Source organism: Streptomyces roseicoloratus (assembly GCF_004117935.1).
In the GTDB taxonomy this organism is placed as follows: domain Bacteria; phylum Actinomycetota; class Actinomycetes; order Streptomycetales; family Streptomycetaceae; genus Streptomyces; species Streptomyces roseicoloratus.
In genome coordinates, this window is sequence record NZ_SDOY01000120.1 from 1 (window position 1) to 54,507 (window position 54,507).

The 54,507-nt window shown below is 70.6% G+C and carries 73 protein-coding genes and 1 tRNA gene; 59 read left to right on the forward strand and 15 right to left on the reverse strand.

What is annotated here, in order from left to right:
• Positions 1 to 47 precede the first annotated feature (47 nt).
• From ESG85_RS17450 to ESG85_RS17460, 3 genes are read right to left on the reverse strand one after another with little or no spacing between them, the layout of a single operon-like run.
• Complete coding sequence (locus tag ESG85_RS17450) at positions 48 to 1,652, reverse strand: recombinase family protein (protein WP_246094866.1); 1,605 nt, start codon at positions 1,650 to 1,652, stop codon at positions 48 to 50.
• On the reverse strand, positions 1,649 to 1,975 hold the full coding sequence (locus ESG85_RS17455) for a hypothetical protein (RefSeq protein WP_128977243.1): 327 nt from the start codon (positions 1,973 to 1,975) through the stop codon (positions 1,649 to 1,651). The genes ESG85_RS17450 and ESG85_RS17455 overlap by 4 nt, the downstream gene beginning before the upstream one ends.
• 19 nt (positions 1,976 to 1,994) lie before the next feature.
• The gene (locus ESG85_RS17460; RefSeq protein ID WP_128977244.1) at positions 1,995 to 2,426 is read right to left on the reverse strand and encodes an XRE family transcriptional regulator; all 432 of its coding nucleotides are present in this window, start codon (positions 2,424 to 2,426) and stop codon (positions 1,995 to 1,997) included.
• A gap of 273 nt (positions 2,427 to 2,699) precedes the next feature.
• Between ESG85_RS17460 and ESG85_RS17465 the strand changes: the two genes are divergently transcribed.
• The 26 genes from ESG85_RS17465 (at position 2,700) to ESG85_RS36630 (ending at position 16,745) form a co-directional block, all read left to right on the forward strand.
• On the forward strand, positions 2,700 to 2,912 hold the full coding sequence (locus ESG85_RS17465; RefSeq protein WP_128977245.1) for a helix-turn-helix domain-containing protein: 213 nt from the start codon (positions 2,700 to 2,702) through the stop codon (positions 2,910 to 2,912).
• Positions 2,909 to 3,082, forward strand: coding sequence for a hypothetical protein (locus ESG85_RS35015; RefSeq protein ID WP_164986185.1), 174 nt, complete (start codon positions 2,909 to 2,911; stop codon positions 3,080 to 3,082). The genes ESG85_RS17465 and ESG85_RS35015 overlap by 4 nt, the downstream gene beginning before the upstream one ends.
• Before the next feature lie 73 nt (positions 3,083 to 3,155).
• The gene (locus ESG85_RS17470; protein ID WP_128977246.1) at positions 3,156 to 3,509 is read left to right on the forward strand and encodes a hypothetical protein; all 354 of its coding nucleotides are present in this window, start codon (positions 3,156 to 3,158) and stop codon (positions 3,507 to 3,509) included.
• Positions 3,506 to 4,150 (forward strand): hypothetical protein, encoded by a 645-nt coding sequence (locus tag ESG85_RS17475; protein WP_128977247.1) that lies wholly within the window; start codon positions 3,506 to 3,508, stop codon positions 4,148 to 4,150. The genes ESG85_RS17470 and ESG85_RS17475 overlap by 4 nt, the downstream gene beginning before the upstream one ends.
• Positions 4,147 to 4,506, forward strand: coding sequence for a hypothetical protein (locus tag ESG85_RS17480; protein ID WP_128977248.1), 360 nt, complete (start codon positions 4,147 to 4,149; stop codon positions 4,504 to 4,506). The genes ESG85_RS17475 and ESG85_RS17480 overlap by 4 nt, the downstream gene beginning before the upstream one ends.
• Entirely contained in the window at positions 4,503 to 4,829 is a 327-nt protein-coding gene (locus ESG85_RS17485) for a hypothetical protein (RefSeq protein ID WP_128977249.1), read from the forward strand. The genes ESG85_RS17480 and ESG85_RS17485 overlap by 4 nt, the downstream gene beginning before the upstream one ends.
• A 97-nt stretch (positions 4,830 to 4,926) precedes the next feature.
• Positions 4,927 to 5,817 carry a PD-(D/E)XK nuclease-like domain-containing protein gene (locus ESG85_RS17490; RefSeq protein ID WP_128977250.1) on the forward strand — a complete coding sequence of 297 codons (891 nt, stop codon included), beginning with the start codon at positions 4,927 to 4,929 and terminating at the stop codon, positions 5,815 to 5,817.
• Entirely contained in the window at positions 5,814 to 6,635 is an 822-nt protein-coding gene (locus ESG85_RS17495; RefSeq protein WP_128977251.1) for a hypothetical protein, read from the forward strand. The genes ESG85_RS17490 and ESG85_RS17495 overlap by 4 nt, the downstream gene beginning before the upstream one ends.
• Complete coding sequence (locus ESG85_RS17500) at positions 6,632 to 7,027, forward strand: hypothetical protein (protein WP_128977252.1); 396 nt, start codon at positions 6,632 to 6,634, stop codon at positions 7,025 to 7,027. The genes ESG85_RS17495 and ESG85_RS17500 overlap by 4 nt, the downstream gene beginning before the upstream one ends.
• A complete protein-coding gene (locus tag ESG85_RS17505) occupies positions 7,024 to 8,439 on the forward strand; it encodes a DNA cytosine methyltransferase (protein WP_128977253.1) in 1,416 nt (471 codons plus the stop codon). The genes ESG85_RS17500 and ESG85_RS17505 overlap by 4 nt, the downstream gene beginning before the upstream one ends.
• Positions 8,436 to 9,017 carry a RuvC family protein gene (locus tag ESG85_RS17510; protein WP_246094867.1) on the forward strand — a complete coding sequence of 194 codons (582 nt, stop codon included), beginning with the start codon at positions 8,436 to 8,438 and terminating at the stop codon, positions 9,015 to 9,017. The genes ESG85_RS17505 and ESG85_RS17510 overlap by 4 nt, the downstream gene beginning before the upstream one ends.
• Positions 9,014 to 9,442 (forward strand): hypothetical protein, encoded by a 429-nt coding sequence (locus tag ESG85_RS17515; RefSeq protein WP_128977254.1) that lies wholly within the window; start codon positions 9,014 to 9,016, stop codon positions 9,440 to 9,442. The genes ESG85_RS17510 and ESG85_RS17515 overlap by 4 nt, the downstream gene beginning before the upstream one ends.
• Positions 9,439 to 9,747 (forward strand): WhiB family transcriptional regulator, encoded by a 309-nt coding sequence (locus ESG85_RS36965; protein ID WP_219825166.1) that lies wholly within the window; start codon positions 9,439 to 9,441, stop codon positions 9,745 to 9,747. Before ESG85_RS17515 ends, ESG85_RS36965 begins: the two co-directional genes overlap by 4 nt.
• A 31-nt stretch (positions 9,748 to 9,778) precedes the next feature.
• A complete protein-coding gene (locus ESG85_RS17525; protein ID WP_128977255.1) occupies positions 9,779 to 10,729 on the forward strand; it encodes a mucin-2 in 951 nt (316 codons plus the stop codon).
• Positions 10,726 to 11,391, forward strand: coding sequence for a zinc finger domain-containing protein (locus ESG85_RS17530; RefSeq protein WP_128977256.1), 666 nt, complete (start codon positions 10,726 to 10,728; stop codon positions 11,389 to 11,391). Before ESG85_RS17525 ends, ESG85_RS17530 begins: the two co-directional genes overlap by 4 nt.
• Positions 11,388 to 11,591: a hypothetical protein gene (locus ESG85_RS17535; RefSeq protein ID WP_128977257.1), complete on the forward strand. Its 204-nt coding sequence runs from the start codon at positions 11,388 to 11,390 to the stop codon at positions 11,589 to 11,591. The genes ESG85_RS17530 and ESG85_RS17535 overlap by 4 nt, the downstream gene beginning before the upstream one ends.
• Positions 11,588 to 11,767 carry a zinc finger domain-containing protein gene (locus ESG85_RS17540; RefSeq protein WP_128977258.1) on the forward strand — a complete coding sequence of 60 codons (180 nt, stop codon included), beginning with the start codon at positions 11,588 to 11,590 and terminating at the stop codon, positions 11,765 to 11,767. The genes ESG85_RS17535 and ESG85_RS17540 overlap by 4 nt, the downstream gene beginning before the upstream one ends.
• Before the next feature lie 12 nt (positions 11,768 to 11,779).
• Positions 11,780 to 12,154, forward strand: a complete 375-nt coding sequence (locus tag ESG85_RS17545; RefSeq protein WP_128977259.1) for a DUF4326 domain-containing protein — start codon at positions 11,780 to 11,782, stop codon at positions 12,152 to 12,154.
• 40 nt (positions 12,155 to 12,194) lie between these two features.
• Positions 12,195 to 13,007, forward strand: a complete 813-nt coding sequence (locus ESG85_RS17550) for a DNA adenine methylase (RefSeq protein WP_128977260.1) — start codon at positions 12,195 to 12,197, stop codon at positions 13,005 to 13,007.
• Between the two features lie 86 nt (positions 13,008 to 13,093).
• Positions 13,094 to 13,969: a hypothetical protein gene (locus ESG85_RS17555; protein ID WP_128977261.1), complete on the forward strand. Its 876-nt coding sequence runs from the start codon at positions 13,094 to 13,096 to the stop codon at positions 13,967 to 13,969.
• Positions 13,966 to 14,364, forward strand: a complete 399-nt coding sequence (locus ESG85_RS17560) for a hypothetical protein (protein WP_128977262.1) — start codon at positions 13,966 to 13,968, stop codon at positions 14,362 to 14,364. The genes ESG85_RS17555 and ESG85_RS17560 overlap by 4 nt, the downstream gene beginning before the upstream one ends.
• A gap of 97 nt (positions 14,365 to 14,461) precedes the next feature.
• Positions 14,462 to 14,701, forward strand: a complete 240-nt coding sequence (locus ESG85_RS17565; RefSeq protein WP_128977263.1) for a hypothetical protein — start codon at positions 14,462 to 14,464, stop codon at positions 14,699 to 14,701.
• Entirely contained in the window at positions 14,698 to 15,249 is a 552-nt protein-coding gene (locus ESG85_RS17570) for a hypothetical protein (protein ID WP_128977264.1), read from the forward strand. The genes ESG85_RS17565 and ESG85_RS17570 overlap by 4 nt, the downstream gene beginning before the upstream one ends.
• Complete coding sequence (locus ESG85_RS17575) at positions 15,246 to 15,635, forward strand: hypothetical protein (protein ID WP_128977265.1); 390 nt, start codon at positions 15,246 to 15,248, stop codon at positions 15,633 to 15,635. The genes ESG85_RS17570 and ESG85_RS17575 overlap by 4 nt, the downstream gene beginning before the upstream one ends.
• Positions 15,632 to 16,003 carry a hypothetical protein gene (locus ESG85_RS17580; RefSeq protein WP_128977266.1) on the forward strand — a complete coding sequence of 124 codons (372 nt, stop codon included), beginning with the start codon at positions 15,632 to 15,634 and terminating at the stop codon, positions 16,001 to 16,003. The genes ESG85_RS17575 and ESG85_RS17580 overlap by 4 nt, the downstream gene beginning before the upstream one ends.
• Positions 16,004 to 16,106: 103 nt before the next feature.
• Entirely contained in the window at positions 16,107 to 16,745 is a 639-nt protein-coding gene (locus tag ESG85_RS36630; RefSeq protein ID WP_128977267.1) for a hypothetical protein, read from the forward strand.
• Positions 16,746 to 16,833: 88 nt separating this feature from the next.
• Here ESG85_RS36630 and ESG85_RS17590 read toward each other — a convergent pair whose 3' ends face one another.
• Complete coding sequence (locus ESG85_RS17590; RefSeq protein WP_128977268.1) at positions 16,834 to 17,205, reverse strand: DUF6221 family protein; 372 nt, start codon at positions 17,203 to 17,205, stop codon at positions 16,834 to 16,836.
• A gap of 4 nt (positions 17,206 to 17,209) precedes the next feature.
• On the reverse strand, positions 17,210 to 17,422 hold the full coding sequence (locus ESG85_RS17595; RefSeq protein ID WP_128977269.1) for a hypothetical protein: 213 nt from the start codon (positions 17,420 to 17,422) through the stop codon (positions 17,210 to 17,212).
• Positions 17,423 to 17,603: 181 nt separating this feature from the next.
• On the opposite strand from ESG85_RS17595, the gene ESG85_RS17600 reads away from it, so the two are divergent.
• From ESG85_RS17600 to ESG85_RS36635, 30 genes are all read left to right on the forward strand, one after another.
• Complete coding sequence (locus ESG85_RS17600) at positions 17,604 to 17,876, forward strand: hypothetical protein (RefSeq protein ID WP_128977270.1); 273 nt, start codon at positions 17,604 to 17,606, stop codon at positions 17,874 to 17,876.
• Positions 17,876 to 18,709: a hypothetical protein gene (locus tag ESG85_RS17605; RefSeq protein ID WP_128977271.1), complete on the forward strand. Its 834-nt coding sequence runs from the start codon at positions 17,876 to 17,878 to the stop codon at positions 18,707 to 18,709. Before ESG85_RS17600 ends, ESG85_RS17605 begins: the two co-directional genes overlap by 1 nt.
• Positions 18,706 to 19,206: a hypothetical protein gene (locus ESG85_RS17610; RefSeq protein ID WP_128977272.1), complete on the forward strand. Its 501-nt coding sequence runs from the start codon at positions 18,706 to 18,708 to the stop codon at positions 19,204 to 19,206. The genes ESG85_RS17605 and ESG85_RS17610 overlap by 4 nt, the downstream gene beginning before the upstream one ends.
• Complete coding sequence (locus ESG85_RS17615; RefSeq protein ID WP_128977273.1) at positions 19,203 to 19,811, forward strand: hypothetical protein; 609 nt, start codon at positions 19,203 to 19,205, stop codon at positions 19,809 to 19,811. The genes ESG85_RS17610 and ESG85_RS17615 overlap by 4 nt, the downstream gene beginning before the upstream one ends.
• A 253-nt stretch (positions 19,812 to 20,064) precedes the next feature.
• Positions 20,065 to 20,655 carry a hypothetical protein gene (locus tag ESG85_RS17620; RefSeq protein WP_246094868.1) on the forward strand — a complete coding sequence of 197 codons (591 nt, stop codon included), beginning with the start codon at positions 20,065 to 20,067 and terminating at the stop codon, positions 20,653 to 20,655.
• Positions 20,656 to 20,871: 216 nt separating this feature from the next.
• Positions 20,872 to 21,987 carry a hypothetical protein gene (locus ESG85_RS35320; protein ID WP_181018986.1) on the forward strand — a complete coding sequence of 372 codons (1,116 nt, stop codon included), beginning with the start codon at positions 20,872 to 20,874 and terminating at the stop codon, positions 21,985 to 21,987.
• 13 nt (positions 21,988 to 22,000) lie between these two features.
• Positions 22,001 to 22,537, forward strand: coding sequence for a helix-turn-helix domain-containing protein (locus tag ESG85_RS17630; protein WP_219825167.1), 537 nt, complete (start codon positions 22,001 to 22,003; stop codon positions 22,535 to 22,537).
• Positions 22,537 to 23,820, forward strand: a complete 1,284-nt coding sequence (locus tag ESG85_RS17635) for a PBSX family phage terminase large subunit (protein ID WP_128977274.1) — start codon at positions 22,537 to 22,539, stop codon at positions 23,818 to 23,820. Before ESG85_RS17630 ends, ESG85_RS17635 begins: the two co-directional genes overlap by 1 nt.
• Positions 23,817 to 23,966: a hypothetical protein gene (locus ESG85_RS35020; RefSeq protein WP_164986186.1), complete on the forward strand. Its 150-nt coding sequence runs from the start codon at positions 23,817 to 23,819 to the stop codon at positions 23,964 to 23,966. The genes ESG85_RS17635 and ESG85_RS35020 overlap by 4 nt, the downstream gene beginning before the upstream one ends.
• Positions 23,966 to 25,549 (forward strand): phage portal protein, encoded by a 1,584-nt coding sequence (locus ESG85_RS17640; protein WP_128977275.1) that lies wholly within the window; start codon positions 23,966 to 23,968, stop codon positions 25,547 to 25,549. Before ESG85_RS35020 ends, ESG85_RS17640 begins: the two co-directional genes overlap by 1 nt.
• On the forward strand, positions 25,509 to 26,657 hold the full coding sequence (locus ESG85_RS17645) for a phage minor capsid protein (protein WP_128977276.1): 1,149 nt from the start codon (positions 25,509 to 25,511) through the stop codon (positions 26,655 to 26,657). The genes ESG85_RS17640 and ESG85_RS17645 overlap by 41 nt, the downstream gene beginning before the upstream one ends.
• 47 nt (positions 26,658 to 26,704) lie before the next feature.
• Complete coding sequence (locus ESG85_RS17650) at positions 26,705 to 27,427, forward strand: hypothetical protein (protein WP_128977277.1); 723 nt, start codon at positions 26,705 to 26,707, stop codon at positions 27,425 to 27,427.
• Between the two features lie 18 nt (positions 27,428 to 27,445).
• Entirely contained in the window at positions 27,446 to 28,318 is an 873-nt protein-coding gene (locus tag ESG85_RS17655; RefSeq protein ID WP_128977278.1) for a phage major capsid protein, read from the forward strand.
• A 13-nt stretch (positions 28,319 to 28,331) separates the two neighbouring features.
• The gene (locus ESG85_RS17660; protein ID WP_128977279.1) at positions 28,332 to 28,703 is read left to right on the forward strand and encodes a hypothetical protein; all 372 of its coding nucleotides are present in this window, start codon (positions 28,332 to 28,334) and stop codon (positions 28,701 to 28,703) included.
• Between the two features lies 1 nt (position 28,704).
• Complete coding sequence (locus ESG85_RS17665) at positions 28,705 to 29,004, forward strand: hypothetical protein (protein WP_128977280.1); 300 nt, start codon at positions 28,705 to 28,707, stop codon at positions 29,002 to 29,004.
• Entirely contained in the window at positions 29,004 to 29,513 is a 510-nt protein-coding gene (locus ESG85_RS17670; protein WP_128977281.1) for a hypothetical protein, read from the forward strand. The genes ESG85_RS17665 and ESG85_RS17670 overlap by 1 nt, the downstream gene beginning before the upstream one ends.
• Before the next feature lie 14 nt (positions 29,514 to 29,527).
• Positions 29,528 to 29,950, forward strand: coding sequence for a hypothetical protein (locus ESG85_RS17675; protein WP_128977282.1), 423 nt, complete (start codon positions 29,528 to 29,530; stop codon positions 29,948 to 29,950).
• Positions 29,944 to 30,264, forward strand: a complete 321-nt coding sequence (locus ESG85_RS17680; RefSeq protein WP_246094869.1) for a hypothetical protein — start codon at positions 29,944 to 29,946, stop codon at positions 30,262 to 30,264. The genes ESG85_RS17675 and ESG85_RS17680 overlap by 7 nt, the downstream gene beginning before the upstream one ends.
• On the forward strand, positions 30,261 to 30,617 hold the full coding sequence (locus ESG85_RS17685; protein ID WP_246094870.1) for a minor capsid protein: 357 nt from the start codon (positions 30,261 to 30,263) through the stop codon (positions 30,615 to 30,617). The genes ESG85_RS17680 and ESG85_RS17685 overlap by 4 nt, the downstream gene beginning before the upstream one ends.
• Positions 30,610 to 31,044 (forward strand): minor capsid protein, encoded by a 435-nt coding sequence (locus tag ESG85_RS17690; RefSeq protein WP_128977283.1) that lies wholly within the window; start codon positions 30,610 to 30,612, stop codon positions 31,042 to 31,044. The genes ESG85_RS17685 and ESG85_RS17690 overlap by 8 nt, the downstream gene beginning before the upstream one ends.
• 67 nt (positions 31,045 to 31,111) lie before the next feature.
• Positions 31,112 to 31,591 carry a phage tail tube protein gene (locus tag ESG85_RS17695; protein ID WP_128977284.1) on the forward strand — a complete coding sequence of 160 codons (480 nt, stop codon included), beginning with the start codon at positions 31,112 to 31,114 and terminating at the stop codon, positions 31,589 to 31,591.
• Positions 31,588 to 32,040 carry a hypothetical protein gene (locus tag ESG85_RS17700; protein ID WP_128977285.1) on the forward strand — a complete coding sequence of 151 codons (453 nt, stop codon included), beginning with the start codon at positions 31,588 to 31,590 and terminating at the stop codon, positions 32,038 to 32,040. The genes ESG85_RS17695 and ESG85_RS17700 overlap by 4 nt, the downstream gene beginning before the upstream one ends.
• A gap of 145 nt (positions 32,041 to 32,185) precedes the next feature.
• Positions 32,186 to 34,435: a phage tail protein gene (locus ESG85_RS17705; protein WP_128977286.1), complete on the forward strand. Its 2,250-nt coding sequence runs from the start codon at positions 32,186 to 32,188 to the stop codon at positions 34,433 to 34,435.
• Positions 34,436 to 34,453: 18 nt separating this feature from the next.
• Positions 34,454 to 37,180, forward strand: a complete 2,727-nt coding sequence (locus tag ESG85_RS17710) for a hypothetical protein (protein WP_128977287.1) — start codon at positions 34,454 to 34,456, stop codon at positions 37,178 to 37,180.
• Between the two features lie 9 nt (positions 37,181 to 37,189).
• A complete protein-coding gene (locus ESG85_RS17715; RefSeq protein WP_128977288.1) occupies positions 37,190 to 37,702 on the forward strand; it encodes a hypothetical protein in 513 nt (170 codons plus the stop codon).
• A gap of 62 nt (positions 37,703 to 37,764) precedes the next feature.
• Complete coding sequence (locus ESG85_RS17720; RefSeq protein WP_128977289.1) at positions 37,765 to 38,736, forward strand: peptidoglycan recognition protein family protein; 972 nt, start codon at positions 37,765 to 37,767, stop codon at positions 38,734 to 38,736.
• Between the two features lie 2 nt (positions 38,737 to 38,738).
• Positions 38,739 to 38,963, forward strand: coding sequence for a holin (locus ESG85_RS17725; protein ID WP_128977290.1), 225 nt, complete (start codon positions 38,739 to 38,741; stop codon positions 38,961 to 38,963).
• A complete protein-coding gene (locus ESG85_RS17730; protein ID WP_128977291.1) occupies positions 38,960 to 39,280 on the forward strand; it encodes a hypothetical protein in 321 nt (106 codons plus the stop codon). The genes ESG85_RS17725 and ESG85_RS17730 overlap by 4 nt, the downstream gene beginning before the upstream one ends.
• 122 nt (positions 39,281 to 39,402) lie before the next feature.
• A complete protein-coding gene (locus ESG85_RS17735; RefSeq protein WP_128977292.1) occupies positions 39,403 to 40,656 on the forward strand; it encodes a helix-turn-helix domain-containing protein in 1,254 nt (417 codons plus the stop codon).
• Positions 40,657 to 40,928: 272 nt separating this feature from the next.
• The gene (locus ESG85_RS36635; RefSeq protein ID WP_281288005.1) at positions 40,929 to 41,063 is read left to right on the forward strand and encodes a hypothetical protein; all 135 of its coding nucleotides are present in this window, start codon (positions 40,929 to 40,931) and stop codon (positions 41,061 to 41,063) included.
• Between the two features lie 287 nt (positions 41,064 to 41,350).
• Here the strand turns inward: ESG85_RS36635 and ESG85_RS17740 are convergent, their stop codons facing one another.
• Entirely contained in the window at positions 41,351 to 41,530 is a 180-nt protein-coding gene (locus tag ESG85_RS17740) for a helix-turn-helix domain-containing protein (RefSeq protein ID WP_246094871.1), read from the reverse strand.
• Between the two features lie 370 nt (positions 41,531 to 41,900).
• Here ESG85_RS17740 and ESG85_RS17745 point away from each other — a divergent pair, with 370 nt between their 5' ends.
• The 3 genes from ESG85_RS17745 to ESG85_RS17755 all read left to right on the forward strand — a co-directional run bounded on the left by ESG85_RS17745 (position 41,901) and on the right by ESG85_RS17755 (position 44,608).
• Positions 41,901 to 42,392, forward strand: a complete 492-nt coding sequence (locus tag ESG85_RS17745) for a GNAT family N-acetyltransferase (protein ID WP_128980365.1) — start codon at positions 41,901 to 41,903, stop codon at positions 42,390 to 42,392.
• A 339-nt stretch (positions 42,393 to 42,731) separates the two neighbouring features.
• Positions 42,732 to 43,796 (forward strand): trypsin-like serine peptidase, encoded by a 1,065-nt coding sequence (locus ESG85_RS17750; protein ID WP_128980367.1) that lies wholly within the window; start codon positions 42,732 to 42,734, stop codon positions 43,794 to 43,796.
• A 203-nt stretch (positions 43,797 to 43,999) separates the two neighbouring features.
• On the forward strand, positions 44,000 to 44,608 hold the full coding sequence (locus ESG85_RS17755) for a DUF6461 domain-containing protein (protein ID WP_128980369.1): 609 nt from the start codon (positions 44,000 to 44,002) through the stop codon (positions 44,606 to 44,608).
• 186 nt (positions 44,609 to 44,794) lie between these two features.
• Here the strand turns inward: ESG85_RS17755 and ESG85_RS17760 are convergent, their stop codons facing one another.
• The 9 genes from ESG85_RS17760 to galU form a co-directional block, all read right to left on the reverse strand.
• Complete coding sequence (locus ESG85_RS17760) at positions 44,795 to 45,445, reverse strand: ABC transporter ATP-binding protein (protein ID WP_128980371.1); 651 nt, start codon at positions 45,443 to 45,445, stop codon at positions 44,795 to 44,797.
• A gap of 68 nt (positions 45,446 to 45,513) precedes the next feature.
• Complete coding sequence (locus ESG85_RS17765) at positions 45,514 to 47,649, reverse strand: bacteriocin-associated integral membrane family protein (RefSeq protein WP_164986260.1); 2,136 nt, start codon at positions 47,647 to 47,649, stop codon at positions 45,514 to 45,516.
• Between the two features lie 657 nt (positions 47,650 to 48,306).
• Positions 48,307 to 48,380: transfer RNA gene (locus tag ESG85_RS17775), tRNA-Ala, on the reverse strand.
• Between the two features lie 159 nt (positions 48,381 to 48,539).
• Positions 48,540 to 49,745: a divisome protein SepX/GlpR gene (gene sepX / locus ESG85_RS17780; RefSeq protein ID WP_128980375.1), complete on the reverse strand. Its 1,206-nt coding sequence runs from the start codon at positions 49,743 to 49,745 to the stop codon at positions 48,540 to 48,542.
• Positions 49,746 to 49,891: 146 nt separating this feature from the next.
• Entirely contained in the window at positions 49,892 to 50,515 is a 624-nt protein-coding gene (locus ESG85_RS17785; RefSeq protein ID WP_128980377.1) for a GNAT family N-acetyltransferase, read from the reverse strand.
• Positions 50,512 to 51,024 carry a MogA/MoaB family molybdenum cofactor biosynthesis protein gene (locus ESG85_RS17790; protein ID WP_128980391.1) on the reverse strand — a complete coding sequence of 171 codons (513 nt, stop codon included), beginning with the start codon at positions 51,022 to 51,024 and terminating at the stop codon, positions 50,512 to 50,514. The genes ESG85_RS17785 and ESG85_RS17790 overlap by 4 nt, the downstream gene beginning before the upstream one ends.
• Positions 51,025 to 51,143: 119 nt before the next feature.
• Positions 51,144 to 51,629, reverse strand: coding sequence for a cyclic pyranopterin monophosphate synthase MoaC (moaC, locus tag ESG85_RS17795; RefSeq protein WP_128980379.1), 486 nt, complete (start codon positions 51,627 to 51,629; stop codon positions 51,144 to 51,146).
• Between the two features lie 103 nt (positions 51,630 to 51,732).
• Positions 51,733 to 53,010, reverse strand: a complete 1,278-nt coding sequence (gene glp, locus ESG85_RS17800) for a molybdotransferase-like divisome protein Glp (RefSeq protein WP_128980393.1) — start codon at positions 53,008 to 53,010, stop codon at positions 51,733 to 51,735.
• Positions 53,011 to 53,275: 265 nt separating this feature from the next.
• Positions 53,276 to 54,175, reverse strand: coding sequence for a UTP--glucose-1-phosphate uridylyltransferase GalU (gene galU / locus ESG85_RS17805; protein ID WP_128980381.1), 900 nt, complete (start codon positions 54,173 to 54,175; stop codon positions 53,276 to 53,278).
• Positions 54,176 to 54,507 lie beyond the last annotated feature (332 nt).

The following is a 54,507-nucleotide window of genomic DNA, read 5'->3' on the forward strand; positions in this document are numbered from 1 at the left end:
GTCGTCAGTGTGAACAAAACATGCTCCTCATCGGGGCGGCACCCGTGTCACGCCCAGGGGTCAGGCTCCCACATCGGATGCAGCTCGACGCCGAATCCCTTCCCCTTCCGCACCAGAGCCACCCGGCGTAGGAGCTGCTTCAGCATGCCGTTCATCTCAACCGCGTTCAGCAGCTCCCACTCCTCCGCGAGACCGACGATGACAGGCTCGTAGTCCGTCTGCCTTGGCGCGAGCTCCACCACGGATACCCGCTCAAGTGCCGCCATGGTCGCCGCCTGCTGCTGGCGAATGCGGGCAACAGCATCCTCGTACTCGCCCGGTCCGTAGTCGTCCGGGTTCATGGCCCGGTCCGCACGGAGGTTGGCCAGCGCCTTCTTCTGCTTGGCGGCTTCGCCCTCGAGGCGCGCTCGCTCGCGGGCCGCTGTCGCTCGCCGGTCACCCGCCGGTGCGCGCTGCGCCGGCGCGCTGGGCGCCGCGTCGATGTCGACGGCAGCCTTGCTCAGCACCCATTCGTGCACGAGCTTCTCGACCTCGGCTCGCGCGGCGTACACCCCTTCGCAGCCATGCTTACTGGTTGTGGCGCGGCGCCCGCACATGTAGTTGTGGCCCTTGATCGAGGTGGGGCTGCCGTTGACGATGCGGATCGCGCTCTGGATGGGTGTGGTGCCGCGGCAGCCCGCGCACCGTACGAGGTTGGTGAGCGGGTAGAGAGCGGTCCGGGCGCGAGGCGGGGTCTTCTTCATTTGCTGCCGGCGGTCCTGGTATCGCTGCCAGATCTCGAGGTCGATGAGTTCTTCTTGGGCGCCGGGGAGGAAGACGGTGTTCGGGCAGTTCCCCTTCATGGAGGTGGAGCATTTGCACTCGGGGTTGTGGATGCGGAGTAGGCCCGCGCAGAAGCCGGAGTCCATGTAGCGGATGAGGGTCTGCACGGTCCACAGGCCGCCGCGGGTGGTGCGCCAGCCGCTGCTGTTCATCTCGTTGAGGAGGGCGTAGAACGGCTCGCCGTCGAGGTACTGCCGGTAGCGGTCGGCCATGACGGGGCCGGTGTCGGGGTCGGCGATGTACTTCTCGTCCTGGAGGGTGAAGCCGCCTTTGCCGTCGGGTAGACGTCGGGGGTGCCAGATGTAGCCGAAGCGGGGGCGGCCGGTGGCGGGGAGGTGGAGCTTGTAGCGGCGGTGGTCATGGGTCTCGCGCCACTGTTCGCCGCGGACGTCGGATTCATAGGCGGCGAACTCGAAGAGGATGCCGCGGTGGAGGCGGCCGGTGGCGGTGCGGGCGTCGACTTCCTCCGTGGCGGAGGCGAGTTGGCCGCCGACATCCTCGAGGCGCTTGAGGTTGATGGGGACGCCGTCGCGGGTGCGCCCGAAGCGGTTGTACTTCCAGACGACGATGCCGCGTGCTTCGCCGCGTTCGACCCGTTCGATGCCGCTCATGATCTTGCGCTTGAAGTTGCGGCCGGTCATGTCGAGGTCGGTGATCCAGTCAGTGATCCGGCGTCGGGTGCGCTGAGCCCACGCGGTGATCGCTGCCTTCTGCAGCTCTGGGCTGATCTTCTCTTCTTTCCAGGTGGAGACCCGGATGTAGCCGAGCCAGGGCTCCCACTCCTCTTCGGAGTGAGAGCCCTGGAACGTTTCGGGGATGCGCCGTGTCACTGTGCCTGCCGTTCGTGCTGCCGTGGGAGGGCGGGGCGGATCGGTACGACGGTGCCCCCGGACGGAGGGGTGTCCAGGAGGCCGAGGGTGACGTGCTGGAGGCCGAGCTTGTAGCCGGCGTTGTGGATGTCTTCGCGCTCGCGGTCGGTGAGGCGGGCGGTGTGGCGGAGGGTGGTGCAGATGAGTCCGGTTGCTGTGGTGGTGGTGGCGAGGATCCCGGTGCGCATGGCGGTTGCGCTGTCGAGGATCATGCCGGTCAGCCCGACGCCGAGGCTGATGGTGAACAGTGTGCTGAGCAGGGTGAGCAGGATGCGTGTGGACACTGACGTACCTCCGTGCTGGTCAGTTCTGTGCGGCCTGCCCCCCGCTCCGTCGGCGTCGTCTACGGAGGGTGTCAACCGTGTTCCGGAATAGCTCCCGATCGAGTTCGTCGTCGATCCCGAGGGCGTCGGCGGCTTCGTCGGTAGTCATGGGGTGGGGGGTTGGCGGTGGGTTCTGGACGGCTCGGAGTTCGGATTCCTCGAGGATGCCGGCCCTGACGAGGACCTCGCCTAGGGGGTGGTGGATGGCGTCGGCGAAGAGGGTGAGGACCTTGATGTCTTTGACGTCACCCGAGTTGATCAAACGTCCGACGCTGGCGGCGCTGATGCCCGAGTCCTCGGCGAAGCGGGTGCGGCCGCCGCTGCGAAGGCCGCTGACGTCGTAGCCCTGGCGGGTGATCTGCTCTTTTGCCCAGGCTGCGAACGCGGCGTTGGCGCTGATCTTGTTTTTCATGCTTGAAAGATAGCGCGACACGCGATGCCACGGAACACCCCCTTTCGGCCACCGAATATCGCTCGGGCGTGCGCATTAAAAATCGAACAGGTGCCCCTGACCTGTAGTTGAACCTCGAACGCCCTACAGAACGTAGGAGTCCGGCGTCACTCTGTCAACAGTGAAGGAACCGTAAAGGCTGAACCCCAGCCCGCCACATCTTTCACGCGTGACAGATACGTGCTACCTTTCTCTCACGCCAGACAGATCTGTCAGGCGGGAAAGGTACGACGCATGTACGACCGAACCCTGCTGCGAGCCGCAGCAGCTGCCGAAGGGCAGCACAACTACGTAGACCTCGCCCACCACTTGAAGGTTGCACAGTCCACGGCCTGGCGCCTCTGGTACGGCAAGAACGCCCCGAGCATCGAGACCGCCAGCAAGGTCACCAAGGCCTACGGCCTGACCCTCGCCCAGCTTCTCGAGCCAGCCGAGGCCGCCACATGAAAAGTCAGGTCGTCATCCCCCGCGCCCAGTGCATCACCGGCGCTCGCGCCGTCCTGGACAAGGCCCGCCAGCGGATTGCAGCGGACTACGCCGCCGGCCGCCTCTCCCCCGAGCAGACGGCCGTGTACGAGCGACTGATCGCGAAGAGCCGCGCTGCGGCCGCTGCCTGACCAAACGAATACGGGGCCGCTCCGTCCGACCGGAACGACCCCCGGCACCTCACCACACAGAAATGAGGACACCGTGTCCATCAACCTTACCCGTCCGACCCCGGTGACCCCGGTGCTGCCGGCGCCGTTCGACTCGCGTGACGCGCTGCTGCACGCCTTCGCCGTCACGGAGAAGGTCATTGCCGAGCTGGCCGATCGGCCGTCGAGCGTGACCATCGACGAGTACGACGGCGCGTACCGCGTCCAGGTCTACTTCCACCGCCAGCCCGCCCAGGTGCAGCGGTTCGCCGCGCGGTACTGCGTCGAGGTGCTGGTGGACGCGCACTACAACGGGGACACGTCGACGTACACGTGGGCTGAGGTCCGGGTCGACGGTGTGTCGGTGCGCGGGTGGGCGCTGCTGCGCCACGAGGAGCGTGCGGCGTGAATGCGCGGCGTGTGCAGGCGGCGGAGGGTGTGATCCTCGCGGCGCTGAAGACGAGGCAGACGGCGGCTGGTGTCGCGATCGCGTTGGAGTCGGCGTGCCTGCTCCAGTCACCCGAGTCGGCGGCCGAGCAGCGTCGCACGGTCATCGCCGAGCGGGACGCGCAGATCGTCGCGTGGCTGGCGAAGAAGGCCGGTGAGTACGGGACGTCGAACCGCGACAGCAGGACGGCGTCCGAGGCGGTCGGCCGGATGGCCGACAAGCTGAGCCGCGGCGCGGTCCGTGACGACGAGACCGGGGTGTCGCAGCTGTACGGGCTGCGGGCCGAGAACCACCGGCTGGTTGCCGAGGTGCGACGGCTGGAGGCGGAGCGGCATTCGACGAACGAGGAGCTGTCCAAGGCGGTCGAGCGGGTCGCCGAGCTGGAGGCGTTGACGCCCGCGCCGATCCAGACCTGCCGGACCTGCGGCGCCGGGTACACGTACGGCCAGCCGTGCAGCACCTGCGAGTTCGAGGCCCGCATCGCCAGCGAGCTCGCGGCCCGGCAGCTGGAGGACCCGCACGACTCGCCGCTGCACCACGACTACGCGGTCGGCCGCGACCTGCCCATCGCCCACCCCACCGACGCCGGGAGCGCCCTGTGAGCACCACCCCGAAGCCCGTCCGCGGCCCGATGCACATCGAAGCCACCGCACTCCACATCACCGCCGACGTCACCCCGCTCGTCGAGAACAACGTCCACGACCTCCTCGACCTCCTCATGGAAGAGGACCTGTTCGAGGCGTTCATGGAACTCGCCTGCACCGAGCCGACCGGCGAGCACGACGGCCACGCCCCCGACCGCCTGGCGTTCGAGGAGCTGAAGGACCGGCTCGTCGAGCGGCTGGCCACGAAGGTGGCGCTGACCGGCAGGCAGGCGTTGGGGATTGCGGACCAGATGCGCCGGCTGGGTGCGGCCCGCTCGGTTCCGGGTCAGCAGGACCGGAGGTGGTCTGCGTGACCGCCGACGAGTGGAACGCCCTGTACCCGGTCGGTACCCGCGTGCTCGCCTACCCCAACATCCGGCCCGATCACCCGATCGCGGTCGCCGTCCGCCGGGCGAAGGCCGAGGGCCGGTTCGTCGAGCCCCGTGACGCCGACCTCGCCCGCGGCCTGGACACGGTCACCCGAACCCGGGCATGGACCCTCGGCCACGGCAGGCCCGTGGTGGCGGTCGACGGCTACGCGGGCGGCCTCTGCCTGACGCACGTCTACCCCGGCGGCTTGTGCCCGACGTGCCGCCGCAACTTCGAGGGCTGCACCTGCACCGGAGGTGTCCGGTGATGCCCGGGATCTGGCGCGGCTGCGCCTGCGGCCTGCTCCTCTCTGCCGTCCTGTGGGCGCTCATCGCCCTCACCGCCATCGCCACCTGGAGCGCCCTGTGACCACCACCGTGCAGACCGGGGCCGTCCAGGCCCCGGCCGCCGGCCCGATCACCGGGCCCGGCATTTACCCGAACCTGGCGGTCGAGGAGTACCACGCGCACCGCGAGTCCCTGTCGTCGACCGGCGCCCGCACGATCCTGAAGGCTCCGGCCCTGTTCCGCCACGAGCAGGATCACCCGCAGCCCCGCCGGGCCGTGTTCGACTTCGGCACCGCCGCGCACAAGCTCGTGCTCGGCGACGGCCCGGAGCTGGTTGCGGTCGACGCCGGGGACTGGCGGACGAAGGCGGCCCGTGCCGAGCGCGACGAGGTCGAGGCCGCGGGCGGGATCGCGCTGCTGGCCGCCGACTACGACCGCGTCCACGACATGGCCGACGCGCTGCGCCGCCACCCGATCGCCTCCGCGGTGTTCGCGCCGGGCGCCGGCCGTCCGGAGCAGTCGCTGTTCTGGACCGACAGGCCGACCGGGGTCATGCGGCGGGCCCGGCTGGACTGGCTGCCGTACCCGCGGGGCGGCCGGCTGATCGTCGCCGACTACAAGACCACCGTGTCCGCCTCGCCGGAGGCGCTGGCCCGCACGGTCGACACGTACGGCTACCACCAGCAGGCCGCGTGGTACCTCGACGGCGTCCGCGCCCTCGAACTCGGCGACGAGTCCGCCGTGTTCTTGCTGGTCTTCCAGGAGAAGACCGCGCCGTATCTGATCACCGTGGTGCAGCTCGACCTGCTGACGCTGCGGGTCGGCGCCGCGAAGAACCGGCGCGCCCTGCAGGTCTACGCCGAGTGCACCGCCTCCGGCCGCTGGCCCGGCTACGTCTCGGACGACCAGCCCCACTTCCTTTCCCTGCCCCCGTGGGCCCTGGCCCGCGATACCGAGGAGTACCTGTGACCCAGCAGAACATCGAACGCATGACGCCGGCCGCCGCCCCCGGGCGGGTCGGGCAGGGCACGGCCGTCGAGCAGTCCCGTGCCGTCGCCGAGGTGCAGGCCGCGATCGTCGTCGCGCAGCAGTGCCCGCGGAACATCTCCGCCGCGATCGCCGAGATGCGGCAGTCCTGCCAGCAGCCGTACCTCGCGGAGCGCGCGTTCTACCGCTTCCCCCGCTCGGGGCAGACCGTGTCCGGGCCGTCCGTCCACCTCGCCCGGGAACTCGCCCGCTGCTGGGGCAACGTCCAGTACGGCCTCGCCGAGCTCCGCCGCGACGACGAGTACGGCGAGTCGGAGATGCAGGCGTACGCCTGGGACGTCGAGAAGAACACCCGCAACAGTTCCACCTTCATCGTCCCGCACAAGAGGGACCAGAAGAACGGTCCGAAGCAGCTCACGGACATGCGGGACATCTACGAGAACAACGCCAACAACGGTGCCCGCCGGGTCCGCGAGGCGATCTTCGCGATCCTCCCGCCCTGGTTCGTCGAGGAAGCGAAGGAGCTGTGCACCCGCACCCTGCGGGACGGCGGCGGCAAGCCGCTGAACCTGCGGATCGCGGACGCGGTCAAGGCCTTCGAGGGCATCGGCATCACCGCCGACCGTATCGAGACCAAGCTCGGCCGGCCTCCGGCGAAGTGGACCGACCACGACGTCGCCCAGCTCCAGATCAGCTTCCGCTCGATCCAGCAAGGCGAGATCAGCGCCGAGGACGAGTTCCCCTCGCTCGTCTCCCTGTCCGAGCTCACCGGCAACGCCCCGGTTGGGGAGGTGGCGTGATGCGACTCCCCTTCGTCTCCCGCCGCTACGCCCGTGGTGCTGTCGCCGCCGCCACGGCAGGCCTCCGCGCCGACCTCGAAGCCGCCCGCGCCGAGCTCGCTGACGCCCGTATCGACCTCGCCAACGCACGTGCCGCTCGCCGCAAGGCCGAGACCAGCCTGACGCAGGAACGGAAGAAGCAGCGTGCCGTCGCGAGCTGGCGCCACACGGACGACGGCCGCCTGGCCCGCGCGTTGCGTGCCGTCGCCGCGCTGCGGGCCGAGGCCGCCGTGCAGCGCCGTGTCGAGCACCGCCTCACCAACCAACTCCTCGACGCCACCGGCTACCAGGGCGACCCGCTCCTCCCCGCCGCCCGCGCCCTGCTCGACCTCGACCCGGAGGACCCGAAGTGAACGCGCTCCTCAACCGCCGGACTCTCGCCGCGGACTCCACCGACGGCTTCGCCGGGGCAGGCGGCTCCTCGACCGGCATCCGGCAGGCCGGCGGCATCGTCCGCACCGCGCTGAACCACTGGCGCCTCGCCGTCGACGTCCACAACGCCAACCACCCCGACACCCTGCACGACTGCGCCGACATCTCCCAGGTCGACCCCCGGCGGTACCCCACCACCACGTTCGCCTGGTTCTCACCCTCGTGCACGAACCACTCCGTGGCCAAGGGCGCCCGCCGTCACCGCGACGCCACCCCGGACCTGTTCGGCGAGGTCCTGCCCGACGAGGCCGCCGAACGATCCCGCGCCACGATGTGGGACGTCATCCGCTTCGCCGAGCACCACCGCTACCGGGCCATCATCGTCGAGAACGTCGTCGACGTCCGCGACTGGATCCTGTGGCCCGCGTGGATCTCCGCCGCGCACGCCCTGCGCTACCGCTCGAAGTTCGTGTGCCTCAACTCGATGCACGCCCAGGCCCTCGGCGACGGCGCCGCCCAGTCCCGCGACCGCGGATACACCGTCCTGTGGCGAGAGGGCGAACGAGAGCCCGACTTCGACAAGTGGACCCGCCCGACCGCCCACTGCCCGCGCTGCGACAAGCCGGTCCGCGCCGTCCAGGCGTGGAAGAACCCCGCCCGCCAGTACGGCAAGTACCGGGCCCAGTACGTGTGGCGCTGCCCCACCACCCGCTGCCACACCGAAGTCTTCCCCGCGGTCCGGCCGGCCTCCGACATCATCGACTGGTCGCTGCCCGCGCAGCGGATCGCCGACCGGGCCCGGCCGCTCGCCGACAAGACGATGAAGCGGATCCGCGACGGGTTCGAGGCGTACGGCCAGCCGCTGGTGGTGCCGGTCGAGGGCCGCGACGGTAAGCAGGCCCGGAGCGTGGACCTGCCGATGCGGACGTGCACGGCCCGCAACGAGACCGGCATCGCCGTCCCGCCGTACATGGTCGAGCTCCGAGGCGGCGGCTCCAGCCACCGGCCCGTCCGCGACCCGCTCGCCACCGTGTGCGCGTCCGGCAACCACCACGGCCTGGCGGTCCCCGACCTGATCGTCCCCTACTACGGCAACGCCACCCCGCGCCCCGCCGCCGAGCCCATCCCCACCGTCACCACGGTCGACCGGCACGCCCTGTTGCATGGCGCCGTCGTCGACACGGTCGAGGACCTCGGGTTCCGGATGCTGGAGCCGGCCGAGTACGCCGCAGCGATGGAGTTCCCCTCCGACTACGTGTGGCTCGGCAACAAGCGGGAGCGCGTGCGCCTCGCGGGCAACGCCGTCACCCCGAACGCCGCCCGCGACCTGTTCGCCATGATCTCCGAGGCCGTCCTTGGCGAGGAGCGCGAGCTGATCGGGGCCGCGCTGTGACCGCCACCCAGACCCCCGCGGCCGGGATGACCCGCCTCCCGGCCGCGGGCACCAAGCCGCTCGTCATCGGCCTCGACCTGTCCCTCACCTCTACCGGGATCGCCGGAGTCGACTGGGCCGACCAGCTCAAGCCCCGCAACAAGGGCCACCGCCGTTTGTCCTGGCTCCGCATGGAGATCTTCGACCGCACCAAGGCCGCCGACCTCGTCGTCGTCGAGGGCCCCTCGTACGGGCACGGCGCTCTCGCGGGACACCACGAGCTCGCCGGGCTGTGGTGGCTGATCACCCACGACCTGTGGCGCCGTGACCTGCCGTACGCCGTGTGCCCGCCGGCGCAGCGCGCCATGTACGCCACCGGTAAGGGCAACGCCTCCAAGGGCGAGGTTCGCGACGGCGTGCAGCGGCTGTTCGGTGTCGAGTGCGAGGGAGCGGGTCGGTACGACAAGGCCGACGCCGTGTCCCTCGCCTGCCTCGGCGCGGCGTGGCTGGGCTACCCGGCCGCCGACCTCCCCGCCACCCACACCCGCGCCCTGAACGGCGTCGCCTGGCCCAACACGATCCCGGCGGTGGCCGCATGAACATCCGCAGCGACATCGCCGAGCTCCTCCGCGCGGGCTGGTCCGGCCGCAAGATCGCCGCTCACTGCCAGGTCAGCACCAACAGCGTGCGCAAGGCCCGCGAAGCCCTCAACCTCCCCGCGCACAAGCCCGGCCCGACTCCGGCCGGCACCGTTGAGGATCTGTTCTGGCGCCGGGTCGAATTCACCATCGACGGCCACATCCTGTGGCCCAACGCCTCGGTCGGCATCCGAACCGGGCACAACGGCCCCCGCATCAGCGCCGCCCGCCTCGCCTTCCGCATCCGCCACCAGCGCGAGCCCGTCGGCAAGGTCACGCCGGGCTGCGGCCGGGCCCGTTGCGTCGCACCGGCCCACGTCGAGGACCGGCCCATGCGCGACGCCCTCAACAGCACGTTCGCCGCAATTTTCGGAGGGGTCCTGTGAGCACCCGAGGCATCAGTACGGACAAGACGCCTGACTGGCGCGACCAGGCCGCCTGTCGTGTTGAGGACGCCGACGTCATGTTCCCCGACCCCAGCGACAAGCGGGGCACTCGGATTGCGCAAGCCATTTGTCTGGCCTGCCCCGTCCGACAGCAGTGCCTGGAGCACGCCATGGCTGTGGAAGGGGGGTGCCGCCGGGAGTCTCGGTACGGCGTGTTCGGCGGCCTCGACGGCGATCAGCGCTACCGCCTCTACTGCCGCCTCCGCCCCAGTCACGTCGCCCGCCTCACGCGCGTCGCCGCCTGAACCACCCGCCCCACGTACGAGAGAAGGCACGATGCCCTGGTTCAAGATCGACGACGCTTCCCACAGCCACCCGAAGTTCGTGGCCGCGGGGAACGCGGCGATCGGCCTGTTCGTGAGGTGCGGGGCCTACTCCGCTCAGCACCTCACCGAGGGCATCGTGCCCGGCGTCATCGCCCAGCTGTACGGCACCGCCCCGCAGGCCGCCAAGCTCGTCAAGGTCGGCCTCTGGCACGGCGCCAAACACTCCTGCTCCCGCTGCCCGCAGCCGGCCGCCGGCGACTACGTCGTCCACGACTTCTTCGAGGGCGGCCGGAACGCCACCCGCGCACAGGTTGAGGCCAGCCGGAAGGGCGCCGCCGAGCGGGCCGCGAAGAGCCGCGCCGCAAGAAAGCGCCCCGGAATCGACGACGAAACGAAGAACATTCATCGTGCAATCGGCAACGAATCGGAGCCGAATCGAGACGGAAACGAACCCCACTTTTCCGACTCCGCCGCTGGTCAGGGGCACCTGTCACACCGCACGGGCCTCCCAGGCGTCACGCTTACCCAAGCCACATCCACGCCTAGCCAGGTACTTCCTTCGGAAGTACCTCCTCCCCCTACCCCCTCCGTGAACCACAGCACCGAGGTGGTGGCCGCCAGCAGCGGACGAGGAGAGGTCGAGCCCCTCATCCAGGCCATGGAGCACCGCGGCATGCGCGTCTCCTGGACGTTCAGCAGCGAGCAGTGGCTCGAACTCCGCGACGCCGTACGCCGCGTCGGGGTCGCCGCCCTCGTCGACCACGCCGAGCGCGCCTGGAAAGCCGCCAAGACCCAGCCCTACTCGGCCCGCTACTTCCTCGCCGGATGGGCCGGCCTCCAGACCACCACCTACACCGGGCCCCGCCCCATCACCGGGCCGCCGTCGGCCGCCCAGTCCTACCTCTCCGAGATGCAGCAGATCGCCGCCGAACTCCGCGCGGCAGAAGGAGGCATGCAGTGAAGCCCTCCGAGATCCCCCAACTCCTCGCCGAGATCGCCCTCGCCGACCACCGCGTCCGACGCACCGACCCCATCGAACTCCGCGCGCAGATCGCCATGTGGGCCGGCATCCTCGCCGACGTCCCCTACGACGCCGCCGTCCGCTACGCCCACGAGCACTACACCAAGAGCACGTGGCCGATCCTCCCCGCCGACATCGCCACCCGCTGGACCGCCGCCGTCGCCGACCGACTCGGCCGCCACACCGGCACCTTCGAACCTCTGGCCCACCCCGAGGTCGACCCCGACGACCAGTACGGCGACGCCTACCTTGCTGCCCTCAAGGCCGAACGCCGCGCCGTCGCCACCGGCCACCAACCACCCAACGAACTCCGCGCCATCACCGCCGGCCCCGCCGCCGAAGAAGTCGACAAGCGCCTGAAGCAGATGGGCGCCTACATGCCGCCCGCCATCAAGGAAACCCTCGCCGAGTTCCGGCCCGACGCCGTCGAACGCGAACGCCTCATCCGCTCCGGCCTCGCCGACCCGCGGTCCGTCCCCTGCCCGTGGGCCGCCTGCCGCGCCCCCTCAGGGCAGCGCTGCCGCACCAACGGCCGCGACCGCCACGACTACCACCCCACCCGCATCGACGCCGCCACAGCAGCCCTCAGGAGCGCCGCATGACCACCGCCGCCCGCCGGTGGCGGCCCGACGGCCCCGGCAGCTTCCAAGCCCCACCCGACGTCACCGCCGTACGAGACCGCACCGGCCGCCTCTGGACCCGCAACAAGCCCCGCACCCGCTGGACCTCAGGCGGCCCCCACATCCGCTGGCGCACCCTCGTCGCCGAACACGGCCCCATCACCGAGGAGCACACCGCATGAACGCCGCCGAACCCACCACAACCGCCCCAGCACTCTCCCTTCCCGCCCTCGCCGTCACATGCCCCGCATGCGGCTCCAAGCCCGGCGAACTGTGCACCTCCCACAGCGGCACCCGCCCCCGCCGCAACGACGTCCACCGCGCCCGCACAACCGCACACAACACCCCCACCACCTGAAGGAGGACCCCCATGCCCGAGCGTCTTCGCCGCCGCCGCACCACGGGCTGGCGCGCACCCGACGGAGCCGTCTACGTCGGACGGCCCACCCGCTTCGCCAACCCCGCCCGCCTCATCCGCGCCGACCACGGCCTCGCCGTCCAGTGGGGCACCACCGGCAGCATCGTTGGCACCTGGCCCGCCGACGGCATCGAAGCCCGCCGCTACGCCACCGACCTCTACCGCACCTGGATCAACCAGCCCGAACAGGACTCGACCCGGGCCCTGTTCCGCGCCCTCCTCCACGGCCGCGACCTCCTGTGCTGGTGCCCCCTCCCCAAGCCCGGCCAACCCGACCACTGCCACGCTGCCGTACTCCTCGAACTCGCCAACCAGCCCACCGCCTGACTCCCGGTTCCACCACCACCCACGAAGGAGCAGCCCGCCCGTGAAGTCCCCGGTCCCGTACTTCGGCAGCAAGCAGCGCATCGCCCCCTGGATCGTGTCGCTGCTGCCCGCCCACGAGCACTACGTCGAACCGTTCTGCGGCGGCCTGTCCGTCCTGCTGGCGAAGACCCCGTCGAACATGGAGACCGTCAACGACCTCGACGGCGACCTGATGACGTTCTGGCGCGTCCTGCGGGACCGGCCGGCCGAACTCATCCGCGCCTGCGCGCTCACCCCGCACTCCCGCGTCGAGCTCGCGGACGCGCACGAGCCCGCCGCCGACGAGCTGGAGCTCGCCCGCCGCATCTGGTCCCGCCTCGCACAAGGCCGGTCCGGCACCCTACGGCAGACCGGGTGGCGGCACTACATCGCCCCCGCCGGCTCGTCGATCGGGATGCCCGGCTACATGGACGCCTACGTCGACCGGCTCGCCGCAGCTGCAGAACGCCTCCACCACGTTTCCCTCGAAGCCCTGCCCGCCCTCGACGTGATCGCCAAGTACGGCGCCGCGCGGGACGCCCTGCTGTACGTCGACCCGCCGTACCTCGGCAGCACCCGCCCGTGGTCGAACTACCGCGTCGAGATGAAGGGCGAGCAGGACCACCGCGACCTCGCGGCCGCACTCCAGGACTGCAAGGCCACCGTCGTCCTGTCCGGCTACGACAGCCCCCTGTACGCCGACCTGTACGCCGACTGGCACCGCTACGAGCAGCAGACCATGACCGGCAACGCCAAGACGGCGAAGGACCGCACCGAGGTCGTCTGGGCAAACCGTCCCCTCGCCGGCCAAGACGGCCTGTGGCCCGCCGCCTGATCCCTGCCCGCCTGACGCAACACAGCCGCCCCCGCGGGCAATGCGGGGGCGGCCACCCGGAGCCTACCCAGACAGGAGCACCACCCATGACCGACCTCCACGCCACCGCCGCCGAGACGATCCCCGCCCTCATGGCCAGCATCCAGGAGTACCGCGCCCTCCAGCAGCCCCTCGTTGACGCACTGCGGCTCATCCACGAGGACATGGACCGCGCCCACAAGGGCGGTGACGAGTGGGCCATGGAGTGGATGGGCGACGTCTGGTCCGGACTGCCCCTCGCCGTGCGGGCCGCGGCCGGGGATCAAGACGCGGCGCACGAGTACGCCGCCGGGGTCCGGGACGCCGCCCGCCAGGCCACCGCCCAACCGGCCACCGAGGCCGTCTGTGCCTGCGGGCATGCCGCCCACGCCCCGGGCACCGAGTGCGAGGACGGCGTCAACCACGGCTCGAAGCGCTGGCACCGCTGCCTCTGCCTCAACCTCGTCGACGCGGACTCGGCCTGCCCGCCGGACATGGACTGCCAGGGCGGCACGCTCGGCTACAGCGACGTGTGGCACCGCCAGCGTGCCGCCGCCCCGAACGCGGCCTTGGGCATCACCACCGAGCAGGCCCTCCGCGGGGCGGCAGCCCTGGGCGAGGCGATCCGCGCGACGCAGCCGTCCGGCGTCGACTTCTCCAGCCCGTCCGTCGGGCGGCAGGACACCCAGACCGCCGACGAGGAAGAGGCGGCCGCCGTACTCGAAGCCATGGCCATCAAGCTCGCCACCGGTAGTGACCCCGTCGAGCCGAGGCAGTTCCTCGCCGCCATGGCCGCCTACCGGGCCGCGATCCTCAACAGCGCCGCCGACGAGATCGAGCAGGAGAACGCCAGCTGTAACAGCGTTGTCCCCTGTCAGCCCTGCGCCACCCGCACCCACGCGGCCGCCAGCCTGCGCGGTCTCGCCGTCGGGAGCGCATCGTGACCACGGACCTCACCGCCAACCCGCAGCCCGAGTACCTGTACGAACTGTGGGACGTCAACTGGGACGACGGGCCCCTCGGCAACTGGAAGATCCTCCGCCACGAGATCACCCGCAAGACCGCCCGCCGGATCTACTTCACCCTCGACAACGGGCGCACCGGCTATCTCGACCGGAAGAAGATCGAATCGGAGGGCGAGATCTACCACGGCCGCACCTGCCGTCACCTCCACCTGACGCCCCCGGGCATCCCGCGTCCGCCCAAGCCGCCATCCCTGACGGAGCTACGCAAGGCCATGGCCGACGCACACCCCGACCGGGGCGGCAGCAGCGAAGCATTCATCGCCGCCCGGGCCCGCTACGAGCGCGCCCGCCGAGCCGCCGGGGCCGAGTCGTGACCTGGTGGGCATGGCTCCTCACCCTCTGGCTCACCGCCCAACTCCCCCTCGTACCCGCCTGGAACCTGGCCGTCCGACGACTGAAAGGCACACCCCGATGACCCAGCCCGAAGCCACCGAAGCCGAACTGTGGATGACCCTCCACGACGCCATGGACGGCAACCTCAGCATGTCCCGCCGCCGCAAGCTCATCACCGCCTACCGAGCCGCCGTACTCCGCACCGCCGCCGACGCACTGGACGACTCCGAAACGCTCCGCGACCTGACCGACGACCACATGCGTGACGTGAACGCCACCACCAACGAGCTCCGTCGCATGGCCGAGGAGGACCAGTGACCCAGCCCGACACCGAGCAGCTCCTCAACCTCGCCGACCGCGCCGAACGCGGGCCACTCACCCCGGACGAAGCCGCACGACTCCGCGACGGGATCACGAAGCTCGCCACCCACATCGACGAGTACCGCGACATGTGGCGCAGCAACATGCGCGCCATGGTCGAACAGGAGCAGCGCGCCGACCGCTACCGGACCGCGTGGACCAGCGCCCGCACCCGGGCCGAGGTCGCGCGACACGTCGCCCGCAGCAACCGCCGGCACGTCGCCGCGATCGTGCCCGACCTCGAAGCCGCCACCACCCGCGCCGAGCAGCTGGACGATCTCCTCCGCATCGCGAACGACACCTCGAACACCTCCGAGACTGAACGCGTCCGCGCAGTGGAACGCGCAGACCGGGCCACGGACGCCATCGCACGCGTCCGCGCCGAGTGCGACCGGATCGAGGCAGCAGTCCGCGACAGCGCCACCGACCAGGATCTCGCCGGCGGCTACCTCGCCTGCCTCCGCCACATCCGCGCCGCCCTCGACCCCCAGGAGCCCCAGCTGTGACCAACCTCCCGCCGTACAGCGGCCCCAACCCGACCTGCCCCAAGTGCAGCCACGACGAAGCCCTCACTGAGTACCGGGCGCACGGCGATTGCGTTCATGGCGACCTGATCGGTTCCATCGGATTCCAGCCGAACGAGCGGCTGCACCGCGAGTGCATGCGCTGCTCCTACGCCTGGGACGAGCAGCTCAACCCGCCCGACGTCGAGCCCGAGCCCGTATGCAACTGCACGTGGGGCGGGCTGGAGATTCGGCGCTGCCCCGGCCACGAGCCCCAGCCCGGGCCTGCCACCCACATCGGCGGCAACGCCGAGGACTGCCTCGCCTGTGAGGGCACCAACCCGCCGTACCCGTTCCTCTGCCCCGGACCCCAGGAGCCCCAGCCGTGAGCCGACTCCGCGCCCTCGTCTGGCGCGCCACCCGCCGCACAACCAACCGGCTGTACGACGCCCTCGCCGTCCTCGGCGGCTACTGCAACGACCACCCCGTCAAGAGCGGGATCCCGGACGGGACCGGCGGCTACCACCACTGGCGGTGCGCCTTCAAGCGCGGCCACACAGGCCACCACCGCTACCGCAACTACACGTGGGACGCGAACGGCACCACCGACTACCTGCCGATCGACCCGTTCCCCAGCCAGCCGTGGGAGCGGTCGTCCATCTCGACGAGGCGCCAGGCCCGCGAGAGGCGCCGCTGGGATGCCGACCAGTCCGCCCGCTTCCGAGCTGAGCGCCTCGCCCGCGGCGAGAAGTACTGACCCCGAACGCGCGAAGGGGCGCGCCCAGTCCGCCAAGACACCTGCGGGCGCGCCCCACACGGTGCAGTCACCGTACAGCCCACACCAGCCCCACGGAGCCACGATGACCACCACCGCCGCAGCCCAGCTCCAGACCATCGCCACCCTCTGGCCCGACCTCGACGACGCCCTCGGCACCCCCGTCGCCGCGACCTGGCCGCCCGCCGGCCTCCGCACCTACCTCGCCGCCCTGGAGCAGCACGACGCCACCGAGACGGCCGCCCTCCGCATGCTGGAGCGCTCCCCCGACCAGCTCGGCGCCCGGCCGGTCCCCGTCAACCTCCGGATCATGGACACCATGCGGACCGTCGAAGCCGCTCTCCACGAGACCGCCGACCAGATCGCCTCCGCCAACCAGCACGCCGTCGAGACATCCCACCCGCACCGCTGGCACTTCACCGGACGCCCCCGCGGCGCCGCCTGGACCGCCCTCTGGCTCAGCGCGAGGGCCGACAACGTGTTCTGGCCCGGCCGCGCCCTCACCGACGCTCAGGCGCGCCACCTGAGGCACGTCGCCCGCGAGGCTCTCCACCGCGTAGAGCAAGCGCTCGACCTCGCCGTCGAGCAGCGCGAGTTGGACGCCCAGCACCGATGCCCCTGCGGCGGGCGCATCGTCATCACCGGCGGCGCCGGCGACCAGCCCACCGCCCGCTGCCGCCAATGCGGCGCCTGGTGGACCGAGCGAGGCGTGGTCGCGGCCTGACCTGCACGCTTCCCGGCGCCGGGAAGCTTCCGGACAGCAGCAGGCCCCCGCCGGATACACCCGGACGGGGGCCACTGCACGGGCGCGGCTACGGGCGCCACGCCTCGTCGTAGTCGGGGTGGTCGGCATACGGCAGGGCAAGGGCCGCGAGGATTGGTGAGACCTCGGGGTAGCTGTCCCAGCCGCCCATCATCCGGCGCCGTTCGGCAACGAAACGTTCGTAGTCGGCGAGGATCCGCCGCTTGGCGTCGACCTCGGCGAGGACACGAGCCGGATCATGGCGGGCGATGTGCTCGGCGACCGCGCCGTCATCGGTCGTGAACAGCTCGGTGCCCACCTGGATGGTTGCCGAGAACGGCAGACTCCACTGCAGCTCGTTGCCGGACCCGTCCCACAGGACACCGCGAGCCGTTCGCTCGTCCTCGTCGAGGCGGGCCGTCAGGAACTCCACCAGATCCACGCTGCTACTCCTTCGGCTTCAGGTCGGTGCGGCGGCCCTGGGTCATCCCCGCCTGCCGCTTCGCCCAGTACTCGTCGAACCACGCCACCGGGTACTCCGGCCGGCTGCTCCCCGGACGGAACGCGGGCGCAGGCCAGCCCTCCTTGGGGTTCGTCGCGAGCCGGTGGATCAGCGTACGGCTGCGCCCCACCCGCTCCGCGAGCTTCGGAATGGTCATGGTCTCCCGCGGCTCCTCACTCTCCGGGGTCACGGACATGGGCACATCCTCTCGCGAGGTGTGGACATTGTCCACACTTCTCGCTACGGTCGAACCGGCAACAACGAAGGCCCCGGCCGGAGTTCGCAGCTCCACATGGCCGGGGCCAGACCCACCCACAACCTCACGAAGGAGCGGGTCCGTGTCCGAGCGTACCGACCAGCCTCCCAACGTCCACAGCCTCCTCGGCAAGCTCGCCGACCGCATCGAGGCCAAGCACCCCACCAAGGCCATCGACGAGCGCCTCGTCCTCGCGCAGGCCCTTGTTGTCGCCGAGCACACCTACGGCCCCACCGAGGCCGCCGACGCCGCCGAGCGCGCCCTCATCGACGCCCTCCCGCCCGTCCGCCCGGACGACACCCGTGCCGAGTACGCCACCCGCTGCCGCCTTGTCGGCCAGGAGGTCTCGGCCTGATGCGCACCCCGCTCATCGCCCCCGCGGTCACCCTGTCCGCCGGCTCCCTCGCCTGGACCACCTGGAGCCTCGTCGACCTCCTCGGCGCCGGCCCCTGGGGCATCACCGTCGCCGCCGGAGCCGACATCATCTGGGCCTCCGTCATCTGGGCCGAAGCCCGCAGCCTCCGAATCTGCGGCCACCGCTGGCCCGTCGCCGCCATCGGCTGGACCGCCCTCGCCGCCGTCGCAGCCTTCCTCGTCTGGCACGGCATCCAGCAGCACCACACCGCCATGGCCGTCGCCGGCCCGTTCCTCCCCCTCGGCGCCAAGGTCGTATGGCTGCTCGCCCTCGCGGACATGCGCGACCCCGCAGCGCTCACCGACGACGACCGCGCGCTGCTCGCCAACGAGGAGCGCGCCATGCGGTTCGAGGAAGCCCGGCACCGGCACGAGCTCCGCCGCCGCGAGATGGCCGCCGAGCGCCTCATCGCCGAGGTCGAGACCGACTTCACGATCGAGCTCGCCCGGCAGGACAAGGACCGCGAGCTTGCCCGCCGAGCACCGATCGCGATCGCCCCGATCACGGCCGAGCACGAGACGAGCACGATCGCGATCACCCCCGAGCAGCCCCACGCTTCGGAGCGCCCCGAACCCGCCCCGACCAGCACGATCGCCAATCGCGAGCAGAAGAGCATCGCCGACCTCGCCCGCGAACACGTCGCGATCCACCCGACCAACCCACCCGCCGTCGACGCGATCTGCTCGATCCGGCCCGACGCCGATCGCCCGTCCGTCGGCGCAGCCGTTCGCCGCGCCCGCCAGCAGCTCGACGCCCGCGGAGGCTACCGATGACCCCCACCCTCGGTGCCGTCCTCGTCGGCTTCGCGCTCCTCGTGTGGGAGCTGTTCGTCTGGTTCCCCGGCCTCAAGACCCTCCAGACCAACCTCATCGGCGCCGCCGGTGAGCTCCTGCCCTTCACCCTCTGCTGGTGCGTCGGCGCGCTCACCGTCATGGTCGTCGGCGGCCTCGTCGGCTGGATCGGCGACACCGCCCTGTGGGGCCTCAACACCTTCGGCGACGGCCTGTTGGTCTACGGCGTCGGCGCCCAGACCGGCACCGCCCCCGGCAGCACCGCAGCCCCACTCACCCAAGGCGGCCTGTTCATGACCGCGCTCGTCCTCGTCGGCTTCCTCGCCCGCCGCCACCGCGGCGCCAAGGCGTCGAAGTGGCGCGGCTGGGGCGCCGGCGTCGGACTCGGCCTCTCCGCCGGCATCGCCCGCTACGCCGCCGTCCCCCTCGCCTCCGCCGTCAACCTCTCCGGCGCCTGGCTCACCGGGATGATCTCGTGACCACCGAACAGCAGCCCGACGTCGTGGCGGGGGAGCAGCCGAGCAAGCTCGCAGGCGGCTGCGTCCTCGCCATCGGCGCCGCACTCGCCGGAGGCATCGCCTACACCGTCCCCGAGACCGCCTACTACACGGCCGGGCTCCTCACCGCCGCCGGCGTCCGCCGCGCCCGCACCTGGGCCGCCGGGCGCCGGGGCGGTGAGCAGCCGGAGGTCGAGGACGCCGTCGACATCGTCGCCGCCCTCCACGAGCTCTCCCCCGGCGGCACCGCGAACGTCCGCCTCACCCAGCTCGCCGAAGGGATCGGCCTGCCTGACACCCGGACCGTCCGGGCCCTCCTCGACGAAGCCAGCATCCCGATCAAGGAAGTCCGCACGGGCGGGAAGGTCGGGCCCGGCATCCACGTGACCGCCATCCCCCGCTCCTGCGGCGCCCCTCCCGACGGTTGTTGGTGCGCTGTGACCAGCAACAACAACACCAACAACACCCCCGAGGAGGAGCCCCGAGAGGGGTTCCGTGTAGAGCACATCGGCCACGCCGGAACCGTCGTCCACGACCCCGCCGAAACCCGCCGCCGCCACGCCACCACCACGAGGAGCGCCCGATGACCTACTGCGAGCACTGCGGCTGGTGGAGCCGCCCCCACTGCGGCCACTGACCGCCAGAACCCCCGGGCGTACCGTGGCCGCAGCACCCGATCGATTGCGGCCAGGCTGCGCCGCCTCGACGGAGGACCCAGCCCCGCCGGAACAGCGCCCGACGGGGCTTCCTCACGTCCCGATTCCGCATACCCGCCGCCATCCCCCAGGCACGCGCGATACGTTCACGACTCCGCCACACCAAGACCACAGCGAGGACACCGTGACGCAGCAGCCCTACCCGCCCCAACAGCCCAGCCCCAACCAGCAGTGGAGCCCGTCCCCCGGCCAGCCGTACCCCGGCGCACCGTACGGGCCTCCCCGCCCGCCGAAGAAGGGCATGGGCGCAGGCGCGATCGTCGCGATCGTCCTCGGCTCGCTCTTCGGCCTGTTCATCATCATCGGGGTCATCGGCGCGATCGTAAGCGACGACACCCACGCCAGCAGCGACAAGAGCAGCCCGGAACGCAGCACCGCCGCTGCGCCCGCGGCAAAGCCGTCCACGAAGGCGCCGGCCACCGCAGCTCCCGCGCAGAGCCAGGCTGACGAGTTCAAGGCGTTCGTGGCGAAGTCCGGTACCGACGCGGAGAAGGGCGCGATCAAGCACGTCGTCAAGGTCACGGGCGCGGACGACCAGAACAACATCCTGGACACCGCCGACATCTACACCGACTTCAAGGGTGGCCTGATGAGCGACGACGCTGGGAAGGCGAAGCTGATCGCTGCCGCGTTCGCGGACTGGAAGCACTCGAAGAACGGGCTCGTGACGGTGTACGGCGAGGACGGCCAGCTCATCACCAACGGAAAGTTCTGACGTGCGCGCGGCCAGGGTTGCGATGGACGAGACGTCTCGTCTACATTGAAGCCGTCTCCGGCGTGCCCGGAAACAAGCGCCAGGCCCCGACCCTCCCCCGTGTCGGGGCCTTCTTCATGACTCCGCCGTCCGGCGATGGGGCGTAGAGAGCCTCCAGGGTCCATGGGGCCCTGCGACGTCGGCGACCGGGCGGCGGCCCACCACCAGGAGGTGCCCATGCCCTTCCCCGACGGCACCCCCACCATCACCCTCACCGGCACCCTGCCCTGCCCCGTCGAAGGCACCGGATACGACGGGAAGATCGTCCTCACGCCCTCGTCGTACCTCGTCGACACCACCCGCGACGCCATCTACCTCGGCGGCGGAGAGAAGCCCATCGTCGACGGCGCGTTCTCCGCCACGATCGTCCCCAACGACGCCGCAGGCATCGGTCCATCCGGCTGGCGGTGGCTCATCAGCATCGAACCCACCGGCGCCCCCAAGCGAGCTTTCTGGGCGTACGTCGCGGGCACCGGCACCGTCGACATCTCCACCCTGATCGAGGTCCCCGCCCCCGACGGCGGATCGGCCGGCAGCGGCGCGGTGGCATCCGTGAACGGCAAGACCGGCGTGGTCGTCCTCACCTACGCGGACGTGGACGCCGAGCCCGAGGGCGCCGTCGCCGAACACGCCGCGGCCAGTGACCCGCACGGCGACCGCACGTGGGCCACCGGCGAGTTCGCGGCCAAGAGCGCCAACCTGTCCGACCTGGCCAGCGCCGCGACCGCCCGCACCAACCTCGGCCTCGGCGACGCGGCCACCCTCGACGTCGGCACCACCGCCGGCACCGTCGCGGCGGGCGATGACCCCCGGTTCAGCGAGGGCGGCGGTAGCAGCACAATCCGCACGGCGAGCGTCCGCATCACCGACGACGACCTGTCCGGCCTCCCCAACGTCGCCTCCTGGACCATCGTTCAGACATCGGCCGGCACCCAGCTGAAGTGCTCGATCACAGCCGCCGTCGGCGACCGGATCCGCGCCCTGGGCCTGTTCATGTACGACGGTGCGCACTTCCTCGACTGGAACATGCTCACCAGCGCGGGCGCCCTCGGCACCTACGCGGCGTCCGGCACGACCACGCCGCTCGGCGAGGGCAACCCGACCATGTACCCGTCGACCGCGTTCAAGGGCTACACGACCGCCGAGTTCTTCACCGTCGAAGCCGGCCACCTCAACGCCGGGCAGGTCACCGTGGCGCTCGCCCACCAAGGCACGAACGCCGGCAAGGTCTACGCCCACACCCTGTACCCGTGGCGGCTCCGCCTGGAGAACATCGGCCCCGAACCGGCCTGATCGGAGGTGCCTGGTGACGAATCAGTACCGCGTGGACAACTACAACACCCCCGTCACCGACGAGGAACGCGCCGAGATCCGCCGGCTCCACGCCGAAGGCCACGGCCGCAACGAGATCTCTCGCCGCGTCGGGCGCAGCGCCCGCACCATCAGCGCGCAGGCCGACCAGATGGGCCTCACCTTCGATCGCACCGCCACCGCCGCTGCGACCGAGGCCAAGGTCATCGACGCCCGCGCCCGCCGCGCCCGCATCATGGAGCAGCTCTACGACGTCATCGAGGCCGACCTCGCCTACCTGAAGAAGCCCGACACCTACGACCTCGTCGAGGTGTCCGCCGGCAAGGCCGTGCACTTCGCCACCGAGCGCCTCCCCGCACAAGACCGGCGCGCCCTGATCACCGGCATCAGCACCGCGATCACCGCCACGTCCCGCCTCGAAGCGCTCGAAGGCGACCCGGGCGTCGCCGGGGCCACTTCGCTGCTCCTCAACCTGTCCGATGCCTTCCGTCAGGCGGCCGGCCCCGTGGAGGACGACACCGGGGAGGGCTGATGCTCGACTCCCTCCCTCTGTCCGCCAAGCAGATCCGATCGATCGCCCACTCCACCGCCCGCATCAACTTGTGGCACGGCGCGATCCGCTCCGGGAAAACGATCGCGAGCCTGATCGCCTTCCTGATCGCGATCGCGAGCGCCCCCTCATCCGGCCTGATCGTGATCGTCGGGCGCTCGCTGCAGACCATCGAGCGCAACGTCCTCGACCCCCTTCAGGACGAAGTACTGTTCGGCCCCGTCGCCCGGCTCGTGCAGCACACCCGCGGCGCCACCACCGCGGTCATCCTCGGCCGCACCATCCACCTGATCGGCGCCGCCGACTCCCGTGCCGAAGGCAGGCTCCGCGGCCTCACCGCGTGCCTCGCTTACGTCGACGAGGCCACCCTCGTCCCCCGCGGGTTCTGGAACCAGCTCCTCGGCCGCCTGAGCGTCCCTGGGGCACGCCTCTTCGCTACCACCAACCCCGACAACCCTGGGCACTGGCTCCGCAAGGAGTTCATCAACCGCGCCGGCCACCTCGACCTCAGACACTGGCAGTTCACCCTCGACGACAACCCCTCGCTCGACCCGGCGTACGTCGCCGCGCTGAAGGCCGAGTACGTGGGCCTGTGGTACCGGCGGTTCATCCTCGGCCACTGGGTGCAGTCCGAGGGCGCGATCTACGAGATGTTCGACGCCGAGCGGCACGTCGTCCGTGAACTCCCGCACATCGAACGCTGGCTGTGCGACGCGATCGACTACGGCACCGTCAACCCGTTCGCCGACTTGCTGCTCGGCCTCGGCCGCGACAACCAGGGCCGCGCCGGGCTGTACGTGGTGTCGGAGTACAGGCACGACTCCCGGACCGCCCGCCGGCAGCTCACCGACTCCGAGTACTCCGCCGCCCGCCGCCGCTGGCTCGCGTCCGTCCCGCAGCCCCAAGCCGGGAACGTCCTCGGCGTACGCCCGGAATGGACCGTCGTCGACCCGTCCGCCGCCTCGTTCATCGAGCAGCTCCACCGCGACGGCGTCACCGGCGTCACCCCCGCCGACAACTCCGTCCTCGACGGCATCCGCGGCGTCGCCAACCTGCTCGCCTCCGAACGGCTGTTCATCCACGCCTCCGCCACCGGCCTCATCGACGAACTGCCCGGCTACTCGTGGGACGACGAGGCCGCGGAGAAGGGCGAGGACAAGCCGATCAAGCTCGAAGACCACTCCTGCGACGCCCTCAGGTACGGGGTGCGCACGACCGAGGCCCTGTGGCGGCCGCACATCCCAACCCTGGAGGTGGCCGCATGACCGTCGAAGAGGCTCTGCAGAGCGCCGTGCGACTGCTCCGGGCAGCCGAAACGGAGACCAACCTGGCGCTCATGGAGCGCCTCGACCAACTCGCCTGCTCATGGCTGGCCATCGCCAACCTGCTGATGGAAAGGGAGCGCGCCTGATGCCCCTGCCCTCCGGCAACCAGCAGTGGCCGCCGGCCGCGCTCGACCCGGTCCGCGACAAGCTGACCGTGTGGGACGCCTGGTACTGCGGCGACCCCAACGCCCTCTCAGCCGTCTACGGCGGCCAGGTCGGCAGCGACCCCGGCGGCACCGGGTTCTTCTCCTCCGAGCACGGAGGTTGGCGAGCAGCCGTCGGCCGCACCCTGCAGCGGTGGTTCTGGTCCCAGCCCACGCCCTCAGGAGAGCAGCGCGCCAAGCTGCACGTGCCGCTCGCCTCCGACATCGCCACCACCTCCTCGGCGCTGCTGTTCTCGGAGCCGCCGACAGTCAAGAGCGACGACACCACCACCGCCAGCCGGCTGGGTTACCTCGTCGACGACGGCCTGCACAGCACCCTCCTGGAGGCCGCCGAACTCGCGGCAGCGCTGGGCGGGGTGTACCTCCGCGTCGTCTGGGACAGGGAGGCCTACGACGCCCCGTGGCTCGACGCCCACCCGGCCAGCAACGCCGTCCCCGAATGGCAGTGGGGCCGCCTTGCCGCGGTCACGTTCTGGCGGGTCCTGGAGGCCGACGGCGACCGTGTCGTGCGCCACCTGGAGCGCCACGAGCCCGGGTTCATCCTCCACGGCCTCTACGAGGGCAGCCGCGACGACCTCGGCGTCCGGGTGCCGCTCACCGAGCACCCGGCCACCGCGGGCATCGCGCGCGCGCTCGGCCCGGCAGGGGACGCCATTCCGACCGGCATCAAGCAGCTCACCGCCGTGTACGTGCCGAACATGCGCCCGAATCGGTTGTGGCGCGGCAACCCCGCCGCTGCGCACCTCGGCCGCCCGGACATCGCCGGCGCGGAGCCGCTTCTCGACGCGCTCGACGAGGTGTACTCGTCGTGGATGCGGGACGTGGAGCTCGGCAAGGGCCGTGTCATCGTCCCGAGCGCCTACCTGGAGTCCAACGGGCCCGGCAAGGGCGCAAGCTGGGACCCCGACCGGCGCATCTACTCCACCCTCAACATGCTGCCTCGTTCGGGCGACGCCGCCACGATCGAGGCGGTGCAGTTCGAGATCCGGGTTGCCGAGCACCGCGACACGGCGCAGAACCTCGTGGAGCAGATCCTGCGCGGCGCCGGCTACTCATCGCAGACTTTCGGCGAGCAGGGGCAGGCCGCGGCCACCGCGACGGAGGTCGTGGCCCGGGAGCGGCAGAGCTTCACCACCCGCAACCGGAAGATCGTGTACTGGCGGCCGGCGCTCGCGCAGGCCATCGAGACCCTCCTCGCGGTCGACAAGGCAGTGTTCGGGTCGGGCGTCACGGTGGAGCAGCCGACGATCGAGTTCGGCGACTCCATCAGCGAGGACCCGAAGACTCTCGCCGAGACCGTCGAGCTCCTGAACCGGGCCGAGGCCGCATCCCGCGACACGCTCGTGCGAATGCAGCATCCGGACTGGGACGACGCGGACGTGAAGGCGGAGGTCGACCGGATCCTCGAGGAGACCGGCCAGCTGGTCGCCGATCCGACCCTGACCGGAGCGGAGGGCCCGTCCGATGCCGGTTTCCCCAGCGATGGCGGAGGATCTCGCCCGTGAGGTAGGCGCCCTCTACCGCGACGCCGAGGGCGCCCTTCTGGAGCTGCTTGCGCAGGCCCTGGAGGCCGACATCGAGTCCCCGCGGTGGGCCGAGCTGAAGCTGGCGGCCATCGGCAACCTTCGCGTGGCCGTCGAGGCTGTCGCCGAGGCGCTCCAGACCGACACCGACGGGGCCGTACGGCACGCCCTGGTGACCGCCTATAACCGGGGCAGGCAGGCAGCTGTGGCCGAGCTGGGGGCCCTCGACATAGGCCGGGAACTCGTCGCCCGCGACACGGTGCCGAACGCCTCCGCGGTCGATCGGCTCGCCGCGTCGCTGGCGGAGGACACCCGCCCGCTGTACACCCGGATCACCCGGGCCATCGTCGACATCTACCAGCGGATCGTGGCCCGCGTCTCCGGCACGCAGCTGCTGACGGGCATGACCCGGCGGCAGGCGTCCCAGAGGGCGCTCGACGAGTTCGCCGCCGCAGGGGTGACCGGGTTCGTCGACTCGGCCGGACGGCGCTGGGACATGGCCTCGTACGCGGAGATGGCGGTGCGTAGCGTGACGGCGCGCGCGGCGATCGACGGGCACGTCGATGCCCTCGCCGAGATCCGTGTCGGCTACGTGATCGTGTCGGATGCGCCGCTGGAGTGCCCGCTGTGCCGGCCGTGGGAGGGCGAGATCCTCACCCTCGGCCCGGAGACCGGGCCGCACACCGTGCGCCTGGAGCACGCGATCCAGCCAACCGGCCTGCGCGCTGCGGTCCGTCCGCCGGAGACGGTCGTCGTCCACGCCGCCGGGAGCCTCGTGGAGGCGCGCGCCGCGGGCCTCTTCCACCCGAACTGCCGGCACTCCCTGGGTGCCTATCTGCCCGGGGTGACGACGCGGCCTCCGCACCATGCGACGCCGGGCACGACGTACGCGGACACGCAGCGGCAGCGGCAGATCGAACGCCACATCCGCCGCTGGAAGCGCGTGCAGGCGGCCGCGATGGACGACAAGGCGCGGCGCCGCGCCGGGTCGTACGTCCGCAAGTGGCAGGCCGCGCAGCGCGAGCACGTGGCCGCGCATCCGCACCTTCGCCGCAAGCCCGCGCGCGAGCAGATCGGCGCCGCGCGCTGACCACCGGCCCGCCAGGTGCGGGCCTCTCACGCCCCAGGAGGGCACCCATGCAGACCCGCACGCTTCCCCGCGCCCACACGCCCGGCTGGGCCCACCCCTACGGCCGCGCCCCTTTCTCCCCGGTCTTCTATGCCGACGGAGGGGACGGCGCCGCCTCCGGATCCGCCCAGGCGCCCGCCGCGCCGGCCGCCGCTGACCCGGCACCGCAGCCGACCAGCGACGGGCAGCAGCCGCGCATGTACGACGCCGCGTACGTCGACGGCCTGCGCAAGGAAGCCGCGCAGTGGCGCACCAAGCTCCGCGAGTCCGAGCAGGCACAGGAGGCCCGCTTCACCGGCCTCATGGACCAGCTGAAGGCCGCCGGCATCAAGCTCGGCGACAAGCCCGACGCCGAGCAGCTCCAGGCCTCCCTCACCGCCGCGCAGTCCGAGCGCCGTGAAGCGCTCCTGCGCGCCGCCCTCTACGAGACCGCGTCCGAGCACGGCGCCAACCCCTCCGCGCTCCGCGACTCCGTGTCCTTCCTCGAATCGATCAAGGACATCGACCCCACCGACTCCGCAGCCCTGGTGGCCGCGGCCAAGGCGGCCCTCACCGCCAACCCCACCCTCTCCGCTGCTCCGGCTGGACCGGCGCGCGGTGGCGCTGACCTCTCTGGTGGAGGCGGCAACGAACCTCGGCAGCTCACCGAGGACGACCTCTCACGAATGACGCCCGAGCAGATCGTGGAGGCCCAGGACAAGGGCCTGCTGCGGAACCTGCTGGGCGGCTGACCCCAGAAGGAGGCCCCCGTGGCCATCACCCGCTTCCGGCCGGAGATCTGGAGCGCGCGCCTGCTCGTCGCATGGCGCAAGTCGCTCGTCTACGCAGGCCCCGGCATCGTCAACCGCAACTACGAGGGCGAGATCAGCGAGGCGGGCGACATCGTCCGCATCACGTCGATCTCCCGGCCGACGATCGGCGACTACGTGCCGAACTCGACGGTCATCACCCCCGAAGAGCTGACCGACGCGCAGCGCACCCTGGTCGTCGACCAGTGCAAGTACTTCGCCTTCAAGGTCGACGACGTCGACGCCCGGCAGGCGAAGGGCGACGTCATGCCGCAGGCGATGTCCGAGGCCGCCTACGGGCTGGCCGACGTCGTCGACCAGTACGTCGCCGGCCTGTACACCGGCGTCCAGGCCGCCAACGTCGTCTCCTCGGTCACCATCGACACCACGAACCCCACGTCGTGGGATGCCGAGGCCGCCAAGGCGTACAACGACATCCTCATCCCGCTGAAGGTCAAGCTCGACGAGGCCAACGTCCCCAAGCAGGGCCGCTACTGTGTGCTGCCGCCCTGGCTGGAGGGAGTCATGCTCCGCGACCCGCGGTTCGTGAAGGTCAACGAGTCCGGCACCGAGCAGGGCCTGCGCAACGGCATGGTCGCCCGCGCGGCCGGGTTCGACATCCTCACCTCGAACAACGTGCCCGTGCCGACGTCGAACAACTACATCATCACCGCGGGCGTGAACTCGGCCATCAGCTTCGCGGAGCAGATCAACAAGACCGAGGCCTACCGCCCCGAGAGCTCGTTCTCGGACGCCGTCAAGGGTCTGGCGCTGTACGGCGCCAAGCTCATCCGCCCCGACTCGCTGGCTTACGCCACCGCCGTCCTGTCCTGATCGGAGGCCCTCGATGGCAACCACCCAGCTCACCTACTCGCCGCTCGTCCCGAACAGCAACCTGACGCAGCCCGCGGGCACGTCGCTGGTCGCGGCGCCGACGAACAACATGCAGCTCGCCGGCGCCAAGCCGGAGCTGACCGTCCTTCGGGTCACGAACACCGACGACGACACCAACCTGACCTTCACCGTGAAGGCGGGCGACATGCCGCCGGCGATCGCTGCCGGACAGGGCGACCTGGCCGTGACGGTCGCGTTCGGCACGGCCGAGCTCATCGGCCCGTTCGAGTCCGGCCGGTTCCTGCAGTCCGACGGCTCGATGCTCTTCGAGTCGTCGACGACGACCGGCGCGATCACCGTCCTGCGAGTGCCGAGGAACACCTGACATGGCCGAGACGATCCACATCCGGGGAGAGGGCGGAGCCGTCATCGCGATGGACCTGCCTCTCCCCGATGGCATCGCGGACCGGCTCACCAAGGGCCTGCTCCGCCGCGTCAACGCCGACGGCACGCCGTACATCGAGCAGGACGGTGCCGGCGTGCCCGCTCCGCCCGCGGAGGCGCCGGCCAAGAGCGCTCCGAAGGCGGAGTGGGTCGGCTGGGCGGCTGCCCAGGGCGCCGACCCGGAGGACGCCGACGGGATGACCAAGGCGGACCTGATCGAGGCGTACGGAGGTGACTCCTGATGACCGTGACCTCGGACTTCGGGATCCGGGCCAGCGTCCGCAGCACGAAGGCGCTGGACCTGTCCACCGCGGCGGATCCGCTCGACTTCGTCCGCGGCGTCCACCTCGAGAGCGGCACGGGAGCAGGGAAGGCGGACCTCGTCTTCCACGACCGGCGGACCCTGGCCGCGTCGGCGGACGAGACCCTCGACCTCGCGGGCGTCCTCACCGACGCGTACGGGGCGGCGATCACGTTCGCCCGGATCAAGTTCATCGCGATCTCCGCCGCCTCCGGCAACACCAACAACGTGGTCGTCGGCGCGAACGGGTCGAACGACTGGGTGGGCCTCCTCAACGCGGCCGGAACCCTGACGCTCCGCCCGGGCGCCACGTTCGCCGCGATGGCCGGCAGCACGGACGCCACCGGCATGGCGGTGGCCGCCGGTACAGAGGACCTGCTGAAGGTCGCCAACTCCGGTTCCGGGACGTCGGTCACGTACGACATCGTCATCGTCGGCGCGTCCGCCTGAAGGAGGTGGTGGCTGTGGCGCGTGTCTACGCCACCAGCTCGCAGTACCAGGAGTACACCGGGGAGGCGCCGCCGACCGACATCGACGTGCGCCTCCGCCGCGCCTCGGCGTTCCTCGACAGCCAGGTGTTCCGGCTGTGTGTGTACGACACCGACGCCACCACGGGCATGCCCACGAACGCGCTCGTTCTGGAGGCCTTCGCCAACGCCTGCTGCGCGCAGGTCGAGTGGGGCGTCCAGGTCGGCGACGTGACGGGCGCGGCCGGGGTCGGCTGGGGCACGGTCGAGATCGGCACGGCCAAGCTGTCCCGCTCGGTCACCTCGACGTCCGGGGACGAGGCGCCGGGGCGTCAGATCGCCCCGGCGGTGTGGGACGCGCTGCGGTCGCCGGACCTGACGCCGGACATCCTGTGGGTCGGGGCGGTGACGACGTGCTGACGCCCCTGCCCGCGTTCATGCTGGGCCACTCGGTGGTGGTGGAGCCGTACCTGGGGCGCACTTCGGTGGGCCCCAGGTACGGGCCGGCGGTCACGGTGGCGTGCTTCGTGGACGAGCAGACGCGGACCGTGCGGGACCCGGCTGGCCGCGAGGTCGTGTCGAGCAGCACGTTCTACGCCCGCCCGGGCCTGGACTGCCCGGCCGACTCCCGCGTCACGCTGCCCTCCGGCCGCCGGACGACGGTCATCGCGGTCCTGGACCGGTCCGGCGGCGGCATGCCCACCCCGGATCATGTGGAGGTGCAGCTGCTGTGAGCCCCCAGTACACGCGGTTCACCCCCGGCAACGCCCGCCGCCAGTGGACCGGCCGTGGTCGCCGTCTGGCGGAGGAGGGCCTCCAACGCGGCCTCGAGCACGTTCTGTTCGAGGCTCAGAAGATCGTCCCCTTGGACGAGGGCACCCTGGAGCGGTCCGGGCGGGTCGTCCGCGAGGGCCTGAACGGGGCCGTGGTCTTCGACACCGTGTACGCCGTCCGGCAGCACGAGGAGCTCACCTGGAAGCACCTGCCAGGCCGCATGGCCAAGTACCTGGAGATCCCGATGAACCGCGAGCGGGACGTCGTTCTGCGGCTCATGGCGGTGCCGCTGCGGAGGTGGCTGCGTGGATGAGACGGATCTCCTCGACGGTCTCGCCCGCTACCTCGCCGAGCGGGGCCTCGTCACCTACACCAGCGGTGGCGATCTCACCGACGACTGCTTCCTGGAGCACATGCCGGCCGAGCCGGACGAGGCCGTCGTCCTCACGATCTACGACGACCGCACCGAGCCTGACTCGCTGCTGCCGTACGACGAGCCGCGCGTCCAGGTCCGCGTGCGCGGCACGACGGATCCGCGGGTGTCGCGCCTCCGGTGCGCTGCGATCCGTTCCCATCTGCACGGCCTCGGCCCGGTGATTCTGCCGGACGGCACCCACCTGATCTTGTCGGTCTCCATTCAGGCCGCGCCCGCGTCGATGGGTGTCGACAACAACCAGCGGCACGAGCACGTCTGCAACTTCCGCATGGAGATCCGGCAGACCAGCCTGCACCGCCCCTGACTCACCCCACCCAGCTCAGCCCGCCCACCGACCGGCGCGGGCCCCTTCGTCATGCTCCGGAGGAGACATGCCCGCTCAGAAATACAACGCCCGAGACTGCCGGTTCCAGATCGAGGACTTCCTCAATCCCGGCACCTGGACCGAGTTCCGCACGGCCCTGAACGGGTCCACCGAGGGCGGCATCAACACCTTCACCCTGTCGTACGAGTACGAGACGACCGACACCACCACGTTCGGCAGCAACGGGCGCGCCGAGTCGCAGAACATGCAGGAAGGCATGTCGATCACCCTGGAGGGGTTCCGGCTGAAGGACCCTTCCACCGGCGCCCTCGACGCTGCCCAGAGTCTGGCTGAGCTGCAGGCCGCCCGGCTCGGCAACGACTCCCTGACCGGCTTCCGCTTCGCCGCGCCCGGGGACACCGACTGGACCGTGTGGGCCGACGCCCACTTCCAGCTCGGCGACACCGGCGGCGGCAACAACGACAAGGCGTCGTGGTCCGTCACCGTGACCCGTTCCGGCCCGTCGACGTCGGTGGCGATCGCGTGACGAACAGCTCCTGGGACGACTTCAAGCGCGAGGTCTTCGGCGCCCGCACGGAGACCATCGAGGGCGTCGAGGTGCGCGTCCCCGCCGACGTGCCGTTCGGGTTCGAGCAGCGCCTCGCCGAACTCACCGATTCCGCCGAGCAGGAGGACGTCGAAGAACTCGTCGCGGTCCTGTTCGGCCCCGACACTTTCGACCAGCTCACCGAAGCGGGCGTGGGCCAGATCGGCATGCTGACGATTCTGACGTGGGGCATGGCGCGCGCGAGCGGCAACGCGATCACGTTTCAGCAGGCCTACGAGGCGATCACCAGCGGCGACCTGGGAAAAGCGTTTCCGCAGACCCCGCAGAACCGAGCCGAGCGCAGAGGGCAGTCGAAGAGCACTGGTGGGCGGTCGAAGCCGACTTCGCGCGCGAGTACCGGCTCGGCCCGCAGGACATCGCGGGCCTGAGCCGGCGCCGGTTCTGGGTCCTCCTCAACGGCCTCTCGCCGGAGTCCGTGTTCCGGCACGTCGCCGGTGACGAGCTCTCCGTCGTCGACGACCCCGACCTGATCCGGGCCGCTCTGCGGTCCCTCTGACCCTGTAGGAGGCCCGGATGTCGCTCACGATCGGCGACCTCGTCGGCTACATCCGCGCCGACGGCTCCGACTTCGAGCGCAACCTGGCGCGCTCCCAGCTGAGTATGGAGGGCTTCCAGCTTGGCGTCGACGGCCGGCTCCGCGACATCAGCGGCCGGTTCGTCGACGAGGCGCAGGTGATGGGCCGGGCGCTCGCGGACGGGTTCACGGAGGCCGAGCGTGAGGGCACCCGGATCACGACCGTCTTCGACAGCGTGGCGCATGCCCAGTCGCGGACGCTGCGGGGCCGGGTGCGTGCGGTGCAGGCGGCTGCGCGGCGGATGGGCAGCACGCTGGAGCGGGTTGCCGACCGGGTTGAGCGAGCCTGGAGCAGGATCGACTGGAGGAAGATCGGCGGCGGGGCGGTCGGGCTGGGCAAGATCCTGGCCAACTTCACCAAGATCAGTGCTGCCCTCGGCGGCGTGCTGCAGGGAGCCGCCGGCGTGGCTGCGGCTGTGGCGGAGATCGGGCCAGCTGCGGGGGTCGCGGTTTCCGGCCTGATCGCAGTGCGCCTGGCCGCGGTCGCTTTGAAGCTGGGCATGGTCGGTGTTGAGGACGCGGTGACGGCTGCGCTGGACCCGTCGAAGACCAAGGAGTTCAACGAGGCGCTGAAGAAGCTGTCCCCGTCGGCGCAGGCGTTCGCGAAGCAGGTAAAGGCCCTCGCGCCCGAGTTCAAGCGGCTTCAGCAGGACGTTCAGGAGCGTCTGTTCAAGGGCCTCGACGGGGTCCTGAAGGACATGGGTAAGACCACGCTGCCTGTTCTCCGCAATGGGCTCGTGAACGCGTCTGGTGCGCTGAACCTGATGGCGAAGAACGTCGGCAACACCGCTGTTGGCCTGTCTAAGTCCGGGACACTCGGCACGGCCATTTCTTGGGCCAACCAGGGGCTGTTCAACTTGTCCCGGATTCCGGGTCAGATCGTGCAGGGTCTCGTTCAGATTGGCGCTGCGGCTGGCCCGTCGTTCGCGAAGCTGACAGGCGCGGCAGGGAAAGCGTTCGACAAGTTCGCCGACAAGATGCAGAAGGCGTTCGAGTCCGGTGCGATGCAGCGGGCCATTGAGGAGGCCATCAGGGCGGTCGGGCAGCTGCTGCGCGTCGTCGGTAACTTCGCCAGGGGCGTCAGGAACATCTTCTCCGGCATTACGCAGGATGGCGGCGGCCTGTTCGACATCCTGGAGAAGATCAGCGCAGCGTTCATGCGGCTGACGGCCAGCAAGGAATTCCAGTCGATCCTCAATCAGCTGTCGATGACGGCTGGCACTCTGGTGGATGCGATCCTGCCGCTGCTGCTGGAGGCGTTCCGCCAGCTCGCCCCGGTCATCGAGGCGCTGGCGCCGGTTGTCAGGGAGTTCATTGAGAAGATCGGCCCCGAGCTCATCCCCGTCATCCAGGAGCTCGGCCCGGTCCTCGTGGACATCGCGAAGATCCTGGAGGAGCAGCTGCCCTTCGCGATCCTTCTCACCACCACGCTGCTCCAGGTCCTCGTGATCGCCCTGCGCGCCGTGCACTGGGTCCTGCAGAACGTGGTCATCCCGGTGGTCACCTGGCTGCGGAAGATCTTCGAGAGCGACTTCGTGCAGTCCCTCGGGCAGGCAACGAAGGCGATCACCGCTTTCGTCCGGCACGCGCTGTCCAGCTGGGAAAACTTCAAGCGCACCGTGACCACCATCATGAGCGTGCTTCTGGTCGCCGTAGTCGACCGGGTGAACAAGATCCGCAACTACCTCGTCGACGGCGTACTGCAGGCGGTCAACCGCGCCGCCTCCTACTTCCAGGGCCTTCCCAGCCAGATCCTGGCCGCGCTCGGCGACATCGGGAACCTGCTCTACGGAGCCGGACAGCGCATCATCGGCGGCTTCATGGCCGGCATCCGGTCCAGCCTCGGTCCGCTGCGCGCGCAGCTGAGCGCCGTCACGAGCATGATCCCGGACTGGAAGGGTCCTGCCGAGCGCGACGCCCGCTTGCTCACCCCGGCTGGCCGCAGCGTGATGCAGGGCTTCATGGGCGGCATCGCCTCCCAGGTGCCGGCGCTGCAGCGGCAGCTTGCCGGTATCACGACGGGCCTGCCTGGCATGGCGATGGGCGCCGGGGCGGGCGCGTACGGCAACACGGCAGCCGCGGCCCAGCGGCCGATCGTCATCCAACTCACCGGCCCCGGCCTGAAAGACGTCATCCGCGACATCGTCCAGGTCGACGGCGGCGACGTCCAAGTCTCCCTCGGCCGATAACAACATCAGGAGGAACCCGTGCCGGTCCCCGACGCCCGCGTAGAGCTCCAGATCGACGGCACCTGGACCGACGTCACCACCTACGTCGACCAGCCCGCCGGAATCAAGCTCGTGCGCGGCCGGTCCGACGAAGGCCGCGCCGTCGACCCGGGGTCCGGCTCCCTCAACCTCCTCTCACCCAACGGCCTCTTCTCCAACCGCAACCCCAACAGCCCCTACTTCGGGCTCCTGCCCCGCAACACCCCCATCCGGATCACCACCTACGCCGGGGAAACCGTCCTCGACATCCCCGACGCCGTAGCAGGCCGCGCCACCACCCCCGACACAGCCGCCCTCGACATCACCGGCGACATCGACGTACGCATCGACCTGTCAGCCGCCATGTGGGCCGGGCACCTGGCCAACCCCATCACCCTGATGGGGAAGTACAACAACACCGCCCCCAACCGGTCATGGCGATTCGTCGTCCTGTCCTCCGGCCGAGTCGCCTTCTCCTGGTTCCCCGATGGCACCAACCTCGAGGAGATCATCAGCACTGACCCGCTGCGCTGGGGCCCCGGCCAACGCGGCGCCCTCCGCGCCACCCTCGACGTCGACAACGGCGCAGGCGGCTACACAGCCACCCTCTACACCGCGAGCACACTCGCCGGGCCATGGACCCAACTCGACCAGGTCGTGACCAGCAGCGGCACCACCAGCATCATCAACTCCCCTGCACCCCTGGAAGTCGGCGATCTCTCCACCCTCACCTGGCCCCGCGTCGCCCGCCGGATCTACGCCGCCGAGGTCCGCACCGGCATCGACGGCACGATCGTCGCCAACCCCGACTTCTCCACCCAAACCCCAGGGGACACCAGCTTCACCGACAGCACCGGCCTCACATGGTCCACCACGAACGCCACCATCACCGACCGCCGCACCCTCGTCGCCCACTCCGTGCCCACCTGGCCAGCCAGCTGGCACGTCTCCGGCCACGACCAGCGCACCCGCATCCAGACCGCAGGCATCCTGCGCCGCATGAAGCAGGGCACCAAGCCCCTCTCATCCACACTGCGCCGCCGCATCCCCGCCTACAGCCCGCTCGCCTACTGGCCGATGGAGGACGGCGAGACGTCAACCACCACAGCATCGAGCGCCCTGCCCGGCGGAAGCCCGATGACGGTCAGCGGATTCACTTTCGCGCAGGACAACAGCCTCGACGGCTCCTCACCCCTGCCGGCTGTCGCGTCCGGAGCCGTGATGCGCGGCCTGATCCCGCCCCCTGCCTCGACGACCCTGGAGTGGATGGTCGAGATGGTGTACATGGTGTCCGCCGCCCCCGTCGCCGACGCCGAGTTCCTGTCCTTCACCAGCAGCGGCACTGTGACCCGCTGGCGCTTCCTCATGCGCTCCGGCGTGGGCACGCTGCAGGGGTACAGCAGCGACGGCACCCTGCTCGTCAACTCGGCGGCCGCGATCGGCGCCGATGTCTTCTCTGGCTGGAATCGCATACAGGTCCGCATCGAGACCACCGGCGTGGACCTGCAGTGGACGGTCACCTGGTGGAATATCGGCGGATCCGCGGGCTCCTTCTCCGGGTCGCTGGCTGGCGGAGTGGGCATCCCGACGTCGATCAATACCAAGTTCGGAACCATCTCTGACCTGCGGGTCGGGCATGTGGCCGTGTTCCCGCAGGGATCCGCCAGCTTCGCGAACCAGCCGTTCGGGCAGGCGGACCACGGATACAACGGCGAGAACGCCCGCGACCGCATTGCGCGTCTCGCGGGCGAGGAGGCGGCCACGGTCAGCATCTCGCTGGTCGACTCGGACACCAGCCGGCTGTCCGAGCGGCTCGGCCCGCAGCTGCCGGAGGCACTGCTTGACGTGCTCCAGGATGCGGCCGACGCCGATGGCGGCATCCTCTACGAGGACGCGTCGAAGTCGGCCCTGAGGTACCGGACGCGGACCACCCTGGAGAACCAGGCGCCGAAGCTGGTCGTGGACTACGGCCAGCTGGCGCCGCCGTTCGAGCCGACCGAGAACGACTTGACTCTGCGGAACATCGTCGAAGTCCGGCGGGACCGCGGCGGCTACGCCACAGCCACTCTCGACGAGGGGCCGCTGTCGACGGACGAGGTCGGCGTCTACGACGAGTCCGTCTCCCTCAACCTCTACCAGGACGCCCAGACTCCGGTCCATGCCGGGTGGCGGCTGCACCTGGCTTCGTGGGACGAGGCCCGCTATCCGCAGGTGCGGATCATGCTGCACAAGTACCCGGCCCTGATTCCGCAGGTCATGTCGCTGGAGATCGGCGACCGCATCCAGATCACCGGCACGCCGGACTGGATGCCGCCCGGCCCGGTCGACCTGATCGTGCAGCGCGTCGAGGACGACCTGAAGACGCTCGAGTGGACGGTCACGCTGACGTGCTCGCCCGCCGGCCCATGGACCGTCGGCGAGGTCGACGACGCGGCGCCGGGCCGGGCGGACACGGACGGCTGCACCCTCGGCGCGGACGTGGACGCGGACGACACGTCACTGACGCTCGTCTCCAGTCCCGGCCCCCGCTGGATCGACTCCGCGACGCATCCGGCCGACTTCCCCTTCAACATCCGCGTCGGCGGCGAGGAGATGACCGTCACCGCCATCACCGGCACCACCCTCACCCAGACCGCCACCGTCACCCGGTCCGTCAACAACATCGTCAAGGCCCACAGCTCAGGCGCCCTGGTCGCCCTGGCCGACCCCACCTACCTCGCCCTGTAAGGAGAGCCGATGGCCTTCACCCCGTGGCTGGCGGGCATGCGAATCACCGCGACCCGCATGAACGACTCGGCCATGATCGGCGCCTGCGTGTTCCGCGCCTACCGATCGGCCGCGCAATCCATCCCGACCGGCGGTGACGCCGCTGCAAACGCCGTCTCCTGGGACGACGTCCAGGAAGACCTCCTCGGTGGCTGGTCAGGCACCAACCCCACCCGCTACACCGTGCCCCGCAGCGGCGTCTGGCAGCTCGCCGGCGCCATCGCATTCGACGCTTCCACGGGCGGCACTACACGCGAGTGCGTCTGGTACGTCAACGGCGGCGCGATCGGCGCGGGCCGGGCCCGCTCGTTCGCCAACACGATCTCAAGCGTGCCGCTGACCGTGGAGGCCCGCACCCTGCCGTACCGGCTGACGGCCGGCGACTACGTCGAGCTCGTCCCCGCACAGAACTCCGGCGGCAACCTCAACCTCGCGACCGGCAGCTACCGGTCGTACGTCGGACTCACCTACGCCGGCCCCTGACCCGACCCGCCCTCGCCCGCCCCGCGCCGCCGGCCCGGGGCCTTTCTCATCTGGAGCACCGCATGGCCTGGTATCCGGGCGCCACGAAGTACGAGCTGCAGCCGGAGTCGGATCAGCAGCCGGAGATCCGGCCGACGCAGTTCATCGCCCACTCGATCATCGCGCCGTGGACGGCGAAGCGGGTGTACGAGTACTGGCGCGACAGCACCAACCTCGAAAGCCACTTCGGCCTCGGCTATGAGGGCGACCTCGGCCAGTTCATCGGGACGGAGACCCGCGCGGACGCCAACTACCGGGCGAACCTCCGCCCGGACGGCACGGGCGCGGTGTCGATCGAGACCGCGTCGAACCTGGAGGGCTCCGATCCGTGGACGCCTGCGCAGGTCGAGCGGCTGATCGAGCTCGGGGTGTGGCTGCACCGGACGCACGGCATCCCGCTGCGGATCTGCCGCACCGCGTCTGATCCGGGGTTCGGGTATCACCGGCTCCACGCCGACTGGGCGAAGGACGGCACGGACTGTCCGGGGGATGCCCGGGTCCGCCAGTTCACCGAGGTCGTCTTCCCGGGCATCGTCGCCCGCGCCACCAACCCCCCGCCCGCTTCTGGAGGAGAAGTGCCCAACTACGTGAACCTGGGCCTGAAGACGCCGATGCCCCTGCCGCCTGGCGGCGGCTTCACCTCGGTCGTCTTCGAGAACGAGTGGTCGGACACCGCCGGCGACCACGTGCCGAACGGCAGCGTGGCCGTGCGCGGCCCTGCCTCGTTCACCGGCAGCCTCTCCCTCACCGTGTCGGACCTCCCGCCCGGCGAGGTCGTGCAGGTCCGCATGTCGGAGTACGACGGCGGCACGTGGAAGGCCGACCATCCGACCCACGACGTGGCCGGCACCGGGGGCGTCACGACGGCTGTGGTGCCGCTCGTGAAGCGGCTCGGGCCGGGCCGCGGGATGCGGGTCCGGCTCTCCAACCAGGCCGGTCAGCCGGTCACTGTTGTCGGCGCGGTTCTGACCGCCCTCGTCTTCAAGGAGTCCTGATCATGTCTCGTCTCATTCTCGACACGGTCGAGCGCACCATCGGCACGTACGCCGTGACGTTTCTCGGTCTCGTCCTCGCGGACGGTTTCGACCTGACCAGCGTGAGCGCGCTGAAGGCGGCGGCGATCGCGGCGATACCGGCGGCCCTGTCGGTGGTGAAGGCCGCCGTCGGCTCGCTGGTGGGTGACCAGTCCACCGTTGGGTGGGTGCCCAGGCAGCGCTCGTGACGCCGGCGGAATCCACCCAGGTGGCGGTGGAGCTGGCGGAGATGCGCGGCGAGATCCGCACCGGGTTCGCTGAGCTGTCCGGCCGGCTCGACCTCGCGCTGCAGCGGACGGGGCAGACGGAACGGGCGCTCGACGAGCACCGGGACAGCCTGAAGCGGGTCGAGGAACGCGTGGATGTGCTGGAGGCGAAGGCGGAGGCGTCTGCGTCGCACGGGCCGCGGTTGTCGGCGGTGGAGAAGCTGGTGTGGGTCGGTGCCGGGTTGGCGGCGGCTGGTGGTACGGCGGGCGGCTGGTTGATCAGCGCCCTGGTGAAGTGAACAGCCCCCTGTCTGGCCTTCGGGCCGGGCAGGGGGCTTTCTCTGCGTTCTGGATCACATGACTGCGGCCTTGCCCTCTACGCTGTGAGGTGTCGAGTCTGCACAGAGATAGGGGCAAGGCCGTGTCACCTGATGCTACCCCGGACCCGTACGCCCACCCGGTCGCTTTCGGGCAGCGCGTGAAGATCCTTCGCGAGCGCCGCGGCATGACCCGCGAAGTCCTCGCCGGCCTCATCGGCATGTCACCGTCATGGGTGAAGCGGATTGAGCTCGGCCAGCTACAGGCCCCCGGCCTGGACATGGTGATGCGCCTCGCGCAAGCGCTGCGGGTCCGGAACCTCTCCGACCTCACGGGACGCCCTGACGTGCACGTCGACCTGTTCACCGGCCCCGGCCACCCCCGGCTCACCGCCGTCCGCGCCGCGGTCGACGCCCTACCAATCGGCAACCCGGCCGCCGCACCGGCTCCGGCGGCACACATCGCCGCACGGCTCGCGTCCGCGTGGGCAGCTCGGCATTCGGCGCCGGACCATCGCGAACGGATCGGCGTTCTGCTGCCAGGCCTGATCCGAGACGCACAACTCGCTGTGCAGCACGCCCAAGCCCCAACAGAGTGGCGGGCGGCTCAGGCCGTACTCGCCGAGGTGTACTCCCTGTCCCAGTTCTTCCTGGCGTACCAGCCAGACCCGAGTCTGCTGTGGCGGGTCGCCGAGCGGAGCATGGTCGCAGCGCAGCAGTCCGCAGACCCCCACACCATCGGCGTGTCGGCGTGGCTCCTCGCGCAGGCACACCGCGACACCGGCCCGGACCACTACGACGCCGCGGACACGATCACCCGGCAGACCCTCGACTACCTCACCCCGCTGCTCCCGGACGCAGAGGACGACGTGCTGGCGATCACTGGGGCGTTGACGTTCGAGGCCGGGTACACGGCGGCCCGCCGCGGGGACACGGCGGATGCGTGGCGGTACTGGGACACGGCGCGGGAGATGGCCGACCAGCTACCTGCCGCCTACTACCACCCGATCACGTCGTTCTCGCAGGCCATCATGGGCGCGCACGCGGTCACGGTTGCGGTCGAGCTGCATGCCGGCCGGGAGTCCGTACGGCAGGCCGCCCGCGCGGACGCCGACACGATCCCATCCCGGCCGCGGCGGGCCCGGCACCGGATCGAACAGGCCCGCGGCTACCAGCTCGACGGGCAGCCCGAGGTGGCGATCGCGACGCTGGACCAGGCGTACGAGGCTGCGCCGGAGACGATCCGCTACAACGGCTACGCCCGGTCGATCATCCTGGAGGAGGTCGAATCCAAGGTTGCCGACCGGCGCCGTCGGGCGTCGGAGCTCGCGGTCAAGGTGGGCCTGCTGGCTGCCTGAGGGAGGGGACACGATCTGTGTCCTCTCCTCCGCCGGGGCGCTTCTACCGTCGGGTCATCTGCTGACCTACGGAGGGAGCGCCCCGTGTCGTTACCGACGGCGGCCCCGCCACGCGCGCGCCACTGCACCTACTGCCCGGAGCCGGGCCCGGACTGTTGTGTCCGTGTCCAGCCGCCTGAGCACGGCGGCCGGCACATCTACGCCCACCGCTCCTGTGCGGCGAAGCACGGCCGACCGCCGCTGTACGTCTTCCTCCTCGAGGACGGTGCACGGTGACGCCGGAGTGCGAGTTCGGCGAGCACGCCTGGTGCAAGACCGGCGAGGTCCGCACCTGCTACGGCGACCTCGTGTTCCCCGCCCGGACCTGTACCTGCCCCTGCCACACCAAGGACGGAGAGGAGTCATGACGAAACTCTGCGCGTACTGCGGCCGGCAGATCCGGGGCGAGGCGACCCCGCTGGCTGACGACGCGGGAAGCGGAGCGCACGCTGTGGCCTACTGGCACACGGACCGAGCCGAGTGCGGGCCGCGCCTGCCGCCGCTGCCCGGGCCGGGGGTGACCGTGCCGCCGCGGTTCGTACCTCTCGGCCGCGACGGCCGACCTTGAGTTCCTGCCCGGCGTGGTCACGGCGGACCACGGCGGGCAGGGCCAGACCGCCCCGGCCGGTATCCGTCCCCCGCGCCCCGGCCGGGGCTACCGCACCAGCTCGGAAAGGGGGACACCCAGGGCGTCGGCGATCCGGACGAGGTCCGTGAAGCGCGGGTCACGCTCGCCGCGCTCGTATCGCTGGATGCTGCGCCGCTCCATGCCGATGCGGTCGGCTACCTGGTCCTGTGACAGGCCGGCTGCGCGGCGGGCTTCGGCGAGGCGCACACCGAGTTCCCTGCGGCGTTGGAGGACTGCTTCGGGCAGGGGTGTTCGTCGTGCTGGCACTCCGCCAACGCTGGGCGGATGACGATCTTGGGTCAGTACCCAAACGGTCGCTTCTTGAGTACAGTCCCCCGGTATACCAAGCGGAGGAGTCGGTTCCCTTACAGGCTCCTGCCGTCCGTGAATCTTCGGCGAGATGCGGGCGGTAGGATTCGTAGCCCCGGTCACTGCGACCGGGGCTACTCTTATCAGGGCTGGTCAGGGGCGCGCGTTTCACACACGATGCTCGTCGTGACAGTGAGCATCCCGGGAGAATACCGACACCCAACGGCGGCACCCGACCGACGTTTCGCATAGATGTACGATCTCCCGCATGGATATTCGCACCAGCTCCTTCGATCACCCGGACGCGGTCAAGCTCAACGACGCCGTGCAGCTGGAGTACGCCGAGCGCTACGCGGATGACGACGGCGACGGTGAGGGCGATCTCACACCGCTCGACGCGTCGATGTTCGCCCCGCCGCTGGGCCTCTACCTCCTCGCGTACGACGACCAGGGCCGGCCCGTCGCGTCGGGCGGCTGGCGCACACAGGACGCGAACGACGAGGGCTACGCGGACGGCGACGCGGAACTGAAGCGGATGTACGTGGTCCCGGAGGCCCGCGGCCTGGGTCTGGCGCGCCGCATCCTGGCACTCCTGGAGGCGGACGCGCGTGCGGCCGGCCGCACGCGCATGGTCCTGGAGACCGGCACGGCCCAGCCGGAGGCCATCGCGCTCTACGCCTCGAGCGGCTACGAGCCGTGCGCGAAGTTCGGCTACTACCGCGACTACCCGAACAGCCGCTGCTTCGCGAAGCCGCTGTAGAGGGCTGGCGGGCCCGGGCGCGCCGGCCGAGGGCCCGCACCGGGCGGCCCCGCGAAAGAGCCGCGACCCGGGAATGACCGTGCCCCGGGAATGACCGTGCCCGGGAATGACCGTGCCCCGGGGATGACCGTGCCCCGGGGATGACCGTGCCCGGGAGTGGCCGTGTCCGGTAAATGACCATGCCCCGGGAATGGCCACGACGCGGGAATGGCCGCAACGCGGGAAATGGCTGTGACGCGCCCCTGACAAACCTCTCCGGCTCTGGCACGCTGCCCACGCACGAGCACGTCGATCCGCACCGTTCTCATCCCCCACCTGCCTCGGCAGAAGGAGACATGCGTGAGACGCCATCGCTTCGCCACAGCCGTCCTGTTGACCGCCGGCACCCTGTTCGCCGGCGGGCTGGCCACGACGGGAACCGCGCAGGCGGCCGACAACACCGGCCCCGCCCCCACCGGCTCCTCTCCCACCGGCCACACGTTCACCGCCGCGCAGCGGCACGACACCGCCGCGTTCTGGACCGCGGACCGGATGCGCTCGGCGACACCCCTGGACCTGAAGACCACTCCGGACGCCCTGCGCCAGGTCCCCCGCGCCGCCACTCCGACGACGATCGCACCGACCACCGCCGACTCGGTCACCGCCGGTTCGGTCACCGCCGGTTCGGTCACCGCTCGCTCGGTCACCGCCGGATCGGCCACGTCGGCCGTCGGCCCGGCCGCCTTCCCGCAGGCGGGCGGGGCGTGGACGGGCGGCGGTGCGGTGGTGAAGACCTCGGGGCGGGTCTTCTTCACCTTCCAGGGCCGTACGGCCTCCTGCTCCGGCAACGCGGTGACCAGCCAGAACGCCAGCACCGTCATCACCGCCGGCCACTGCGTGAAGTACCAGGGCGCCTGGCACACCAACTGGGTCTTCGTCCCCGCGTACGACAACGGGAACGCGCCCTTCGGCCAGTGGACGGCCACCAAGACGCTCACCACCCCGCAGTGGGAGGCGAGCGAGGACATCAACTACGACGTCGGCGCGGCGGTCGTGGCCCCGCTGAACGGCCAGACGCTCACGTCGGTCACGGGGGCGCAGGGCATCCAGTTCAACGGCGGCTACAACAAGGCGATGTACGCCTTCGGCTTCCCGGCGGCCTCGCCGTACGACGGCTCGAAGCTGATCTACTGCGCGGGCAACTCCTCGAAGGACTTCCTGTTCTCGCAGGACCACTCCCTCGGCTGCAACATGACCGGCGGCTCCAGCGGCGGCCCCTGGTTCACGTCCTTCAACGAGGCCACGGGCACCGGCCTGCAGTCCTCGGTGAACAGCTTCGGCTACACCTTCCTGCCGAACCGCATGTTCGGCCCCTACTTCGGCACCGACGCCCAGAACCTCTACAACAAGGCCCAGGCATCCTGACCTTCAGGCCCCGCACAAGAGCGGCGATCCCGCCCGGTCTTGCGACCGGACGGGATCGCCGTCGTCTGTGGGGTGTCCACGAGTACGCCCGACCAGGCACTCCAGAGGCACACGAGGATCACGGCCCGAGCCGGAGATCGTTTCCCACTCCGCCGGCCACCGGTCGCCGTCCACTGTCAGACGCAGGGGCAAGGATGGGCTGCATGACGAAGACCGGAGCGGACTACGCATGGTTCGAGGACGACTTTCCAGACATCGCCGAGGCGTACTGCTTCACCCTGGTGCGGGGGCTGTCGCCCGCCGAGCTGACGTCCCGGTTCGAAGGACGGCCGGAGGCACCCCTCCAGGGCATCGCCGCAGTCGTCGACGCTGCCTTCGCCCAGTACGACGACCTGGAGGAAGGGGACCGACAGCTGCTCGCCATAACGACCGTCGGTAGCTGGACCCTGCTGATCGAACCCAACGGCTACTTCGGAGTCACCGAAGAACGCGCACTGCCCGCCTCCGCCGGGGCAGTCTGGGTCTCGCACTTCGTCAACATCAACGGCGTCGGCACGTTCCTCTGGGCAGAGGACCAGGCGCTGCGACTGTGCTTCGACCCCATGTTCCCGGAGGACCGCTGGGGCACGGCGCCCGACGAACTCCTCGACGTCATGCAGCGGATCGGCTTCCACTTCGACGACGACGCCCCGGACAGGGATCTGTCCTCACCCGCGGCGTTCGCTCTGGCCGAGCACCTGACCGGCGTCGCCATCACCCCCGCGCTGCTCCAGGACACGACGTTCACCTGCGCCACCCTACGAACCCGCTGACCGCTCCTCATGGGCCAGGCAGAAGTTCGGCGAGGCTCCATTGCCAGAGGTCGCCCCCGGCATCCGCCGACCCACCTCTGATCGGTACCCCTGACCAGGCTTTTCAGAAGCGTACGAAGATCGCTTCCCAAGCCGGCAGAGATCGTTTCCCACCCGCCGGCCTCGACGCCTCCCCCGCTGTCAGACTCACTTGGATACGAGCGGCGCTCCCACGGCAAACACGTTGTCACAGGCATCACGGACGGTGTCGTCATGTGTGGCGATCACTACTGCACACCCGGCTCGGCTCATTTCCCGTAGCGAGTCCAGAACCATGCCGGTGTTGTCACGGTCCAGAGCGGCGGTCGGCTCGTCCGCGAGGACGAGCCTCGGCTGCTGGACGAGGAGACGGGCGAGAGCCACACGCTGCTGCTCGCCACCACTGAGGCGGTGGACCGTCTCCTTGTGCCGCCCAGCCAGCCCAACGCGCTGCAGTGCTTCCGCGACGGACGGGCCGGCCTGGTCCCGGAGCGCGCGACGCGGCTTCACCGCCACTTCCAGGTTCTCCTCGACGGTGGCGTTCTCGATGAGGGCGTACCCCTGGAAGAGGTAGCCGAGAACATCCCTGCGAAACAGGCGTGCCTCGCGCCTGCCGAAACGTGTGATGTCCTTCCCCTCGTGGCGAATGACCCCGGCGTTCGGCCTGTCGAGCAGCCCCAGGCAGTTCAGGAGGGTCGACTTGCCGGAGCCGCTCGGACCGACGAGGGCGAGCATTTCGCCAGGACCGACCGTCAGGCTGACATCGCGCCACAGCGTTCGCTCGCCACAACTCTTCGACAGTCCCTCGACGTCAATCACAGTTGCACTCCGGCTGGATGGGGGTTGCTTCGGCTCTCGAGGAGTCACGCCTCGGATGTCTCGAGGAGTCATGCCTCGGATGCGCCTTCCTTCACGATCCTGCGGTGGAACGCCGATAGGGCGAGGAGAATCACGGCGAGTTCGACCACGGCAAGGCCGGCGATGATGCCCAGGTCTGCGAGTCCGACGCGCAACGGAGGGAAGGGGGCCGGCAGACCTGCCGCGGTGAACTCGGCGATCTCCCGGTTCTGCTGCCACACCTCGATGGGAATCCGTATGGCGAAGACGATCGCGATGGCCGCCTCCACCGCCAGAATGAAGCGGTGGGATGCGGCAAACGTCCAGCCACTGATGTGACGCACGAAGATGGCCTGGGCGTTCTTCCTCGTGTAGATGATGCAGATTCCGACCCCCGCGACCAGGAGCACCGCCACCGCAAGGGCCAGGTTGAACATCTGCAGCCGGAAGTCGCCGACCGCGTCACTCAGCTCCGTTGCGATCCGCTGCCCGACCGGGGAGACGGACGACACATAGTCCCGCAGCCCTTCCGACGCGATGGCGTTCAGGGCGTCGTCGGGGTCGGGGAAGATGACGCCTTCCTGAGTTGCGAAGGTGGCGTAGGCGTCGTCGGTGAGGAAGTCTGACCCGTTCGGGACCACGACCACGATCGGATCGCGCATCAGCGATCTGTCCTCGTTCGCAGGGTGCGCCGAACTGTAGACCAGGGCACCGGTGTTGTACCCGAAAAGTCGCTGCCCGTTCTTCGCGCCGAGCGTCTCGACGGGGATGTTCCGGCTGAGCCCCGGGTCGAGCTTCCTGGAGACCGCCTTGGTGATCGCTTCCGTGTGGGGAGCGTAAGACACGGGAATGATCACGCGCACGGGGCGGGGCTGCGAGGTCCTGGTGCCGCCTGTTGCGGGGACGTAGCGCCGGCCCTCCTGGTCGAGAACCGGCTGCTCCCGGACGTAGGTCTCGTTGACGATGAGGATCTCGCCCGCCGGCAGGTTCGCATCCGGTGCCGTCATCTGGAGATCCCCCCGGCCGGCAACGACGATCTCGCCTCGCGCATCCGCCGCCCGGAGCCACGGCCCGACCTTTCGGTCCAATTCGTCGAGTCGGGTGGCGAACGCACCGCTGAGACGAATCGAGACGGCATCCCCCACGCTTCGGTAGACGTCGCGGTTCTCTTGGCGTTTCAGGACGTTCTGGCCGGCCATGACGACGCTCAGCGCGATGCTCAGAGCGAGGAGGAGCGCCGGTACGCGGACCACGTAGAGGCTGATGGTCGCCGCTCGCGAGGGCAGTTCGCCCTTCAGGGACGAAAGGATTCCGACCCGGAAGACGAGCGCGAGCACCGCGGCGTGGGAGCCGAGCACGAGGAGGGTCAGAAAGGCGGCGATTCCCAGGGCGATCGAGGCGAACAGACCGAGCCTGGCACAGCCGTTGTAAAGACCGAGAGCACTGAGCGTCACCGCCACCACGCCACCGAAGGAGACGAGCCAGAAGCCCGCTGTCTGCCTCAGATCGCGCATCAGGATGGCCGTGTAGGACATGCCCTGCAGGCGAAGAACGGCGTACGTCTTCGCTCGCAGCAACACACTCGCCCCGGTCAGGGTCACAACGGCAAGGGCCATGACGCCCAGCGACCAGGGCAGGGGATCGCCTGAGTAGTCGGTCGCCAGCGTCGCGTAGGACAGCGGGTAGGCCACGTTCACACGGAGCCCGAGCTTGCCGAACTCGCCGACCAGGGCGTCGACGGATTCCGGCGGCCCGAAGACGTGGTAGGCGCCGCGGGGATCGAGGTGCTCGATCTCGGATATGGGATGGACACGGGTCTCGACGTTCCGGCTGAAGGACGGGTAACCCTCGTCCAGCCACGCCCCCGTCGCCGACCCACGGTCTCCCGTGGCGAGGTACAGATGCCGGAGCCCCTCGGGGTTCTTCAGATCCGGCACCTCGCGGGCCACACCGACTCGGCTCTCGGCCGCGACCGACCTGATGACATCCACGACGCGCGCGGAGCTCACCGAGCCATCGGAGTCGATCACGTCGACCAGGGCGACACTTCCCAGAACTCGGCTCTCGTCGAGCCCTCGCACGAAGAGGAAGGCAAGGAGGGCGGAGAAACCCAGTACGACGACATGAACAAACCTGCCGCCGGGTGCGGACTGGCCCCTGGCGAGCTCCATGCGGTACGCGGCCACGATCTGCGCGCCATGCCGCAGGACGTGGTGCTGGTCGACCCGCCATGGCTGGACCGCCTGGTGGCCTGCCGTGCGGAGTGGGAAGTAGCCCTCGGTGAACTGGCCGGGGACACCTACCTGTTCCGCCCGAGAAGGAAGGCCGGGGCCGCGAAGACCCTGGTCAGCTCGTGGTCGCTCCGGCACTGCCCGCACGCGGGGCTGCCCCGCCTTGAGGCACACCGACTGCGGACGACCTGGATCGTGGGTCTGCTGCGCCAGCGCATCAACCCCGTACTAATCGCACAAGCAGCGGGAAAGAGATCGGCGGCGGCTCTCGGACCCTCCACTGGGAACCCCCGCTCTCCCTTGAACAGGCGGCCGCGCTCCTACGGGGTGCACGCCCGTGATGCGGCGCCGGCAGGACGCCCGCCACCGTCCGCCCGCTGACCGAGCCCACGCGGAACAACCCCACATGGCAGAAGCACGCTGATGACCACCATCGGCGTGCTTCCCCATGCCCGGAGCCAGGTGAGCACGCGCAGCACGCTCGCCACGCCGCCCCGCCACCGACACCCAGACCTCCTAGAAGGCCCAGAAACGACGAGATCCCATCCGATCGAAGTGATCGGATGGGATCTCGTGAACCGTCCTGGAACCATCTCAAGAACGATCCGTCTGTGGACCTGAGGGGATTCGAACCCCTGACCCCCTCGATGCGAACGAGGTGCGCTACCGGACTGCGCCACAGGCCCCTGCGACGTGTGAAACATTAGCATCCCGACCGGCGTCCGAGGAAATCCGTTCCTCCGCAGGTCAGCGACCTTCGTTTGCCGCGGGCGGTCGCTCGCCGTCCCGGCAGGCGGGCGGTGGGCGACCAGGGCGGCCGGGTGGGTGATCCGGCCGCCGGGTGGTCACTCGTTGGCCGCGCGCGGGCGGTCGTCGTCCGCGTACTGGTCGAAGAGCGGCGTCCGGCCGTGGTCGCGGCGGCCCCGCGGCGGTGTGGTGCGCTGACGCGGGGCAGGCGCCGGCGTCGGGGCCGGGTCGGCCACCGTGGACGAGCGCGCCGAACTCCACGTCTCCGGGTCCGTGACGTCGACACCGCTCGAGGCGCGCGGGGCGACCGGCGCGGTGACGTACGTGGGGAGCGGGACCGGGATCGGGTCCCAGCTGTCGCCGCGGGCCGGGCCGCGCTCGCGCTGCTGGTCGACCCACTCCGCGTGGTCCGTCTGCTCCACCAGCGCGCGGCGGTCCGCCTCCTGCGGGGAGACGGGCGGCTCGGCGGGCCGGTCCTGGGCGGGCTCCGGCTCGGGCGTCGGCGCGGGGCGGCGGCTCTCGCGCAGCCGGGCCGCGGCGGCCTCCGCGTTGCGCCGGTCCATCACGTACACGAACCGCCGCCGCTCCTGCACGCGCAGATAGACGATGTACGCGCTGAGGAGGACGGCCGGGATGCCGGGGGCCCACAGGAGCGCCAGGCCGCCGACGGCCGCGACGATCGCGCCGAGCGTGAACGCCAGGAAGAGGATCACGGTCGTGCGCCGGCGTCGTGCGAGGACCTTCGTCCTGCGGGCGCGCTCCGCCGCCGCGCCCGCGCCCGGCGCACCGGCGCCGCCGCGCCGGGCGGAGGCCTTGGACGCCGGCACGGAGCCCGGAGCCGGCGCGGAGGCCGAAGCCTGTGCCGGGCCGTGCGCGGGTGCGTGCGCCGGTCCCTTCGCCTGCCCCTGGGCGTGCGCCGGGGCGTGCGCCTGGGCGTGGCCGGAGGCCTGGGGGGACGCCTGTGGCGAGGAGGGAGTCCGGGTCGGGTCGGGGACCTCCAGGCGGGCTTCCGTCCTGGCCGCGGGCGCGCAGAAGTCCCGGACGTCGACCGAGCTCAGTTGCTCCGTCTCCGCGTCCGGGTCCACGTCGGGCGCCACGTGGTCCGCCGCACGATCCCGGTCCCTCAGCTCCTTGGCGTAACGGCGCTCCATTCCCGCCCGTCCGGACAGCAGCCGGATGGCGGTGCTGAAGCGTTCCGTCGGACGGGCCTCGTTCAGCTCGTCCTGCCTGCGGAGCCACATCGGCACCAAGTAGGCGGCCCAGGCCCCGACGATGACTGCGTAGATGAGGCCGCTGCTGCTCACGCTTCACACGGTAGAGGGGTTCGGGTGAGGGCATCGGCCAATTGGGCCGGTGTGTCGCACGATCTGGCTGATATCACTGAACTTTTTTGTGATTGTTCAGATCGATTGACACTCAACCGCCGATCAAATTCGAACACTTATGGGAATTACTGGTGCTGCCGACGCGACTGCGACTGGTGCCAGCGACGCAGCAGACCTTCCGGTACCTCTTCCGCCGTCAGCGCGAAGACCAGGTGGTCACGCCAGGCGCCGTCGATGTGGAGGTAACGCGGCCGCAGCCCCTCCTCGCGGAATCCCAATTTCTCCACGACCCGCCGCGAGGGGCCGTTCTCCGGGCGAATGCACACTTCCATCCGGTGCAGTCCGACCGTACGGAAACAGTGGTCCACCGCGAGCGCGACCGCCGTCGGCATGACGCCGCGGCCCGCGACGGCACGGTCCACCCAATACCCCACGTGCGCGGAGCACATCGAGCCCCAGGTGACGCCCGCCACCGTCAACTGCCCGACCAGCTGCCCCTGGTACTCGATCACGAACGGCAGCATCCGCCCGGCGTTCGCCTCCGCCCGCAGATGGCGCACCATCTGACGGTACGTGGGGCGCTGGGCCATCGGCCCGCCCGGACCGGGCGGCGGAACCGTCGCCTCCCACGGGCGCAGCCAGTCGCGGTTGCGCCGGTTCACCTCGCGCCAGGCCCGCTGGTCGCGCATCTTTATGGGGCGGAGCAGCACCTCGCCGTCCACCAGGACCACGGGCCAGGACGGGATCATGACTCCGGACCCGCTTCCGCCGCGGGTCTCGGGTGGTCACCGCCGCGGATCTGGTCCACGGCATGGATCAGCAGCGGCTCCAGGACCGCGAGACCGTCCCGTACCCCGCCCGTCGAACCCGGCAGGTTGACGATCAGCGTGCCCCGGGCGACACCGGCGAGCCCGCGCGACAGCGACGCCGTCGGCACCTTCTCCCGGCCGTACGCGCGGATCGCCTCCGGGATGCCCGGGATCTCGCGGTCCAGGACCCGCCGGGTGACCTCGGGCGTCTCGTCGGTGGGCGAGATCCCGGTACCGCCCGTCGTCACGATCACGTCGAACCCGGCCTCGACGCCGGCGCGCAGCGCCGCCTCGACGGGCGCACCGTCCGGCACGACCTGCGGGCCGTCGACGGCGAAGCCCATGCCGCGCAGCGCCTCGGCGATCAGGGGACCGCCCTTGTCCTCGTAGACACCGGCGGACGCCCGGTTGGAGGCGGTGACGACGAGCGCGGCGTACGGGGCGAGCAGCGCACCGCCGGTGTCGGCACCGAGCGCTGCCGGAGCCTGCTCCTCGGGTCCGCGGTGCTCGGCGCGGTGCCCCTGGTTCTCATGGTGCTCGTGTGCGCCCGTCACCTTGCCCGCGCGGGTCACGAGGCGCTCCGCGTCCAGTGGCCCGACTTGCCGCCCGTCTTCTCCTCCACCCGTACGTCGGAGATGACCGCGCCCTTGTCGACCGCCTTGACCATGTCGACGACGGTCAGCGCCGCCACCGACACCGCCGTCAGGGCCTCCATCTCGACGCCCGTGCGGTCGGTGGTCTTCACCGTCGCCAGGATCTCCACGGCGTCGTCCGTGACCGTCAGGTCGAGCGTCACGCCCGAGACCGCCAGCGGGTGGCACAGCGGGATCAGGTCCGGGGTCTTCTTCGCGCCCATGATCCCCGCGATGCGGGCGGTGGCCAGCGCGTCGCCCTTGGGCACGCCCTCGCCGCGCAGCAGCTCGATCACGCGCGGCGAGACGAGGACCCGTCCGCTGGCACGGGCGGTACGGGCGGTGACGTCCTTCGCGGAGACGTCGACCATGCGGGCCGCCCCGGCGTCGTCGATGTGGGTGAGTCCTTGCTGCGTGCTCATGGCCGTGACACTCCCGGTCGCTGTGTGGGACGACACGGTACCCCCACCGAGGCCCGTCCACCGGATCAGGACCAGGTGGTGGTCATCCGGCCCGGGCCCCTCCTCACCCGAGGAGCAGCACCTCCAGCTCCGCGCCCGGCTCCACGGTGGTCGCCTCGTCCGGTACGACGAGCAGCGCGTCCGCGTGGGCGAGCGCCGCGATCAGATGGGAGCCCGCGCCGCCGACCGGGGTGACGGTGCCGGACTCGGCGTCGTACGTCCCGCGCAGGAACTGGCGCCGCCCGGCCGGCGAGGACAGCGCCCGGTCCGCCTTGAGTACCGCCCGCACCCGGGGCCGCTGGGCGTCGGGCCGGTCGGCGAGCCCCATCAGGGCCCGGATCGCCGGCCGTACGAACAGCTCGAAGGAGACGTACGAGGAGACCGGGTTGCCCGGCAGCGCGAGCAGCGGGGTGTGGTCGGGGCCGATCATGCCGAAGCCCTGCGGCTTGCCCGGCTGCATCGCCAGCTTGCGGAAGTCGACCTCGCCGTCCGCGGTCAGCGCCTCCTTCACCACGTCGTACGCGCCGACGCTCACACCGCCCGTGGTGACGAGCAGGTCGGCCCGGATCAGCTGGTCCTCGATGGCGGAGCGCAGCGACTCGGCGTCGTCGGCGACCGCGCCGACCCGGTAGGCGATGGCTCCGGCGTCCCGCGCGGCGGCGGCGAGCGCGAAGCTGTTGGAGTCGTAGATCCGGCCCTCGGCCAGCGGCTCGCCGGGCTGGGTGAGCTCGCTGCCGGTGGAGATGACGACCACCCGCGGGCGGGGCCGCACGCGCACGGTGCCGCGGCCGATCGCCGCGAGCAGACCGATCTGCGGCGGTCCGAGGACCGTGCCCGCCGCGAGCGCCAGCTCCCCTGCGGTGACGTCGCTGCCTCGCGCCCGGACGTGGGCGCGGGCCTCGGCGGGGCGGTGCACGCGGACCTCGCCCCCGGCGCCCTCGGGTGCGGCGCTGGCGGGGCGCATCGTGCCGGCCGCGCCTCCACCGGTGCCGCCGTCGGTCCACTCGACGGGGACGACGGCCTCGGCGCCGGGCGGCAGCGGGGCGCCGGTCATGATCCGGGCGGCCTGCCCCGGGCCGACCTCGGGCAGGCCGCCGGCCCCGGCGGCGACGTCGCCGATCACGGTCAGGACGGCGGGGAACTCCTCGCTCGCCCCGGCCACGTCGGCGACCCGCACCGCGTACCCGTCCATGGAGCTGTTGTCGAACGGCGGCAGCGCGACCGGCACCGTGACGTCCTCGACGAGGACGCATCCCTGGGCGTCGGGCAGTTGCAGCTCGATGGGCTCGAGCGGGGCGACCGCCGCCAGGATGTCGGCCAGGTGCTCGTCGACGGACCACAGGCCCTGGGCAGGACCGGCGCAGGGGTCACCGGCCGCCTGGCCGGAGTGGCCGTGGTCCTGCCCTTCGACGGCGCCATGGCCGTGGCCGTGACCGGTGGCGGCGCCGTGGCCGTGGTCATGGCCGGTGGCGGCGCCGTGGCCGTGGTCGTGGCCTGCGGCAGCGCCGTGGCCCTCGTCATGGCCATGGCCAGCGTCATGGCCCTCGCCCTGCCCCCGGCCGCCCCCCTCGTGGGCCGACGGTGCCGTACCGCTGCTGCTCAAGGTGCTACATCTCCTCGCTGACGTAACTGCGGAGCCAGGTCCGGAAGTCCGGCCCCAGATCATCACGTTCGCACGCCAGTCTGACAATGGCACGCAGATAGTCGCCGCGGTCACCGGTGTCATAGCGGCGGCCCTTGAAGACCACACCGTGCACCGGCCCGCCGACCCGCTCGTCCTGCACGAGCTTCTGCAGCGCGTCGGTCAGCTGGATCTCGCCGCCGCGGCCCGGCTCGGTCTCCGCCAGTATCCCGAAGACGGCCGGGTCGAGGACGTAACGGCCGATGATCGCCAGGTTGCTCGGCGCCTCCGACGGTTCCGGCTTCTCCACGAGGCCCGTCACCTTCACGACGTCCGACTCTCCGGTCGGGCCGACCGCCGCGCAGCCGTAGAGGTGGATCTGCGAGGGCTCGACCTCCATCAACGCGATCACGCTGCCGCCGAACCGCTCGCGGACCTCGACCATGCGGGCGAGCAGCGGGTCGCGCGGGTCGATCAGGTCGTCGCCGAGGAGAACGGCGAAGGGCTGGTCGCCGACGTGCGGCGCGGCGCAGAGGACGGCGTGGCCGAGACCGCGCGGGTCGCCCTGGCGGACGTAGTGCATGGTCGCCAGGTCGTTGGACTCCTGGACCTTGGCGAGCCGCTCGTCGTCGCCCTTGCGGACGAGCGCCTCCTCCAGCTCGTAGTTCCGGTCGAAGTGGTCCTCGAGGGGACGCTTGTTGCGGCCGGTGATCATCAGAACGTCGGAGAGTCCGGCGGCCACGGCCTCCTCCACGACGTACTGGATGGCCGGTTTGTCGACGACCGGCAGCATCTCCTTCGGCGTCGCCTTGGTGGCCGGCAGGAACCGGGTGCCGAGACCGGCGGCCGGGATGACAGCCTTTGTGATGGACGGCGTCTGAGTCATGCGGAGCACCCTAGCCGTTCGGTATGGGAAGGAAATGAGAGAAAGCCGAGAAAAAGCTGCGAAAACGCTGCGAGGGCGCCATGGGAAGGACATGGCTCTCGTGTGCTTTCCCCAACTCTCGTACCGCTACCGCCCGATACAAGAGGGATACGAGCCGTCTTGACCGCCGAACCGACCTCCGAACCGGCAACCGGTCCGACCTCCGGACCAACCGCCGAACCGACCGCTGAACCGGCCGCCGGGCCGTCCTCCGAACCAGCCGCCGAACCGGCCGCCGCACCGTCCTCCGGACCGAACGCTGAACCGGCCGCCACACCGTCCTCCGGGCCGAC

What these genes read in the sequence shown, in the direction of transcription:
- ESG85_RS17715 (WP_128977288.1), top strand. Translation starts at nt 37,190, where the DNA reads ATGGCCTTCACCCCGTGGCTGGCGGGCATGCGAATCACCGCGACCCGC.
- ESG85_RS17755 (WP_128980369.1), top strand. Translation starts at nt 44,000, where the DNA reads ATGACGAAGACCGGAGCGGACTACGCATGGTTCGAGGACGACTTTCCA.
- ESG85_RS17660 (WP_128977279.1), top strand. Translation starts at nt 28,332, where the DNA reads ATGGCAACCACCCAGCTCACCTACTCGCCGCTCGTCCCGAACAGCAAC.
- moaC (WP_128980379.1), bottom strand. Translation starts at nt 51,629, where the DNA reads ATGAGCACGCAGCAAGGACTCACCCACATCGACGACGCCGGGGCGGCC.
- galU (WP_128980381.1), bottom strand. Translation starts at nt 54,175, where the DNA reads ATGACTCAGACGCCGTCCATCACAAAGGCTGTCATCCCGGCCGCCGGT.
- ESG85_RS17565 (WP_128977263.1), top strand. Translation starts at nt 14,462, where the DNA reads ATGACCCAGCCCGAAGCCACCGAAGCCGAACTGTGGATGACCCTCCAC.
- ESG85_RS17705 (WP_128977286.1), top strand. Translation starts at nt 32,186, where the DNA reads ATGTCGCTCACGATCGGCGACCTCGTCGGCTACATCCGCGCCGACGGC.
- ESG85_RS17640 (WP_128977275.1), top strand. Translation starts at nt 23,966, where the DNA reads ATGCCCCTGCCCTCCGGCAACCAGCAGTGGCCGCCGGCCGCGCTCGAC.
- ESG85_RS17460 (WP_128977244.1), bottom strand. Translation starts at nt 2,426, where the DNA reads ATGAAAAACAAGATCAGCGCCAACGCCGCGTTCGCAGCCTGGGCAAAA.
- ESG85_RS17545 (WP_128977259.1), top strand. Translation starts at nt 11,780, where the DNA reads ATGCCCGAGCGTCTTCGCCGCCGCCGCACCACGGGCTGGCGCGCACCC.
- ESG85_RS17665 (WP_128977280.1), top strand. Translation starts at nt 28,705, where the DNA reads ATGGCCGAGACGATCCACATCCGGGGAGAGGGCGGAGCCGTCATCGCG.
- ESG85_RS17595 (WP_128977269.1), bottom strand. Translation starts at nt 17,422, where the DNA reads ATGACCATTCCGAAGCTCGCGGAGCGGGTGGGGCGCAGCCGTACGCTG.
- ESG85_RS17605 (WP_128977271.1), top strand. Translation starts at nt 17,876, where the DNA reads ATGCGCACCCCGCTCATCGCCCCCGCGGTCACCCTGTCCGCCGGCTCC.
- ESG85_RS17525 (WP_128977255.1), top strand. Translation starts at nt 9,779, where the DNA reads ATGCCCTGGTTCAAGATCGACGACGCTTCCCACAGCCACCCGAAGTTC.
- ESG85_RS17725 (WP_128977290.1), top strand. Translation starts at nt 38,739, where the DNA reads ATGTCTCGTCTCATTCTCGACACGGTCGAGCGCACCATCGGCACGTAC.
- ESG85_RS35015 (WP_164986185.1), top strand. Translation starts at nt 2,909, where the DNA reads ATGAAAAGTCAGGTCGTCATCCCCCGCGCCCAGTGCATCACCGGCGCT.
- ESG85_RS17465 (WP_128977245.1), top strand. Translation starts at nt 2,700, where the DNA reads ATGTACGACCGAACCCTGCTGCGAGCCGCAGCAGCTGCCGAAGGGCAG.
- ESG85_RS17540 (WP_128977258.1), top strand. Translation starts at nt 11,588, where the DNA reads ATGAACGCCGCCGAACCCACCACAACCGCCCCAGCACTCTCCCTTCCC.
- ESG85_RS17745 (WP_128980365.1), top strand. Translation starts at nt 41,901, where the DNA reads ATGGATATTCGCACCAGCTCCTTCGATCACCCGGACGCGGTCAAGCTC.
- ESG85_RS17555 (WP_128977261.1), top strand. Translation starts at nt 13,094, where the DNA reads ATGACCGACCTCCACGCCACCGCCGCCGAGACGATCCCCGCCCTCATG.
- ESG85_RS17645 (WP_128977276.1), top strand. Translation starts at nt 25,509, where the DNA reads ATGCCGGTTTCCCCAGCGATGGCGGAGGATCTCGCCCGTGAGGTAGGC.
- ESG85_RS17720 (WP_128977289.1), top strand. Translation starts at nt 37,765, where the DNA reads ATGGCCTGGTATCCGGGCGCCACGAAGTACGAGCTGCAGCCGGAGTCG.
- ESG85_RS17670 (WP_128977281.1), top strand. Translation starts at nt 29,004, where the DNA reads ATGACCGTGACCTCGGACTTCGGGATCCGGGCCAGCGTCCGCAGCACG.
- ESG85_RS17610 (WP_128977272.1), top strand. Translation starts at nt 18,706, where the DNA reads ATGACCCCCACCCTCGGTGCCGTCCTCGTCGGCTTCGCGCTCCTCGTG.
- ESG85_RS17695 (WP_128977284.1), top strand. Translation starts at nt 31,112, where the DNA reads ATGCCCGCTCAGAAATACAACGCCCGAGACTGCCGGTTCCAGATCGAG.
- ESG85_RS17635 (WP_128977274.1), top strand. Translation starts at nt 22,537, where the DNA reads ATGCTCGACTCCCTCCCTCTGTCCGCCAAGCAGATCCGATCGATCGCC.
- ESG85_RS36630 (WP_128977267.1), top strand. Translation starts at nt 16,107, where the DNA reads ATGACCACCACCGCCGCAGCCCAGCTCCAGACCATCGCCACCCTCTGG.
- ESG85_RS17650 (WP_128977277.1), top strand. Translation starts at nt 26,705, where the DNA reads ATGCAGACCCGCACGCTTCCCCGCGCCCACACGCCCGGCTGGGCCCAC.
- ESG85_RS35320 (WP_181018986.1), top strand. Translation starts at nt 20,872, where the DNA reads ATGCCCTTCCCCGACGGCACCCCCACCATCACCCTCACCGGCACCCTG.
- ESG85_RS17535 (WP_128977257.1), top strand. Translation starts at nt 11,388, where the DNA reads ATGACCACCGCCGCCCGCCGGTGGCGGCCCGACGGCCCCGGCAGCTTC.
- ESG85_RS17515 (WP_128977254.1), top strand. Translation starts at nt 9,014, where the DNA reads ATGAACATCCGCAGCGACATCGCCGAGCTCCTCCGCGCGGGCTGGTCC.
- ESG85_RS35020 (WP_164986186.1), top strand. Translation starts at nt 23,817, where the DNA reads ATGACCGTCGAAGAGGCTCTGCAGAGCGCCGTGCGACTGCTCCGGGCA.
- ESG85_RS17785 (WP_128980377.1), bottom strand. Translation starts at nt 50,515, where the DNA reads ATGATCCCGTCCTGGCCCGTGGTCCTGGTGGACGGCGAGGTGCTGCTC.